The following is a 57,671-nucleotide window of genomic DNA, read 5'->3' on the forward strand; positions in this document are numbered from 1 at the left end:
ATCGAAGCGGGATGTTCCCGTCGGAGAGCAGCTCGAGGATCTCGGAGATGGTGAGCTTGTGTGCTCGGGTGGCTTCACGCGACCCGGGCTCCTTGAATGTCGTCATTTTCTTTGCACCGCCTTCGAATACATGTCCAACAGACGTGAATTGGGGTCGTACCTTTTCTTCAGTTCTTTGAACTTTGCGCCGCCGTAGAGCGCGGCAAACTCTTCCTCGGTGTAATACGCGTCCGAGTAGAGAGATTTGTGACCGTCGAAATCGCTGACCTTGTTCTCGATCGCGCGGTTGGCGGCACCGTCGGGCGCGCCTGCGGTGATGGGAACCGAGGACCAGAAACCGATGTTGACGTACGTCCGCTTCGGTTCGAGTGGGTACAGCGGCCACGGACGGGCTGCGTCGGCGCCGGGGAGGGCGGGCTCACGAAGCCGCAACGGGCACAACCACAGTGGTTCGATCGGTATTTCGTCGAGGAACCACCGCAGGAAGGACGCGGTGTTCTCGATGGGCACTTCGACGTCCTGGACTACGCGTTCGCGGGGTGGATTGCCCTTACGGGCCTCGAGCCGATCGGCGATGTCGTACTTCTGATCCAGCCCGATGAGCTTCCAGTAGAAGCTGGAGCGTCGGTATGCCGTCGGCCAGAATCGTCGAATCTTCGGGTTCTGGGTGCCGAATGCACGTGAGCACCAGAACCAGTCGGTGTCCCAGCGCCACAGGTAGTCGTGGATGGTCAGGCGATCGGCTTTGGGGGTCGATCCGGTGTGTTGGATGGACCGGTAGTAGATGTCGGACCCGGAGTGGTAGTTGCTGACGGGACCTGCTTCGGCCGTCTGGACACCGAGTGTCAGGTAGCTCTCGTTCTCCGAGAACACGACGCCGTCGAGATACTGCACGGCGATGCCGTCGTAGGAATGGTCCGACGCGATCCGGTCCATCGCGGCCTGCATCGAGTCGAGGTCGTCGAACCGCAGGTGCCGGAGGGCGACGAAGGGAAGTACCGGTTCGAGGGCGATCTTCAGGCGAGTGGAGTACCCGAGAGTGCCGTAGGAGTTGGGGAATCCCCAGAACAGTTCGGAGTCTGCGCCGTCGGGTGTCGCTGTGACGATCTCGCCGTTTCCGGTCAGTACGTCGATCTCGAGAACCGATTCGTGGGGGAGTCCGCTCCGGAACGAGGTGCTCTCGATGCCGAGCCCGGTGACGGCGCCACCGAGCGTGATCGTCTTCAGCTGCGGGACGACGAGGGGGACGAGTCCGTAGGGGAGTGTGGCGTCCACCAGGTCCTCGTACGTACACATGCCCGCGACGTCTGCGGTCCGGTCCTGGGGGTTGACCGAGATGACCTTTGTGAGCCCTGAAACGTCGAGACCGGGGGCCGTCGACTTCGCGCGGGCCCGGAACAGGTTCGACGTCTTCTTCGCCAGCCGGACCGTCGCATCCGTCGGGATCGCGCGGTAGCTGCCGAGTAGCTGCTCGACCCCCGCACGATGTGCCGCGAATCCGGTCTCCCGTGGTTCGGGCTTTCGTCTCGTGAACCCACGTCTCATGAACCCTCCCGATGAAGCCACAGGAAGACGCTATCTCCACCTGTCGTCGAGAGCCACCGAGAATGTCGCACCCGCGGGGAAACTTCACGCAAATGTTGCTCGATCTGCGGTGAATAACAGGACAAACAAGACAAATGGTTGCGTTATACATCTTTTTTGCGCTGCTAAAGAAATTGCGGGGTGAACCATCTCACATCACGCCATTCGTTCTTGGCCGATCGGACGCCGATAGAGGCAGGATGGATTCGGACATCGACATCGACAGTGAAATCGACAGCGAACGAAGGAGTCACCAGTGGCACAGGTAAGCGCCAGCAGTTCCATCACCATCGCCCAGGCGCCGGATCAGGTGTTGGCAGCGCTCACCGACTACGAGACCGTACGGCCGCGGATCCTGCCGGAGCAGTATCTCGACTACACCGTCGTTCAGGGCGGACAGGGAGACGGAACCGTCGCTCGCTGGACGTTGCAGGCCACTTCGAAGAGGTCGCGGAACGTCGAAGCCACGGTGAGCGTCGAGGGATCGACCATCGTCGAGCGAGATGCGAATTCCTCGCTCGTCACCACGTGGACGGTCGCGCCGTCCGGCTCGGGCAGTGAGGTCACGACGACGACCGAATGGAAAGGCGCAGGCGGCATCGGCGGCTTCTTCGAGAAGACGTTCGCGCCGCTCGGCTTGAAGAAGATTCAGGCGCAGACGCTCGCCAACCTGGAACGAGAAGTCCGCTAGTCGGAGGCTCGTGGCTGGCTGCTCGTGAACTGTGAGCTTGTGACGAGGGCCAATGCGCCCACGATCACGGCCCGCATCGACAAGGCCCAGCGATCGGCCGGGCCCCAATTTTCTGTCACGTGCGCCAGCTCGGCCAGTGCGACTGCATGCTCCGCTACTGTTTCGACGACCCACTCGGTCTGAACGGGGGCGAGCCCGTAGAGCTGTGCATACTGCGTCTTGACGACTTTCGACGCGGTGAGTGCGGCCGATTCGAAGCCCGGAAGCGACGTCTTGTTTGCCAGGTAGCCGGCGATTCCGGGGTTCCGATGCACGAGATCCTTCAGCGCGTCGGCGAGGATGGCCAGAGATCGATCGATGGGATCTCCGTCGCGTGGCGTCGGTACTGTCCATCGCGCCAGGATCTCCTCGGCGACCAGAACTCGCAGTGCCTCTACGTTCTCGATGTTGTTGTAGACGGCCACGATGCTCACGCCCAGCTTGTCCGCAACCGACTTGACCGTCACCTTGGGCAGAGTGAGCTCGATACCGGCCTCGGTCAGGTTCGTCGATGTAACTCTGCGCGGACGCCCCGGCAGGGCTCGATTCGCGTCGTGCATCCACGGAGCATACGAGGGGAAACCGGGAATGCCGAGAGCGCTGGTGCAGACGCGTGTGCCGAGTTCTCTACCCGGGCCCTCGCAAAACGTCGGTAAAGTTTAGCCTTACTCAAGTAATGTCTGCATGGGCACGAGGAGGCGGCATGACGGTACCGGAACTGGACCCTCAGTCCTCCGACGCCACGATGCGCACGCTTGCCATCAGTCGGCCGAGGCCCGGTGTGTTCAGCATGACGTCCGTGCTCGCTCGCGACCCGCGCGAAGGTGACTGGAACGGGTCGAACTGGGACGAGCAGACGATCTCGACGTGGCTCAGATTCCCGGGGGTGTCTCCGGACGACTACACCGTTCGCCGGTTCGATTCAGGCAGGGGCATCGTCGACATCGATTTCAGGCCGGGTCCGCAGAACACGATCATGCAGCGTTGGCTCGAATCCGTGAAGGTGGGCTCCAGGCACCGGATCTCCAAACCGGGAAATCATCTTCCGAATTTTCGGAGTGGTTGTCGCACAATGCTGTTCGCCGACGAGGTGTCGCTCCCTGCGGTGCGTTCCATCCTCCAGCAGTGGCCGACGTCGGTGGACGGCGCAACGATCAGCGGTACGGTCTGGATCGACACGCCGAATCCCGCCGATGTCGCCGACCTGCCCGTGATCGATGAGGTCTCCATCGTCAGTTTTCACATCGGGATGGGATTCGACCCTCTGGTGACAGCGGCGCGTCGATGCGATCTCAGTTCCAGGACGACCGTGTGGGCAGCAGGCGAACGTCGGCGAATGGACGCCATTCGCGCAGCCTGCGACGCGGCAGGTCTGTCGGACGACGACGCCAGGGTGTTCGGGTACTGGTCGAACGATCGGTCCCGCCGACGGAGCTAGTGCTGCTGGTCGGGACGTGCTGCTGGTCGGGCCGTGCTGCTGGTCGGGACGTGTGTAGGGAACGGTTACGCTGGCGGGGTACCCGAACCGAGAGGACACCACTGTGCAACCCGGTGAGCAGCCAGATATTGCGTCGATCATGCAGCAGGCGCAGCAGATGCAGCAGCAATTGATGGCTGCGCAAGCACAGATCGCCGAGACCGAGGTGACCGGGCAGGCAGGCGGGGGTTTGGTGACTGCGACGGTGAAGGGAACCGGCGAGGTGGTCGGGCTGTCTATCGACCCCAAGGTCGTCGATCCGGAGGATGTCGACACTCTCCAGGATCTGATCATCGGTGCTATCGCTGACGCGTCGAAGGCAGCTCAGTCCGTCGCCGCAGAGAAGCTCGGTCCGCTCGCGGGTGGGCTCGGTGGCGGTTCGCTCGGCCTTCCCGGCTTCTGAGGACGGGAAGACGTGTACGAAGGTCCTGTTCAGGATCTGATCGACGAGCTCGGCAAGATGCCGGGTGTCGGCCCCAAAAGTGCGCAGCGCATAGCTTTTCACCTCCTGGGTGTGGAACCCCCAGAGGTCGAAAGGCTGATCAAGGCACTGCAGCGGGTCAGGGACGGTGTCCAGTTCTGCACCATGTGTGGCACGGTGTCGGACAAGGAACTGTGCCGGATCTGTGCAGATCCACGTCGTGATCGCAGCATCATCTGCGTCGTCGAGGAACCCAAAGATGTTCAGGCAGTGGAACGCACGCGCGAGTTCAAGGGGCGATACCACGTTCTCGGTGGTGCGCTCGACCCGTTGAACGGTGTCGGGCCCGACCAGCTCCGCATCCGAGAGTTACTGGTGCGCGTAGGAAATCAGGAGGACGGTGTCGACGTCTCCGAGGTGATCATCGCGACCGACCCCAACACCGAGGGTGAAGCCACCGCCACCTACCTCGTCCGCATGATGCGAGACTTCCCCGGCCTGTCCATCACCAGGCTCGCGTCGGGACTGCCGATGGGCGGAGACCTCGAGTTCGCCGACGAGCTCACCCTCGGCCGTGCACTGACCGGCAGGCGGCTGCTGTAACGCGCGGCTGTGTTTGTACCGGCTGCTGTAAAGCGCAGCTGCGTTGTAGCGGCTGTGTTGCAGCAGCTGTGTCTGAACGGCGCTGTCAGAACGGCGGTGGTCGTCGTTTGTCGCGCTCGGTGACGATCGCCCGATGTTCGAGGAACCTGGCACGGAGATAAGTTGCGTCTTCTCGGGCTTGGGGATCGGTCAGGAGAGCGATGTCGCCGAGCGAGGGCACGACTGTCCTCAGGTCCGTGTTGAACAGGTGCTCCCAGTGCGTGTCGGTATCGGAGATATGTATCTCCCACCAGGTCGGCTCGTACAACTCGTCGGGTGCTTCACGTAGCAGGGCGCCTGCGGGTGGATCCGCAGCCTCGGCCGCTGACTCCGAGCCGTCCGTTGACTCCGAAGCGTAGCTGACGCAAAACTCTTCGCTGCCGTCGCCGAAGACCGTTGTGGGGTGGCGAAGTGGATGATTGTGGGTGAAGGTCGCCGGGATCAACACTGTCCCGAATGTGGGCGGCGTGATGCGGTGCAAGCCAGAGGCGGAGCGCCAGTAGATGGCGTCGCCGGCGAGTTTGGCGCACGCCCACAGTTCGAGAGTCTTGGCGCGATGGTGGTGAGGGCACAGTGGGTGGAGGTTCGAGAGGATAGTCCAGCCACCGCTGCGAGGATCGTTGTGGTCGAACGGAACGATGTGGTCGATGTCGCACCGGGATGCGGGCACGCTGCACTGCGGGAAGGTGCATGTGGTGTAGGTCGCGCGGACGAGTGCGACGAGTTCGGCGGAGGGTCTGTAGACCAGCGCGCTCGGCGGTGGGGAGTCCAGCCCGCCGTGCCCGTCGGGAAACTGTCCCAGTGCGAGACTGACATCGGCCTGAGCAGCCGCAAGAAACTCCGCAATGGCTGCGGACAGAGCTGTGCCCTGCCCGAGGATGCTGGAGCACCGTGCGCCCTTCGCTCGCACTGTGTCCTCGTTCGGTGCGGGCAGCGGAGCCCCCTTCCGAATCCGGCCCCGCATCAGAAGCTTTCGCGTACGCGGGCCCGGCGGGCGCTGCCGTGGGCCTGTGCTGCGCGGAGTGTCGGAAGTCTTGCAAATCTCGGAGGTCTCGGAGGTCTCGGAGGTCTTGGAAGTCTCGGAGGTCTCGCGGGTGTCGGCGGCACTGTCGCCAGGAGAGTCCTCGTCGGCAGAACTCTTGCCAGAACTGTCGTCGACGGATTCCTGGTCGTCCGGACTGTCAGCAGCACTAGCTGCAGCGTCAGTTCTCTCGTCGCCGGACGCCTTGTCGTCAGAACTGTCGTCGTCAGAACTGTCGTCGGCAGAGTCCTGGTCGTCAGAACTGTCGTATGCAGAATGCTCGCCGTCAGAGCTGTCGCCGTCAGAGCTGTCGTCGTCATCTCGGTCGGAGCCATCGCCCTCATCGGCAGACGGGCCCGACTCTTCTCGACCGGACTCATCTCGACCGGACTCGTCTCGACCGGACTCGTCTCGACCGGACTCGTCCTGACCGGACTCGTCCTGACCGGACTCGTCCTGACCAGACTCATCTCGGCCTGACGCGTCTTCGCCCGACTCATCCTCGGGATCCGCGTCGGTTCCACTTGCGGTCTCGTCGGCGCCGAGGTTCGAGAGGTGTGCACGAGCTGCATCCCGCATCTCGGTGAGGAAGCCTTGCCACTGTGCGTTCTCGGCCAGTAGTCGCGCTGTCTCGGCGTCGAGAACGGTCCCGTCGGGGAGCGTTGCGGGAGTATCGGAGAGTCCGAGCAACGTGTCGATATCGACAAGAATCTTGATGAGAGCAGGCCGCCGCGGTGCACGCCGTTCGGCCGCTCCCGAGACTGGGCAATTCTCCGTGCGGCATTGGCACACGATGATGTCTTCGTGGTGGGCGAGGGCGATGAGTGCATCACCGCGGAGATGCTTCTTGGTGCGTGGGTCTTTGGGGCACACCGTGGACACGAGCTCGTTCAGGACGGCATCGAATTCGGCGGCTTCGACGACCGTCATGGAGGCGAACAGAGATGCGGTGCCGTCGCAGCCGCGTCTGATGGTCACCCCGCGCTCCTCGGACTCTGCCTTTCGTCTGGCCGCAGACGCCTCGTCCGGGTCGTGGGCGGTCCAGTACTTCCAGATGGTGTCGGCGAGAGTCCTCACGCCGTATCGCAGCGATGCCGCCAGAATGTCGGCTTCGAGAGCGGCGACAGTGGTATCGCTGGCTTTCGCCATGGTCAACGCAATGGTGCGTGCACGCGGGTAGTCCAAGTCCCCTGCAGTGAAGGCTGCATCGACAGCGGGGAGCCGAGACGTGAGTTGTTCCCCTGTGGTGATCATGTCACGGGTGACGGTTCGTGAAAGTGAGAGTGCAACCGCCGCTTCGCATTCGGCACCGATACGGGCCTTGTACACGTCAGGGTCAGCGGCGCCGCGCTGGTCTCTGCCTACGTAGTTGCCGTGCGTCCGACCGTACTGATAAATCTCTGCTTCGGTGGACAAGCGCAGATCCACCAGATCGCTCAGCTGGTGGACGGTGGCAGCGGCGGAGATGTTCTCGTGACGCCTACGGTCCGCCAGGGTCGCAAGAGACTCGGATGCAGCAGAGTCTGCATCGCGTCTGATCTTTTCGAAGCCCCCCCGGCATCCCCATGCACACCACTGTACTCGAACACATATTCGAACACAACCCCAAAAGTGCTGCGCGCTACCGCATACCGCAGATGGCCATGGCGGCCACGATCCCGCCACCTACCGTCCCCGCGCCTACCGTCCCCATCGCCCATCTAGCTTCCCCGCCACCGACCGCCCCGCCACCGACCGCCCCGTCACCGACCGCCCCGTCACCGACCGCCCCGTCACCGACCGCCCCGCCACCTACCAGCGCGCCCGCTACTTCAGGCCTGTTCGGCTCAGTGGACGCTCTTGTGGAGGTCGGTGTGAGCGAGGCAGATGTGCGCCAGCTCGTCCAGGGGGACGGACAGGGCGCCTGCCAGAGCGGCGATCGTGGTGAATGCGGGCGTCGGCATCCGGCCGGTCTCGATCTTGCGCAGCGTCTCCGGTGAAATTCCGGCCTCCTGGGCGACATCGATGAGGGCGCGTTCGCCACGGGCCTGCCGCAGATATGCGCCCAGTCGATGGCCGGCTGCGAGCTGAGCGGGAGTCAAGGGGAGGCGCACCATTCCCGCAGTCTACCGGAGCCCGGTATGAAAATACCGCCCCGATCGTCTATGTTGGTATTTTAATACCGCGCACCGGGCCGGTCGAAAGGAAATCTCTGTGTTGGAACTGAAGACACCCCGCGAGGTGGATGCAATGCGGGTGACCGGCGTGTTCATCGCCGAACTGCTCGACGACCTCGCGGCCCGAGTTGCGCCCGGGGTGAATCTGCTCGACCTGGAACATCGGGCCCGCCACCTTCTTGCCGAACGAGGCGCCGAGTCGTGTTACTGGGACTACGCCCCCTCGTTCGGGCGAGGGCCGTTCCGAAATGTCATCTGCCTTGCGGTCAATGACGCTGTGCTGCACGGTCTGCCGCATGATTACACCTTGCGTGACGGCGACCTGCTGACCATGGACATCGCGGTCTCCATCGACGGCTGGGTCGCGGATTCGGCTCGAAGCGTGATCGTCGGCCTTGCGGACCCCGCCGATCTGAGGCTGATCGAGGCCACCGAAAATGCCTTGGCCGCAGGGATTTCCGTCGCACTGCCCGGAAATCGTCTGGGCGACATCTCGGCAGCGATCGGCGCTGTGGCAGCGGACTACGGGTACCCGGTCAACACCGAGTTCGGTGGACATGGACTCGGCCGCACCATGCACGAGGATCCGCACGTCTCCAATTCCGGCCGCGCCGGACGCGGTCTCAGGCTGAAACCCGGCCTCACCCTTGCGCTGGAGCCCTGGTTCGCTCAGGGCACCGACAAGATAATCTACGACGACGACGGCTGGACCATCCGCTCCGCAGACGGATCTCGTACCGCGCACAGTGAACACACCATCGCCATCACCGACGGCGAGCCGTTCGTGCTGACCCGGCTGTAAGCGCAATCCGTCAGTGCCGCAGTCGTTCCCGCCTGAGTTGAGTGACCTCGGGTAGCTCCAGCGGCGGAAGTGGCGACCCTATCGCCTTGGCCAGTAGATAATCGGCGAGCTCGGGATTCCTGGCCAGTACAGGGCCGTGCATGTACGTCCCGATCACCGATCCCTGCACGACGCCTTCGCGGCCGTCACCTACGCCGTTTCCGACCCCGTGTGTGACTTTCGCGAATGCGTTGGCATCTGGGCCGAGAGTTGTGCCGCCGCGGTGATTCTCGAATCCCGTGAGCGGCGCGGTCAGACCCTCCAGTGTCGGTTCGCTGATGACCTCACCGATCGATCGGGTCTCCTGCGGGGCGGTGGTGACATCGAACAGCGAGATTCCCGATACCCGTTCCCCGGACGACGTCTCGTACCAGTGTCCGAGCACTTGAATGGCCGCACAGATCGCCAGAACCGGCGCACCGCGCTCCGCAGCACGCTGCAGGCCGGGGTATCTGTCGAGGTGCCGTGTCGCGAGGCGTTGCGCCGAGTCCTCGGCACCGCCGAGTGTGTAGATGTCGAGCGACTCGGGCACTGGGTCGCTCAGTGTGATCTGGACGACCTCGGCGTCGATGTCGCGCATCCGAAGCCGTTGTTTCAGGATCAACGCGTTGCCGTTGTCGCCGTATGTTCCCATGACGTCGGGCAGAACGAGGCCGATGCGGACGGTGGATTCAGGCATTGTTCACCTCGCGCGACAGTGCGCGTCCCAGATCGCGGAACGCGGTGTAGTTCGCCAGCACCTCGACGCGCCCTGGCGGGCAGGATGCGATGGCTTTCAACGGATCTGCGACCGTCGTGTGCGGTGAACCCGCATACAGCAGCCGCACTCCGAGGTCCGTCGCGCGCTCACCGGAGGCGACGACGGTCACGTTCTCGAAGTGCTCGAAGCGGACGTCCCACAGCCATGACAGATCCTCCCCGTCGGGGACCTGCCCATTGACGGCGATGACGAGCCCGTCGACCGTCGGGTCGATCATCGACAGCGCCTCTTGCCATCCGGCCGGGTTCTTCGCGAGAAGCATACGGACAGAATGTGATCCGTACTGAACGGTGGAGTATCGACCGGCTACCTCGTCTACTCCGGCGGCCGCGGAAACTGCGTCCGATGCGCCTGCTCCCAACGTCACCGCTGCGGCGACTGCTTGAGCTGCGTTGCCGCGGTTGGCCTTACCGGGTAGCGCCAGCGACATCGGGATCTTCAGGCCGTCCGGCCCGTAGAGGTTCTCGTCGTCGAGCCACCAATCCGGCGTCGGCCGCTCGAAGGTCCTGCCGGACTCCGGTTGGCCAGTGCTGTACCAGTGGTCCCCGTCCCAGAGGATCGGCTCGCCGGTACGCGGACAGCTGACGGAGTCGCCCGCCCAACCACCTCCCGCGGCCACCCACACGACGTTCTCGGCGTCGAACGCAGCCGATGTGACGAGGACGTCGTCGCAGTTGGCTATGACGACTGTTTCGGGATGCTTGGCCAGCCCGGCGCGGAGCTTGCGTTCGATCATGTTGATCTCGCCGACGCGGTCCAGCTGGTCGCGACTGAGGTTGAGCAGCACCACGGCGGCCGGGGAGACCGCGTCGCACACGTGCGGGACGTGGAGTTCGTCGACCTCGAGTGCCGCGAGCGGAGCGTCGAAGTGTGCATGCAGCGCCGCGACGATGCCTGCATCCATGTTGGCGCCGTCGGCTTGCGTTGCGACTTCGCCCAGCGTCGACAGTGCCGCGGCGGTCATGCGCGTCGTCGTCGACTTTCCGTTGGTACCCGTGATGACGACCGTACGACGACCGGAGCCGAGGCCGGTGAGAATATCCGGGTCGATCTTCAGGGCGACCAGGCCGCCGATCATCGATCCTTTGCCTCGGCCTGCCTTGCGTGATGCCCACGTCGCAGCCTCGGCCGCCCGTAGCGCCAGCCTGCCCCGCGCACCTATCGCCGCTCTGCGACTACCCGCTCGAACCATGCGCCGAGTCTGGCACAAACCCGTCGCACAACTCTCCTCGGAACGTGCAGTTGCACGCTATCTTCTACTGAAACACGTTCCAATAACGATCTGGGAGATGCAATGGCACCGGCTGTGGAGGACATCAGAAAGACCATCGACGCCTACGTGCAGGCGGTCGCCCATGGAACCGTCGACGAGATCGCGGCGCTGTACGCCGCGGGGGCGACGGTGGAGGATCCGGTCGGATCCGAGGTCAGAACCACCGAGGCGTCGATAAGGGAGTTCTACGCCGTCCTGGAGCCGCTGCAGCAGACGGCGGAGCTTCTGACGGTGAGGATCGCCTCTGGTTCCGCGGCATTCCAGTTCAACCTGACCACCGTGTTCGGGGAGAACACGTTCGAGGTCGCGCCCATCGACGTCATGGAATTCGACGACGAGGGGAAGATCACGTCGATGCGGGCGTATTGGAACGAATCGGACATGGTTCAGCGGTCTGCCTGACGCGAACGCGTGCGCCTGCTCGCGCCATGCCGCCGAGACACCCGGCGATGACGACGGCGCCACCGAGAATCGACAGCACGCTCGGCGTCTCGCGCAGGAACAGCCACGACCCTGCGATTCCGACGATGGGCACCAGCAGCGAGAACGGCGCGACGACGCCCGCCGGGTGCCTGCTGATCAGAATCGTCCACAGTCCGGATCCGGCGATCGTGCCCAGAAGAACGACGTAAGCGAGGCCTACGAGCGCGGGCCACCCGTCGACGCTGAACGAATCTGCCAGTGCGCTCCACCCGGCCGTCGGCCCCTCGACGGCAGCGGACATCGCCAGCATCGGCAGGGGCGGGACGACGCACATCCACAGCATCAGCCGCATCGGCTCCGTGGACCGCGCGAGCTTGTTGCCCAGGTTGCCGAATGCCCAACCGAGCCCCGCGAGCAGGGTGAGTACTACCGGCAGCAGTGTTGCCGACTGGAAGCGGTCGTAACCGATGATCGCCATGCCTGCCACCGCGACCGTGATTCCGAGAACTTGACGCCTGCTGACCTTCTCCCGCAGCAGAAGAGCGCCCAGCAGCACCGTGAACGGCGCCGACGATTGAAGTACGAGTGACGCGAGGCCGGTCGGCATGCCCGCGTTCATGGCAGCGAAGAGGAACGCGAACTGGAGGAAGCCGAAACCGAAGCCGTACAACAGAAGCCACTTCAGCGGAACGTCCGGGCGACGGACGAACAACACGACGGGCACGGCTATGACGAGGAACCGGAACCCGGCGAAGAAGAATTGTGGAAAATGGTCGAGACCGACTCTGATGGCGAGGAAATTGAGCCCCCACAGTACGGCGACGGTCAGTCCGAGCAGGCGGTCGCGGTTGGTCACGGAATCAATGGTGACCGCCGCGAAGCATCAGGACAATCGAATATATTCGCACCAACAATTAAGATTTTCTACATGAATGTCGAGCGCCTCAGGATTCTCCGCGAACTGGCGGATCGCGGCACCGTGGGCGGGGCAGCCGCGGCACTGTCGTTGACGCCGTCCGCGGTATCGCAGCAACTCAAGCTCCTCGCACGAGAAGCAGGCGTGACGTTGCTCGAACCCGACGGCCGACGGCTCAGGCTCACCGATGCAGGCGCAGCGCTCGTACTCCGCGCCGACGAGGTCCTCGGCGCCCTCGACAGGGCAACCGCGGAAATGGCGTCGTACAGCGGATCGCCGCGCGGTCGCATACGCGTCGCGCTGTTTCCGTCCGGTGCCGCACTGCTGTTGCCCGGCGTGCTGGATCGCTTGCGCGGCAGCGATACCCAGATCGACGCGAGCGACGAGGACCTTCCGGCTTCCGCTGTACCGACTCTGCTCGCCGACTACGACGTGGTACTGACACATCGAGACGACCGAGCGCCCGCGACTGCGGCACCCCGAATCGAGGTGTTCGCCCTCATGCGTGAACCCATCGACCTGGTGCTTCCGCCTGATCATCCACTTGCTCAACAGGATTCGGTGGATCTGAGGCAGCTCGCAGATGAAAGGTGGATCAGCGTGCGCGGTGGATTCCCGGTGGACGACGTGCTGCTCTCGGTCGCTGCCGTAACCGGAGTTCAACCACGAGTGGTTCAGCGCATCAACGATTTCCGGGTGACCGAAGAGCTCGTCGCACGCGGACACGGCGTAGCGCTCATGCCGCGCTACGCCGTGGTACATCCGGATCTCGTCAGGCTCCCACTCTCCGGCGTGCGTGCCGGTCGCATCTACGAACTCGCGACGCGACCGGGTGCGCACGAGCTTCCTGCCGTCGCCGCCGTCACCGACGCATTCCGAGCCGAGGCGGAAGCCCTGGAGCTGCCCTGAGTTACTGCAGGGCAGAAATTACTGCAGGGTCGAAATTACTGCAGGGCCGAAATTACTGCAGGGCTTTTGCTTTGAGCTGGGAGAATTCGTCGTCGGTGATCGTCCCGTTGTCGAGAAGAGTCTTCGCGTGTGCGATCTCCTCGGCAGATGTACGACCTGCTACCTGCTTGATGTATTGCTCCTGCTCGTCCCTGGCGTGCTGGGCGGCGCGCACCTGGCGCTTGGTCATGTCTCCACCCTTGGCGATGATGTACACCAACGCGGTCAGGAACGGAGCAACGATCAGGAAGAACACCCAGATGGCTTTTACCCACCCGGAGGTCTTGTGATCACGAAAGAGATCGCCGATGATCGAGAACAGCACCATCAAGTAGGCGACAAAAGCGAAGCTGACAATGATCAGCCACAGAAAATCCCAAAACGAGTCCACGGTTCAGTGCTCCATTTCGCTGGTGAGAGACCCTTCGGTTAATCCCACATCGCGCATCGAGCAAGATCATCATCCGAAACAGGTGAAATGATCCGACACGAGCCGACTTCCCGCGATCGCCGGTCCCGACTCCGCGACGAGCCCGGATCCACGGACCCGGAATTCACGGACCCCGAATTCACCCGCGCCGGATGAAGCGAGCCGACCCGGACGCGGAGAAACATCTGGACAATGAGCCTCGAAGCTGCGAACGAGTCGGTGTTCGACGTCGGACCTGTCGGCGTTCTGGTGGTGACCTTCCCCGGTGATCGCGCCGACCCTGGCGTGATCGGCGCGCTTGCCCAGGTCGTCGAGCAGGGCTTGATCTCGTTGCTCGATCTGGTGTTCATCGGCAAGAGCGAGGACGGCTCGCTCCACCAGGTCGACGTCGACGAAAGCCTCGACAAAGTGGGGCTCGAGATCCTGTCGATCGAAGCGAAAGCGCTGATCAGCGACGACGATCTCGACGTCGTCCGCGACACTCTCGAACCGGGCAGCTCCGCCGCGATCCTCGTCTACGAGCAGACGTGGGCGCGCACCCTCTCGGCCGCATCGAGGAACGCAGGCGGCGAAGTCGCACTGCATGTCCAGATTCCGCGCGAGACAGTGGAAATCGCTCTTGCGGCAGCTATGTCGTAACGGAACCAACAGAGTCACCAGAGAAAGGCCAGCACATGGTTTTCGGACGCGGACGAGTCGGTAGGCCGGGACTGCTGGGCACAGTGGCCCGTACCGCAGTCGTCGCAGGCACCGCCAATGCGACGTCGAACATGATGAACCGTAGGCGGCAGGCCCGCGACGAACAGCAACAGGACGCGCAGGCCTACCGAGATCAGCAACAGGCACCGCAGGCAGCTCCAGCAGCTCCAGCACAGGCAGCTCCGACAGAAGACGACCTCGTGGCCAAGATCAAGCAGCTCGCGGACCTACGTGATCAAGGAATCCTCGACGCCGACGAGTTCGCGGCCGCGAAAGCCAAGCTCTTGGCAACCTGATCCCCGGGGGCGGTGGACCACTCGGGCCCCTCCTCGCCGTCCGGCGAGAAGGGGCCCGAGTGGTTGCTGGAACCTGTGGCGCGTGTGCGTCTACTTCAGGGCGCGGTTGACGGCCGAGACGACCGCCCTCAGCGACGCAGTGGTGATCGACGTCGCGATTCCAGCGCCCCATACCGTGACCGCGGTGCCGGTCGGACCCGTCACCGAGGCCTCCACGTACGCCGCGGCCTGAGCGTCGTCGCCCGCGGACATGGCGTGCTCGGAGTAGTCCAGGACGCTGACGTCGTACCCGACCGTGGACAGCGCGTCGACGAACGCGGCAAGCGGACCGTTGCCGGAGCCGTTGATGTCCTGCTCGACGCCCTCGAGCTTGACCGTCGCGACGATGGAATCGGTTCCGCCGTCGGTCTCGGCTGCAACGACGCGTTGCTTGATGCGCTCGAGCGGGCGAACCGGGCTCAGGTACTCCTCGGCGAAGACGTCCCACATCGCCTTGGGCGATACCTCGCCGCCCTCGCCGTCGGTGATGCGCTGCACGGCCTGCGAGAACTCGATCTGCAGCCGACGTGGCAGTGCCAGACCGTGATCGGACTTCATGATGTACGCCACGCCGCCCTTACCGGACTGCGAGTTGACGCGAATGACGGCCTCGTAGGTGCGGCCGACGTCCTTCGGGTCGATCGGCAGGTACGGAACCTGCCACGTGATGTCGCCGATGTCCGAGTCCTGCTCGTCTGCAGCGGTTTTCATGGCGTCAAGGCCCTTGTTGATCGCGTCCTGGTGGCTGCCGGAGAACGCGGTGTAGACCAGATCGCCGCCGTACGGGTGGCGCTCGTGGACGGGCAGCTGGTTGCAGTACTCGACGGTACGGCGGATCTCGTCGATGTTGGAGAAGTCGATCTGCGGGTCCACGCCGCGCGTGAACAAGTTCAGGCCCAATGTCACCAGGCAGACATTGCCGGTGCGCTCGCCGTTACCGAACAGGCAGCCCTCGATGCGGTCGGCGCCTGCCTGGTAGCCGAGTTCGGCTGCGGCAACGCCTGTTCCGCGATCATTGTGGGGGTGCAGCGACAGGATGATGCTGTCGCGGCGGCTCAGGTTGCGGCTCATCCACTCGATCGAGTCGGCGTAGACGTTCGGTGTCGCCATCTCGACCGTCGCGGGCAGGTTCAAGATGATCGGCTTCGCCGGCGACGGGTCGATGATCTCGACGACGGCGTCGCAGACCTCCTTGGCGTACGACAGTTCGGTTCCCGTGTAGGACTCCGGGGAGTACTCGTAACGCCAGTCGGTGTCCGGGTAGTTCGCCGCGACCTCGAGACACTTGCGGGCCCCGTCGGTGGCGATCTTCTTGATGGTGTCGCGGTCCGCCTTGAACACCACGCGGCGCTGCAGGATGGACGTCGAGTTGTAGAAGTGCACGATGACGTTGCGTGCACCCTCACACGCCAGGTAGGTGCGCTCGATCAGCTCGGGGCGGCACTGCGTGAGCACCTGGATGGTGACGTCGTCGGGGATCGCGCCGTCCTCGATGATCTCGCGGACGAAATCGAAATCGGTCTGGCTGGCGGACGGGAACCCGACCTCGATCTGCTTGTATCCCATACGGACCAGCAGGTCGAACATGCGACGCTTGCGTGCCGGGCTCATCGGATCGATGAGCGCCTGGTTTCCGTCACGGAGGTCCACCGCGCACCACTGTGGAGTGCGATCGATGATCTTGTCGGGCCACGTCCGGTCCGAGAGAGTGACCGGTTCGACTTCTTCGGCGAACGGACGGTACCGGTAGGTCGGCATCGAGGAGTTCTTCTGCGTGTTCCACACAGGCTGATCGCTCGGTGCTGGGCGGGACGGGGGAGTGATGGTCCGCGATCCCGAGGTGAATGCGTCGGCAGGTGACATGAGCTCTATCTCCGAGGTTGCTGGCTGAACAAGGAATCGACCGGCGCGATGAAACCCCGCGACGGGAAGCCAGTCTGGATCAGACCCCGTCGCGGCGGCTGAGGAGGAGCGCGCGCTGCATGATTGCGAGTGTACTACCGGGTGCGGCACTCCCACGCCCGGGTTGGATAACGGTTCAGTCCGGCAGTCTGCGCAACTCGACGACGGTCAACCCGAGCGCATCGAACCGGGCCAGCATGCCGCGCAGTGCGGTGTCGTCGTCGATGGGTCCGAACAGCCTGGTGTACGTCAGCGGAACCTTGGCGACAGCGAGATCGGGGAATGCTGCCTTCGCCCGTTCGGACAGGTCGCCCTCGACGACGAATTCGTATCGGACCCCTCGGTAATAGGTGTCGGCCGGCTGCGCCATGGGTGCCGCTCCTTTGGGTCCAGGTCTGACTGTGACTACCAGCGTGGCGGTCGTCGGCGCCGGTTGCATCACCCGGAGTTGGTGAATAAAGCGGACGGTCAGAGCAGGCCGAGGTCGTGGGCCGCGGCGATCGCGTCACGCCTGGAACGAACTTCGAGTTTGCGGTAGATACCCCGCAGGTGAGTCTTGATCGTGTTGACCGAGACGAAATGGTCGGACGCGATCTGCTCGGCCGTCCGCCACGACGGCAACTCCCGGAGCAGTTCGAGCTCGCGCGGCGTCAGCGTCGTGGTCGGCCTGGGAGCGTCGTCGCGTCCACGGGGAGGTACGGCGCCTCGCACGGTGTCCGCGAACGACTCGAGACGTCCGAACCTGCCATGATTTCGGCTGAGAATCTCGCGGACGTCGCTGCCGTATTCGGCGAACGGTCGCAGTATGCGCTCCGGTTCGGCCAGCGTCAGCGCGCGCGTCGCCAGCTCGTACGCCTTGGTCGGATTGCGCTTGGCGTGCGCGATCGACGACGCAGCCAACAGTGCTCGGACGAGGGTCACCGGGCTCGCGCACGTCCGAGTTCCCTCGATCACCGGCGCGAGTTCGGCGTCGGCGGCGTCCAGGCGTCCACACCGGCGATGCACGTCGGCGGTCAGCAGAGATACTTCGCCCGTGCGGCCGATCCTGCGAGCCGTCACACCGACGAGTTCCGCGGCCCACAGCGATTCCCCCGCCGAGTGGTACCTCTGCTGCACTACGGGTGCGAGTAGCGCCTCGAAACCGGGGATGACGGGGCGGTCGTACTCGAGCCACTCGCGGCCGACACGGTGTACCCCGCGCGAGTCCGTCCTCGTCCCTAGCGCCCACGCTGCTCTGCGCCCGTAGTCGGCGACAGCGGGCACGGGAGCCGAGCCGATCGTGGACCACATCGTGTCGGGATGCGACACGGCGTCCATACGCAGATGTGCGACGAGTGCTCCCAGTGAGCATGCCGCTGCTGCGATCTCGGTCTCGGTGATCGAATGGGTACCTGCATACGCGACGGCGTCACGCGAACGAACAAGCGCATCGTCGAGTTGCCCGTCGAGCAGGTGCGACGCAGCCGAGGCGGTCATGCACATCAGCGCAGTGCGATGAAGCCCTCCTGCCTGCGCATGCGCTACGGCATCGGCCAGCAACCTTCTGGCTTCACCGGTCCTGCCCAGGTACAACCGGGCGGTGCCCGCCGTCGACAGCGTGAACGCGTCGAGAGCCGGACTGTCGGCCTGCCCGATCTCCAGCGCCTCCAGGTGCGCCAGCGCAGCACCGATGTTGCCTGTCTGGAATGCGGCCTGCACCTCCAATGCGCGCCGGAGGAGTTCTGCGGCACCGGCGGCATCAGAATCCGGCGTCGTGGGCATATGGCGGCGGAGGGCGGCCAGCGTCGAGACAGCGGGGGCTGTACTTCCGTTGGTCAAATGTGCTGCCGCGCTCAGTAATCGGCCGTACGCGGACTCCCGAACATTCTGCGGACTTCGTTCGAGCGCGCGAACCACCGCCTCCGAGTGGCCCTGCATGACGAGATCGAGGCCCGAGGAAGCCAGCGTGGCCGACGTCGCCCTGCTGTCCCCGGCCTGTGTGCTGTGTTCGAGTGCCTGCAGTGGCTGCCGAGACTCGGTGAACCACTGAGAAGCAACGGATTCGAGATTGCGGACCTGAGCGACACCGAGGCGATACATCTCGGCTCGTAGATACCCCCGCATCAGTGGGTGGTACCGGTAGGTCAGATCCGGTCCTGGAGTCTGTTCGATCAGAAAGTTGCGTGCGAGAAGCAAATCGAGTGTCTGCTGCACGTTCGAGCTGCCGGTGAGCTGCTCGGCGAGATCGACGGTGAACCACGCAGGAACGGACGTCTCGACGAGGAATCGCCTTACCTCCGATGTCAACCCGGCGAGCACCTCGCTCACGAGGTAGTCGGCGACGTTGTGCTGGGAGCCGGTGAACCGGTCGACGACCGATCCCGGATCTCGGCTGTTCGCCAGCGTCATGGTCGCCAGCCGCAAACCGGCGGCCCATCCCTGAGTTCGGGCGATCACGGCATCGAAGTCAGTGCTGCTCAACGTGATTCCGGACGCCGCGAACATGGTGTCCGCCTCGCTCGAGGTGAAAGCGATGTCATCGGTCGTGATGTCTCGAACTCGACCGTCCAATCGGAGTTTCTGCAACGCCAACGGCGGTTCGAACCTGCTCGCGATCACCGTCCTGACGTTGCGCGGAGGCCAGTGCAGAAAGTTGCCGAGTGCCACCAATACGTCGCGGTCGTGCAGAAGGTGTGCATCGTCGAGCACCATCAATATCGGCTCGTCGACGCTCTCCAGCGCTTCGACCAGCAGCGCGCTGTAGTTCGCGTACTCGGGTTCACCCGGCAGCGGCAGCCCCACCACTGCGTCCGCCACTGCCCCCGATCCGGACTGCATCAACGCCGACGCGATGCACGCACGCAGGGATGCGAGCGAATTGTCGGACTCGTCGATGGTCAACCACGCGACCGCCGGCTTGGTTGTGTGACTACCGGGGTTGTGATTACGGGGGTTGTGAGTGGCGGAGATCCAGTCGACGAGAAGCGTCGTCTTGCCGGAGCCTGCAGGAGCCGTGAGCAGCGTGACGGTACTCGGTTGCGCCGCGCTCTCGCCCAGCGCCTCGACGAGCCGATCGCGCCTGATGGTGGCGCCGGGTCGAGCCGGGACACGGCACCGCAGGTGCGGCACCGCGCATGGCAACGTGGTCATGCGAACGAACCCCCCTCCCGACGAACGGTGCTCACGGGACTCGTTCGGCCGAGGCCCGTCTTCTGATGACAGGAGTCCGATCCTTGTGGGTGGACTCGCCAATACTATTACTGCCAGCGGCTTTTCGGGTCTTCGAACTGAAAGGTGTTCGGCTGAGGTTTGTTTCGCGCCGATGTGCGACAGGGTGAGATCGGATCGGGGCCTGATACCGGAACCGGTGTCGAGAAAGGCGTCGGGAAACCGGTCACGTGCGCTGTTTGTACGCCGTCGAGAGTTGTTCGATCCGTGCAGTCCATGGCGTGGTCTCGCCGAAATCACGGCCGTCTGCGACGCTCCAGCACTGCGCGAGCAACTCGTAACCGAGCCGGTCCACGCCAGCGTGACGCGTCCACTGCGAGACCGTCCACCGACGATCGTTGTGCGCTGCGTCCGCGCCGGCGAGAGCGGAGTTGACCAGCTCGAACTGGACATCGCGTCGTAGTTCCAGGCCGCGTGCGCTCGCGGGGTGCGCGGTGGACACGTGCTGCAGTAGCTCGCTGGAGAGGTCGAGAACGCGGCGATCGGACCAGCCCAGTGCTCGACGAAACGCGTGCGGTTGCACACACCACAGGACACCGAACGCAACGAGCACTCCGAGAACGGTCTCGATCACACGGTCCGTCACCACGTCTGCCGTGGATGCGTCGGGGTGCGACAGCGACCCCATCAGCAGCGCGAGCGGGGTGATGAACACGACCGCGAGACCGTAGTTGCGGGCCACCGATATCTCGATGAGGAACTGAAGGGCCATCAGAACGACGATGATCGTCACACCCGTCACCGACAGTTCCTGCACCAGCGCGAACAACGCGACGCCGAGCACCGTGCCACCCAACCGCTGCACTCCGCGATAGCTGCCGTGAACCCGGTCGGGGCCCTGCTGGAGCACCAGTACCGCACCGAGGACGGCCCAATCCGGTCTCGGCAGTCCGAGCGCCACAGCCATGCCGCCCGACGCGAGAGCGCCCACGAAAACCCTCGTCGCGGTGGCGACCGCGTGCGACTGCGGGTGAAGCGAGCGGCGCAACCGGTAGGCCACGCTCGGTCTGGCCAACGGCAGTACGTCACTGGGAGCGTCGACGTCCGCGTCGGGATCAGGATCGAGATCGACAGCGTGCGAGCTTCGGGCGTGCGTCGCCGCCGCAAAACTCAGATGGGCACTGAACAGGGCCTGTACCAGGGCAGGACGCGGATTGCGAGTAGGCAGACCTGCGTCGTACACAGCTGCCCACGCCGCATGCAATCGCGATCCGGCAGCTCGCCGAGCCCCCGCGTCGGACAGGTACATCTCGACAGTGCTCTTCGCGGCGGACACAGCGTCCTCCTCGGGGGCTCGCGGCGCCCACAACACCGGTGCCATCGACACGAGGGCGGCGGACACGGCACCCGCGGCGGCCCATGCAGCTGCCGTCGTCGGCGATATGTGTGCGCTCGGAAGGTACGACGACACCGCGCAGACGAGGACGAAGAAGAAGGCGCCTGGCGCACCCAAGCGCAGTGCGGCGACGATGTACACCGCGATCGCGGCGACGACCGCGAGCACCAGGACCGGAACCACGTACGAACTCCCGCTGCCCGCCGTCGCTCCAGCCAGGACCGACGCGACGAGCGCCACCCCGGCGATCGATACGATCCGCCACCGCGATCGGTACGGCCTTCCCTCTCCGTAGATCACCGCGAAACTCCCCGACACGGTCAGCAGGGCGGCAGTCTCGAAGCCCAGAACCCACGCGATCGACGCCGGAATTGCGAAAGCGAGCGCAGCACGAACTCCACCCGGCCACCGTCGCCCGGCGGACGGCAGCCCGAACAACACCGCGCGGGCACTGGGCGGGGGAGGAGGAGTCGGACCGTTCACGTGGACTGATGCTAGAGCCACCGCGTCGACCCAGGTCATCAGGACTACCGGGTCGCTCGCGGTTGCCCCGCACTCCTACTTCCCGCAGGTAGGGGCCATCACTGCCGACACGCATCGGTAAGCTGTTGCTCGATCACTGCTTGAATCCAGCAATTACAGCGGAGGTACACACGCGTGGCTCTCATCGTCCAGAAGTACGGTGGATCGTCGGTGGGTACCGCCGAACGCATCCGACGCGTCGCTGAACGAATCGTCGAGACCAAGAAGGCGGGCAACGACGTCGTCGTCGTGGTGTCCGCCATGGGTGATACCACCGACGAACTCCTCGACCTGGCCCAGCAGGTATGCCCAGCGCCGCCTGCCCGCGAGATGGACATGCTGCTCACCTCGGGTGAACGCATCTCCAACGCGCTCGTTGCCATGGCGATTCATTCGCTCGGCGCCGAGGCCAGATCGTTCACCGGCTCACAGGCGGGCGTCGTCACCACCAGCGTGCACGGCAACGCCAAGATCATCGACGTCACTCCGGGACGCGTCCGCGCTGCGCTCGACGAAGGATCGATCGTGCTCGTCGCAGGCTTCCAAGGTGTCAGCCAGGACAGCAAGGACGTCACGACGCTCGGCCGCGGCGGCTCCGACACCACCGCCGTCGCACTCGCCGCCGCGCTGAACGCGGACGTCTGCGAGATCTACACCGACGTCGACGGCATCTTCACCGCCGATCCGCGCATCGTCTCCAACGCCCGCCACCTCGACACCGTCTCGTTCGAGGAGATGCTCGAGATGGCGGCGTGCGGGGCGAAGGTGCTCATGCTGCGCTGCGTGGAATACGCGCGTCGTTACAACGTTCCCGTACACGTTCGGTCGTCGTACACCACGAAACCCGGAACCATCGTGTCCGGATCTATGGAGGACATTCCAGTGGAAGAAGCCATTCTCACCGGCGTCGCACACGATCGAAGCGAAGCCAAGGTCACGGTCGTCGGTCTGTCCGACGCCCCCGGCTACGCCGCCAAGGTCTTTCGGGCTGTCGCCGATGCCGAGATCAACATCGACATGGTGCTGCAGAACGTCTCCAAGATCGACACCGGCAAGACGGACATCACGTTCACGTGCCCCAAGGCCGACGGTCCGACGGCAGTGGAGAAGCTCACCAAGTTGCAGTCGGAGATCGGCTTCGCGCAGGTGCTCTACAACGACCACATCGGCAAGGTCTCCCTCGTCGGTGCGGGTATGAAGAGCCACCCCGGCGTCACCGCGACGTTCTGTGAAGCGCTCGCGGACGCAGGCATCAACATCGATCTGATCAGCACCTCCGAGATCCGTATCTCGGTGCTGGTCAGCGATTCTCAGCTCGACGACGCGGTCCGTGTTCTACACGAGGCATTCGACCTCGGCGGCGAGGACGAAGCCGTCGTACATGGAGGTACGGGACGATGACCACAGTTGCAGTAGTAGGTGCCACCGGACAGGTCGGCGCCGTCATGCGAACCCTGTTGGAAGAGCGCAACTTTCCCGCCGACACCGTGCGTTTCTTCGCGTCTGCGCGCTCGGCGGGCAAGAAGCTCCCGTTCCGCGGCGAGGAGATCATCGTCGAGGACGCGAGCACCGCAGACCTCGCCGGCATCGACATCGCGCTGTTTTCCGCGGGTGCGACGCTCTCGCGCGAGCAGGGACCGCGATTCGCCGCTGCGGGCGCCGTCGTCATCGACAACTCGTCGGCGTTCCGGGGGGACCCCGAGGTTCCGCTCGTCGTCAGTGAGGTCAACCCCGAGGAAGCGAAGAACCCGCCCAAGGGCATCATCGCCAACCCGAACTGCACCACGATGGCAGCGATGCCGGTGCTGAAGGTGCTGCACGACGAGGCAGGCCTGCAGCGTCTGATCGTCTCCAGCTACCAGGCGGTCTCCGGTAGCGGACTCGCCGGCGTCGAAGAACTGGCGACCCAGGCTCGCGCCGTCATCGGCGACGTCGAGAAGCTGGTGCACGACGGTAGCTCGGTCGACTTCCCGGCCCCGAACAAGTACGTCGCGCCCATCGCGTTCAACGTCCTCCCGCTGGCAGGCGCACTGGTCGATGACGGATCCGGCGAGACCGACGAGGACCAGAAGCTACGCAACGAGTCCCGCAAGATCCTCGGACTCCCGGATCTGCTGGTCAGTGGCACGTGTGTGCGCGTCCCGGTCTTCACCGGCCACTCGCTGTCGATCAATGCCGAGTTCGCGTCACCGCTGTCGGCCGCGCGGGCCCGAGAGATCCTCGCGTCGGCTCCCGGCGTGGAGTTGGTGGACGTGCCGACGCCGTTGCAGGCCGCGGGCAAGGATGCGTCGTTGGTCGGGCGTATCCGTCAGGACCCGGGTGTTCCCGAGGGCCGCGGACTGGCACTCTTCGTCTCGGGCGACAACCTCCGCAAGGGTGCTGCGCTCAACACGATCCAGATCGCGGAATTGCTCGTCTGACTCTTACAACTGCACCGCGCGTTCACATCCCAGGTTTCGGGAGCGAACGCGCGGTGCTGTTGTAGGAAGACTTGCGCTCAGCCGAGCCGTGCGCCGTCGGCCGACCCGTCGAAGACGTGAGCATGTGCCTCGTCGAACCGAATGTGAACGACCTCGCCCTTCTGCGGCGGGTCACGCCAATCTGCGCGCGCGACGATCGTCTGCGTGGAACCGTTGATATCGGCTCGGCCGAACACGAAGGCTTCCGAACCGAGCTCTTCGACGACGTCGATCTCGAGTTTCAGGCCGGATCCGGAGATCTCGACGTGCTCGGGCCGGATTCCGAACACGACCTCGCTGCCCGTCGATCCCGCGAGGGTGCCGCGTGCAACAGGGACGACCTGATCACCGATCCGGACGCCGCCGTCGGTGACGGGGACTCGGAACAGGTTCATCGACGGTGAGCCCATGAAACCTGCGACGAAGACGTTGGTGGGGGTTCGGTAGAGCTCACGCGGCGACGCGCACTGCTGGAGTATGCCGCCCTTGAGAACTGCGACGCGGTCTCCCATCGTCATGGCCTCGACCTGGTCGTGGGTGACGTAGACCGTGGTGGTGGCGAGTCGGCGCTGCAGCTGCGCGATCTGCGTTCGAGTCTGGACACGCAGTTTGGCGTCGAGGTTCGACAGCGGCTCGTCCATCAGGAACACCTGCGGCTGACGCACGATGGCCCGCCCCATCGCCACGCGCTGGCGCTGACCTCCCGAGAGTGCCTTCGGCTTGCGGTCGAGGTACTGCTCCAGGTCCAGAAGTTTCGCCGCTTCCAGGACGCGAGTGCGGATCTCCTCCTTGTTGGCCTTCGCCAGCTTGAGCGCAAATCCCATGTTCTCGGCGACGCTCATGTGCGGGTACAGCGCGTAATTCTGGAACACCATTGCGATGTCCCTGTCCTTCGGTTCGGCATCGGTGACGTCCTTGCCGCCGATGAGAATGCGTCCGCTGTCGACCTCTTCGAGGCCCGCGAGCATCCGAAGCGATGTCGACTTTCCGCAGCCCGACGGGCCGACGAGTACGAGAAATTCACCGTCGGCGATCTCGAGGTCGAGCGCGTCGACCGCGGGGACGTCGGAGCCTGGAAAAAGCCTGGTGGCGTGGTCGAACGTGATGGATGCCATGCGTGAAGTAGATCCCTCCACCGGCAGGAACGTGCCGGACGATCCGAGTGTTGGGTGTCGACGGGTGCCGACGGTTCAACATAGTATGTCGGCCATCACACGTAGGGGGGCGGCATGGACGGGTTGAATCGGAGGTCGGCACTCCGCCTGGCTGCGTTCGGTGTGGTTGCCGCGGCGCTGCCGGCGTCGTCGGTGGTCAAGCGCGCGCTGGCCGACGACATCTTCGGTGGACACAGTCCGCTGCTGTTCCATTCGCCACCGCTGCAGCCCTTCCGTGACGAGTTGCCGCGGTTGCCGATTCTGACGGGCACGTCCATCGAGTTGGGGGCGCACAGCAGCGCGCATTCGTTCCATGCCGATCTCGCACCGGGCCCGACGTTCGGCTACGGGGAACTCGACTATCTCGGCCCGACCATCGAGAGCGTGCAGGGTCAGCCGTGGACACTGTCGTACACCAACGGCACCCAGGGAAATCCGCTGGCCGCGGACATCGACGTCTCGCTGCACGGGATGACCGAACACGACCGAGAGATGACGCCGACGTCGCTGCACATGCACGGCAGTATCACCCCGCCCGCCAGTGACGGACATTCGGAGATGCTCGTGCGGCCCGGCGAGTCTCTGACGCACAGCTTTCCGGGGCTCAACGAGGCAGCGGGGTTGTGGTACCACGATCACGCCATGTCGATGACCCGCATCAACGTCTACGCCGGGCTCGCCGGAATGAATCTCGTTCGCGATCGATTCGATTCGGGAGATGCAGACAATTCGCTCGGGCTGCCGTCCGGTGAATTCGAGCTACCGCTCCTGCTGCAGGAAAAGATCATGAATCCCGACGGCAGCATGAGCATCAGATCCACCATCACGGTGCCGCAGGGTAAATGGGAAGGCGGAGGCACCGGCGACGTCGGAGTGGTCAACGGCAAGATCTGGCCGACCATGGAGGTTGCCCGCGGCCTGTACCGGCTCCGAATCGTGAACGCGGGCTCGTACAGTGTCTGGAATCTGTTCTTCGGCAACAGAATGCAGTTCTGGGTGATCGGCAACGACGGGGGACTGCTCGACGCTCCCGTGTACACCGACAGCATCCGACTCGCGCCCGCCGAACGCGTCGACGTGCTGGTCGATTTCGGTGCGCTGCAGCCCGGTGAACTGGTGGAACTGCGCAACGACGAACCGCCGCCCGCGCAGGCAGCCTCACTCGGAGCCGTGCCCATGCCGCTCTTCTGTCAGTTCAGGGTTGCACCCGGACGCGGTTTCGTCGGTGACGTGATGACGATGTACCGAGGTGGGAAGGGCCAACCGCCGTTACTGCCGCCTGTTCCTGCAGCCCAGGTGCAACGCACCGTGACCGTCAATCAGCCGTCGGCCGGGTTGTCTCTGGCTCCGCCGCTCATGACGCTGAACAACCTTCGCTACGCCGACCCGGACATCGAGATGCCCGCGCAGGGAACCGTCGAGCAGTGGAACATCGTGAACACCACACTCGAACCGCATCCTATCCATCTGCACCTCGTGCACTTCCGGACGCTCGGCCGAGCGCCCGTGGATCTCCCTGCGTACCAACGAGACAACCCGAGGCCGGACGTCGGCATCAAGTGGGCACCGGACGTCGAACGGTACGTCACCGGGCCGTTGTCACCACCCGCAGCGTGGGAGGCGGGCGCCAAGGACACCGTCAACACCTATCCCGGGACCGTCACCAGGATTCTTGTGCGATTCCCGTCTGCCGAGGACCTCGGCTTCGATCCGGACGCTGTGTTCTCTGCCCCCTCGGGCCACCATGGTGGCGGTGCGGAGCTACAGGGCTACATGTGGCACTGCCACATGCTCGACCACGAGGATCACGAGATGATGCTGCGGTATCGGCTGGTGCGCTGACGGTTCTGCTTGTTCTGCTTGTTCTGCGGAGGATGCTCACGCCGATTCTGGATCCTCAGCCCATGCTTGGGATGAGGATTGGAGAGTCGAGTGAGGATCTGGGTAGAGGGCAGAGGGCAGTGGGCATGAGGAGTTAAAAGCAGTCTGGACTGTTTGTTGATTTCACGCTATCGTCCCTTCTGTGACCCAGAGCACTGAAGTACCCGAACGACGCACGCAGGCGCAGCGCACCGCAGGCACGCAGGCAAAGCTTCTCGATGCCGCGATCGAGTGCCTCGTCGAACTGGGATTCGCCAAGACGAGCACTCAGGAGATCGCGCGCCGAGCCGGAGTGTCTCGCGGCGCACAACTGCACCACTTTCCCACCAAGGAAGCCTTGGTGACGGCTGCCGTCGGGCATCTCGTGGAGAAGAGACTCGCCGAGATCCTCGCGAGCGAACCCGACCCCGAGCGCGGAGTCGAAGTGCTCAGCGAGGCGTTCTCCGGTCCGCTCTTCTACGCAGCACTCGAACTGTGGGTTGCGGCGCGAACCGATCCGATCCTGCACGAGGCGATGGTCCCGCTGGAGCGAAAGGTTTCGGAGGCGATCATGGGCGGTGCAACGGCCGTCATGGGAAGCCGTATGACCACCGAATCGATCGAACTCAGCGTCGAACTTGCGCGCGGGCTCGCCGTCTCGGCGCTGCTGCGCACCCCCGAGTCCGATGCAGCCCTACGCGCCCGGCTACTGCCGGCGTGGGAAACGAAGGTGATGCAGTGACGCACTCACAGAAGGTGCTCCCCGAGTCGGTGCGCGTGCTCGTCGTCGGGGCGGGCTTCGCCGGAATCGGCGCGGTATCGAGAATTCTCGACGACGACCCCAACGCCGACGTCGTCGTCATCGAACGAGCGGACGACGTCGGAGGCACGTGGCGCGACAACACCTACCCTGGGTGCGCCTGCGACGTGCCGACCTCGCTCTACTCGTTCTCGTTCGCGCCGAGCCCGGACTGGACACACACGTTCGCCCGCCAACCCGAGATACACCGTTATCTCCGCGGCGTCGTCGACGCACTGGGGCTGCAGGGCAGAATCTTCACCGGATGCGAATTGATCTCTGCGAAATGGGATTCGGCGAACAGTAGATGGGCCGTCGAAACGTCCCTCGGCTCGCTGACGGCACACGTGCTCGTCGCAGCAACCGGTGCGCTGTCGACGCCGAAACTGCCGAACGTCCCAGGGATCGAGAAGTTCGCAGGCACCATGTTCCACTCGGCGACGTGGAACCACGACCACGACCTCACCGACCAGCGCGTGGCCGTCATCGGCACCGGCGCATCCGCGGTACAGTTCGTGCCCGAAATAGTCGACCGCACAGCCCGTCTCACCGTGTTCCAGCGGACACCTGCCTGGGTGGTACCACGGCTCGACCGGACGCTCGGGAAACTGGAGAAAGCGATGTATCGCCGTTTCCCCTCGACGCAGAAGGCTGTGCGCGGATTCATCTACGGGTACCGAGAGGCCTATGTCAGCGCATTGGCACATCACCCCGGTGTGCTGCCGCTCGTGTCGAACGTCGCGAAGCTCCACTTGCGCCGACAGGTCAAGAACCCCGTGACACGCGCTGCATTGACGCCGGATTTCATGTTGGGGTGCAAGCGCATGCTGCTGTCCAACGATTGGTTGAAGACACTGGACCGCGATGACGTCGACCTCGTCGACAGTGGTTTGACCGAGATCACCGAGAACGCGGTGGTCGACGCGCACGGTAACTCGTACCCGGTCGACACGATCATCTTCGCGACCGGATTCACCCCGACGGAACCTCCTGTGTCTCATGCGATTCAGGGTTCCGACGGCCGCACGCTGGCGGAGCGGTGGGGTGGAAGCCCGAACGCGTACCGGGGAACGACGGTGCACGGGTTCCCGAATCTGTTCCTGATGTACGGCCCCAACACCAATCTCGGACACTCGTCGATCGTGTACATGCTCGAATCTCAGGCGAACTACCTGGTCTCGGCGCTGCGGCAGATGCGCGAACAGAGAATCGAAGCGGTCGACGTATCGGAACATGCTCAACAGCAGTACAACTCGTGGATACACGACTCGCTGTCCGGCACCGTGTGGAACGCAGGCGGATGCTCGAGTTGGTACCTCGACTCCGAGGGCCGCAATCCGGTCATGTGGCCGACCTACACCTTCACCTTTCGAAACTCGACGCGAACGTTCGAGACCTCGGACTACGCCCTCACGCCTGCGGGAAAGAGTGCACAACTATGAGCGACTACGACGTCCTCGTCATAGGATCCGGCTTCGGCGGTAGTGTCGCCGCGCTGAGGGCGACCGAAAAAGGGTATCGGGTGGGGGTACTCGAATCGGGCCGACGGTTCGCCGACGACGAACTGCCGAAAACCAGTTGGCGTCTGCGAAAGTACCTGTGGGCCCCTGCAATCGGATGCTATGGCGTGCAGCGTATCCACCTGCTGCCCGATGTTCTCGTCATGGCGGGCGCCGGAGTCGGAGGCGGGTCGCTGAACTACGCCAACACGCTGTACCAACCACCGAAGCGATTCTTCGACGACCCGCAGTGGGGCAACATCACCGACTGGCACCGCGAACTCGGCCCGTACTACGACCAGGCCAAACGTATGCTCGGCGTGGAAAAGAACCCGACGATCACGCAGTCGGACAAGGTCATGAAGGAAGTCGCCGACGACATGGGTGTCGGCGAGACCTTCACCAGTACGCCGGTCGGTGTGTTCTTCGGAACCGCAGGGGAGAAGTCTCCCGATCCGTTCTTCGGCGGCGTAGGGCCGTCGCGTACCGGCTGCACCGAGTGCGGTTCGTGTATGACGGGATGCCGCGTCGGCGCGAAGAACACCCTGGTCAAGAACTATCTCTATCTGGCCGAACATGCTGGCGCGCAGGTATTTCCGCTGACGACGGTCACCGCGGTCCGGCCCGCCACGGGAGGCGGCTACGAGGTGGTGACGCGCAGGACCGGCGGCAAGCTCCGGCGCACGGAAACGGTGATGACTGCGGACCAGGTCGTGTTCGCCGCGGGAACGTACGGTACACAGAAGTTGCTGCTCGCGATGAAGGAGACCGGCCGGCTACCTGCACTCTCGGAGCGAATCGGTAGCCTCGTGCGAACGAACTCCGAAGCGGTGCTCGCCGCGACCGCGCGGGGGCGCGACGTCGACTACACACAGGGAGTGGCGATCACATCGTCGTTCCACCCCGACGACCACACGCACATCGAACCCGTTCGATACGGCAAGGGCAGCAACGCGATCGGACTGCTCCAAACCGTGTTGAGCGATGGCGGAGGCCGAACTCCGCGGCTACTGAAGACTGTCGGCGTCGCACTCCGGCATCCAGGTGCAGCGCTGCGAAGCCTGTCGGTACGTCGGTGGTCCGAACGTACCGTCATCGCTCTGGTCATGCAGACCGACGACAACTCGCTCGAACTCGGATCCACGAAGGGGCTCTTCGGTCGGCACCTGACCAGCAGGCCCGGACCGGGAGATCCGCCGCCTCAGTGGATTCCGCAGGGGCACGAGGCGATCAGGCTGCTGGCCGACAAGATCGGCGGCGACCCTGGAGGTTCGATCGCCGAGATCGTGAACATTCCGATGACCGCACATTTTCTGGGTGGCTGCGCCATCGGCGACTCTGCACGGACGGGCGTCGTGGACGCGTACCACCGCGTCTACGGGTACGAGGGGCTCCACGTCGTCGACGGCTCGGCCGTCAGCGCCAATCTCGGGGTCAATCCGTCGCTCACGATCACCGCTCAAGCCGAGCGCGCAATGGCGTTGTGGCCGAACAAGGGAGAGCTCGACGCCAGGCCTGCGCTTGGCTCGGAGTACCGCGAAATTGTGCCGACGCATCCCGCACGGCCCGTGGTACCGGTTGCGGCTCCGGGCGCGCTGCGACTGCCGCTGACTGCTCTGGGAGGTTCGACATGTGGAGCGTGAAGGAATCGACGTCCGACCGCACCGACTGGCCGGAGAGCCCGCCGCCGCCGTGGCCTGCCGAGGTTCGCGCGACCATCTGGTGGCACCGAGCGACGCCGGTCGGCCGCGAGCTTCTTCCCGAGAAGGATCTGCCGGTGACCGTGGCGATGGTCGTCGACTATCTGAGCTCGCCCGTAGGGCCGTACCGGGAAATTCTCGCGAGCCCGGTGCTACGACGGCCGGTGCGGAACTCAGGTGCGCTGCCGAGAATCGCGGTCCCGTTCATCGCCGTCGACTCGGAGACGTCGGTGCACGGTGGCCGCACTCACTGGTCGCTACCGAAGGTATTGGCGAAATTCGGCGGCGACGTACTGACGTCGGCGTCTGCGGCGGGAGAGGAGTGGGAGGTGCGCACCGACGCCTCGGGTATCGGCCCGCGGTTCCCGATTCGGGGAGGTCTCGGGTTTGCTCAACCGGTCGACGACGAGGTTCTTCTGGCCGGTGCGCGGTTGTCCGGCAAGGCCAGGTTGTGCCGGGTGACCGTCGGCGCAGAGGGCCCCACGTTGAGTCGATGGCTGTCCTCGGGCACCCATTTCGGGTTGCAGATCGTCGCAGGCACTATGACCACTGGCCCATCGAAGCTGGTCAGCGGGGCTGAGGTCTAGTTAGACTGCCTTTTCTTGACTAATTCCAGAAAGCGGGCATACTCGAACGCATGCCATCGGAAGAGACGATCTCGGACCCGGCCGCGCTGTTGCGCTCGGTGGGTCTTCGCGTCACGACTCCTCGGGTGGCGGTACTGAATGCGGTCACAGCCCGACCGCATTCGGACGCCGACGACGTTGCAGCACTGGTCCGAGCCGATGTCGGTTCGGTGTCGACGCAGGCGGTGTACGACGTTCTGCGCGCATGCGTGAGCGCCGGACTTCTCCGCCGCATCGAGCCCGCAGGGTCTCCTGCGCTGTACGAAACTCGGATCGGCGACAACCATCACCACCTGGTGTGCCGTAGTTGCCAGACGGTGCTCGACGTCGATTGTGTCGTCGGCGCAGCGCCGTGCCTCGATCCGTCGGATTCTCATGGATTCGTCGTCGAGGAAGCCGAAATAGTGTTCTGGGGATTGTGCCAGGACTGCCTGCCCCAGCCCGGTCAGGGTTCGACTGCTGTCGATTCGGCTATCAGCACCAACAACTCTTCCCATACCCAGTAACTTCAGGAGGCTTTGCACATGACCGAGCCGACCACCAGCAATTCCGGAATCCCGGTTGCCAGCGACGACCAGTCGTTGACCGCCGGAACGCAGGGTCCGATCCTGCTCCACGATCATTACCTCATCGAGAAAATGGCGCAGTTCAACCGTGAGCGCGTGCCCGAGCGTGTCGTACATGCCAAGGGCGCAGGTGCATTCGGCGTCCTCGAAATCACCGAGGACATCTCGCAGTACACCAAAGCTGCCGCGCTGCAGAAGGGCGTCAAGACCGAGGCTCTCGCGCGTTTCTCGACGGTCGCAGGCGAGCAGGGTAGCCCGGACACCTGGCGTGACCCTCGCGGTTTCGCGCTGAAGTTCTACACGACCGAGGGCAACTGGGATCTCGTCGGCAACAACACCCCGGTGTTCTTCGTCAAGGATCCGATCAAGTTCCAGGACTTCATCCGAAGCCAGAAGCGCCTGCCCGCCTCCGGCCTTCGTGACCACGACATGCAGTGGGACTTCTGGACGCTGTCACCGGAAACGGCGCATCAGGTCACGTGGCTCATGGGCGACCGCGGTATCCCGAAGAGCTTCCGGCACATGGACGGATTCGGCTCGCACACATACCAGTTCATCAACGAGGCCGGTGAGCGGTCCTGGGTCAAGTTCCACTTCAAAACCAACCAGGGCATCGACTTTCTGACACAGCAGAAGGCCGACGAGCTGGCCGGCACGTCCCCCGACCATCATCGGCAGGACCTGTTCGGCGCGATCAGCGAGGGCGACTTCCCGAGTTGGGACTTCTACATCCAGATCATGCCGTACGACGACGCGGAGAACTACAAATACAATCCGTTCGACCTCACCAAGGTCTGGTCCCAGAAGGACTACCCCAAGATCAAGGTCGGAAAGCTCACGCTGAACCGCAACCCGGAAAACTTCTTCGCTCAGATCGAGCAGAGCTCGTTCGAGCCGTCGAACCTCGTTCCCGGAATCGGCGTCAGCCCCGACAAGATGCTGCTCGGCCGCGTCTTCTCGTACGCCGACGCGCACCGATACCGCATCGGCACCAATTACGCGCAGCTGCCGGTCAATGCACCCAAGGCGCCCGTCAACACGTACTCGAAGGAAGGGGCGATGCGGTACTCGTTCAACTCCGCGGACACTCCCGTGTACGCACCCAACTCGTACGGCGGCCCGCACGCGGACTCGGCGAAGTTCGGGAGCGACGGGTCATGGGATTTCGAGCCCCGCTTCGTGCGCACCGGGTACATCGAGCATGCCGAGGACGGCGACTTCGTCCAGGCAGGCATCCTCGTTCGTGAGGTGCTCGACGACGCGGCGCGTGAACGCTTGGCAGGCAACATCGTCGGCCACGCACTCAACGGTGTGTCCGAGCCGATACTGAAGCGCGTCTTCGAATACTGGACCAACGTCGACCCCGATCTCGGCAAGAAGGTCGAGGAGGGCGTCAGAGCAGGGCAGGCCGACGCGGCACCCACCACGAGCCAGTCGCCCACCACCCCGGGCGACGAGGCGGAAAAGGTCTGACAAGACCGATCCCACCGGTAAATCCTCGACGAAGGAGGACTTCATGACCAATCCCATCACCAGCACCCTCGATGCCGGTCAGCAGAAGATCGCCGGAGATGCCCTGCAGGGCACCGTCGTCGATCTGATCGATCTCTCGCTGATCGCGAAGCAGGCGCACTGGAACGTCATCGGTAAGAACTTCCGATCCGTTCACCTCGCCCTCGACGAACTGGTCACTGCAGCAAGAGATTTCACCGACGCCGCGGCCGAACGCGCAACTGCGATCGGCGTCAGTCCCGACGGCCGATCGGCAACCGTGTCGACGACCGCGGGCACCAAGGGATTCGGCGAAGGCTGGACCAAGGACGAACAGGTCATCGCTGCCATCGTCGACAATCTCGCCGCCGTCGTCGATCGACTTCGAGGACGTATCGCCGACACCGAGGCAGCCGATCCGGTCACCCAGGATCTGCTGATCGGTATCACCGCGCGGCTCGAGCAGCTGCACTGGATGTGGCAGGCCCAGGTCGACTGAGCCGTCGTTCGACGAAGGGGACCTCTCGATGCGAGGGGTCCTCTTCGTGTTTCACCCGGACTTCTCGAGGGTAAGCACCGTCGATGAACACAAGCCCCGGCGCAGTTCTGTTCGACATCGACGGCACGCTCGTCGATTCCAACTACGTGCACGTCGACACATGGTCTCGCGCGTTCGCCGACGCGGGTGTGACGGTGCCGTCGTGGCGGATACACCGGTGCATAGGGATGGACGGGGACAAGCTCCTCGAAGCTCTGGTCGGCTCGGCCGACAGCGCAGTCGCACTGGAGGCCAAGGACCTTCACAGCGACTACTACGACAAGGCCAGCGGGCGCCTACAGATACTGCCGGGTGCGCGCGAACTGCTGCAGCGGATCGAAGAACTCGGCCTGACGGTGGTGCTTGCGACGTCGGCACCCGAGTCCGAACTGGCTATGCTGCGTGACCTCCTCGACGTCGAGGAGGTTCTGTCCGCCGTAACCTCCGCCGAGGACGCCGAGGACGCCAAACCGGATCCCGAGATCATCGACATCGCTCTTGCGCGGGCCTCCGTCACGCCCGAGCGCGCGGTGATGGTGGGCGACAGTGTGTGGGACATGAAGGCGTCACGACGCGCCGGTGTGGTGTGCCTCGGTGTTCGATGCGGCGGCGTCCCCGACGCGGAACTGCGTGCCGCCGGTGCCGAGGACGTGTACGAGGATCCGGCCGACCTCGTCGACAAGCTGCAGGACAGCACGAAGTACGTCAGCGCGATCGCGAGATTGATCGACGCATGACCCGTGATCGCGGTTACAGCGCGGTGGAAGACTACGCGGCCATCGGCGACGGGCGGACCGTCGCACTGATCGCCGACGACGGAACAATCGATTGGCTGCCGTTGCCGAATCTCGATTCGCCGCCTCCCTTCGCTGCGCTTCTCGATGCGGAACACGGCGGAAGTTTCCAGCTCCGCCCAGTCGAGGACTTCACTTCGAAGCGCGAATTCGTCTCCGGAACCAACGTTCTCGCCACGATTCATCGAACGGCGTCGGGGACGGTTCGTGTCACCGATTCGTTGAATACCGGTGTCGCCGGCCGGCTGCCGTGGGTCGAACTGGCTCGGCGGATCGACGGGATCGACGGTGCCGTCGAGATGACGTGGTGCGTCGCTCCCGGCACCATGCTGGGGAGCGCTTCGCCGTGGGCGTACGACACCCAGCACGGCACGGTACTTCGCGCGGACGGATTGACGATGGGTGTCCGAACGCTGGAGGCGGACGACGTCACCGTCGAGAATCAAAGCATCTGTGGAACATTCACCACAGCCGCCGGGTCGCGGCACCTCGTCGGGTTGGTGGGCACCGAGCACGAGCCTCTGCACCTTCCCGATCCGCGCAACGTCGACGACGGCGTCGACCGCACGGTGCGAAACTGGCGAGCGTGGTCCGAGGAGTTCGACTACGACGGGCCGTGGTCGGAGCACGTTGCACGCAGTGCTCTTGCGCTGAAGTTGCTGTTGCACAGCCCATCCGGCGCCATCGCTGCAGCAGCAACCACATCGTTGCCGGAGAACCTGGACGGCGGAAAGAACTGGGACTACCGCTATGCGTGGGTGCGCGACACCGCGTACACGATTCGAGCGATGATCCGCTTCGGTCTCCGCGAGGAAGTCCACGCGGCGGTGGCCTGGCTGTTGAAGGTCATTCGATGCAACGATCCCCTCGTCAACGTCTTCTACACCCTCGGCGGTGAGTTGCCCGGCGGAACCGAGCAGCCCGATGTGCCGGGCTGGCGCGGAATCGGACCCGTCGTCAACGGCAACGCCGCCGCAGATCAGCTCCAGCTGGGCATCTTCGGCGATCTCTTCTCGATCGTTCGCCTGTACGTCGACGCAGGCAATGTCCTCGACGCCGACACCGGCCGGCTGCTCGCAACCATCGCCGACCAGACATGCGACTCGTGGCAACGCCGCGACGCGGGCATCTGGGAGCTCGAAGAGGAGCAGCACTACACCAGTTCCACACTCGGCTGCTGGCAAGCGCTCGACTGTGCGGTACATCTTGCCGACAGCGGTCAGATCCCCGGTGTCGCAGACAGGTGGCGGGCCGAGAAGGACCGAATCCGTGCATACGTCGAAGACGAATGCTGGTCGGACGAGCGACAGACGTACACGTCCTACCCCGGCTCGACCGGCCTCGACGCCTCGGTTCTGCTGGCCGCCGAGATGAATTTCGATCGCGGCGAACGAATGTCGTCGACGATCGATGCACTCGGTGAGGAACTCGGCTCCGGGCCACTGCTGTACCGCTACTCGGGCGCCCAGAAGGAGGAAGCCACCTTTGTGGCGTGTGCGTTCTGGCGGGTGTCCGCACTCTCGTGCGTCGGACGCGACTCCGAAGCCACCGCCCTGATGGACCAGCTGGTCGAGATGTCCAACGACGTCGGGCTGTACAGCGAGATGATCGATGCTTCGGACGGATCGTTTCTGGGTAACTTCCCACAGGGCCTGAGCCACCTGGCATTGGTGAACGCAGCACTGACCATCGGGCGCTCGCACGATGCGACCGCTGAACGTTGAATCGAAAGAAGGCCCTATGGAACTGGGAATCGAAGGAAAATCTGCCCTCGTGACCGGAGCGGACTCCGGGATCGGTTGGCAGACCGCGAAAATGCTTCTGGCCGAGGGTGTCCGAGTGGTGATCAGCGACAAGGACCAGGGCTCGCTCGACGCGGCCGCGTCCGAGCTGAAGGCGTCCGAGGGCTCGCTGTTCGCCTTCGCCGCCGACGTCACGGACACCGCTGCCGTGGAGAAGCTGGCCGAGCGGACTCGGAATGCCGTGGGCGAGATAGACATTCTCGTTCAATCCTCCGGCGTCACCGGCGCGCAAGGACTGTTTCACGAGATCGACGAAGAGGGGTGGCGCAGTACCCTCGACATCGATCTGATGGGACCGGTCCGATTGCTCCGCGCCTTCCTGCCTGCGCTCAGGCGCGGCGGCTGGGGCCGTATCGTGCTCCTGACCTCCGAAGACGCCGTGCAACCGTACGACGACGAGCTGCCGTACTGCTCGGCCAAAGCCGGTGTGCTGGCACTCGCCAAAGGGCTCTCGCGTAGCTATGCCTCCGAAGGGCTTCTCGTCAATACTGTTTCGCCCGCGTTCATTCATACGCCCATGACCGACGCGATGATGGACAAGCGCGCCGAGGAAAAGGGCACCGATCGAGACGGCGCAATCCGCAGTTTCCTCGAGGAAGAGCGTCCGTACATGGAACTCGGACGACGCGGGGAACCCGACGAGGTGGCCTCGGTGATCACCTTCCTGTGCTCGGACCGAGCCAGCTTCGTCAACGGATCCAACTACCGGGTCGATTCCGGCTCTGTCGCAACGATGTAAGGAGACACACGCATATGACCAATTTCGGCTACACACTGATGACCGAACAGAGCGGCCCGAAGGAGCTCGTGAGCTACGCCGTCGAGGCCGAGAAGGTCGGATTCGACTTCGAGGTCGCCAGCGACCACTACTCGCCGTGGCTGTCCTCGATGGGACATGCCCCGTACGCATGGACCACACTGGGAGCCGTCGCACAGGCAACCGAACGTGTCGAACTCATGACCTACGTGACGTGCCCGATCATCCGGTACCACCCTGCGGTCGTCGCGCAGAAGGCCGCGACGCTTCAGATCCTGGCCGACGGCCGCTTCACCCTTGGGCTCGGCAGCGGTGAGAACCTCAACGAGCACGTCGTCGGTGAAGGCTGGCCGTCGATCGACAAGCGTCAGGACATGTTCGTCGAAGCGTTGGAGATCATCGAGCAGCTCCATGCGGGCGGACTCGTCACCTACGAGGGAAAACACTTCCGTGTCGACTCCGCGCGGATCTGGGATCTGCCCGAGGGCGGAGTTCCCATCGGTATCGCCGTCGGGGGAGAGAAGGCGGTCGCTCGTTTTGCCGACTACGGCAATCACCTCATCGCGACCGAGCCGGACGCCGACCTCGTCAAGGCATGGTCGGACGGCCACCAGGGGCCATCCCGCGCGATCGGCCAGATTCCGATCTCCTGGGATCCGGACAAGGACGTGGCGATCGACCGAGCGCACGACAGGTTTCGCTGGTTCGCCGGAGGATGGGCCGTCAACGCCGATCTCCCGACAACGGCAGGGTTCGCAGGCGCCACCCAGTTCGTCCGTAAGGAAGACGTCGCCCAGACCATTCCCTGCGGACCCGATCTGGATGCGATCGTCGACGCGGTCACGCCGTACTGGGAAGCGGGCTTCACCGACATCGCCCTCGTCCAGGTCGGCGACGAGACACAGGAACGCTTCCTGGCCGAGGCCGCAGGGCCGCTGCTGGAGAAGTTGAGAAAGGCTTCTGCTTGAGAAACTGCGGTGCTTGAAAAACTGCGGTTGTAGAAACCGCGATCGCACGAGAGTGGCCCCCTCCGCCGGAGGGGGCCACTCTCGTCTGCCTGTGGCCGAACCCCTGAGGATCGGCTGAAACACTCGGCTCGGCAACACACGGCCCGGCAGGTGACTGTCACTGACGCGCGAGGCACAGGATGTCAGACTCCCAGCCACTTCATGTCTAGCAGATAGCCTGTCGAATCTCAATGATGATTGTTAATAATTAATACTTTGTAACCTTAAGTATCTTTACATGCGAAAAGAACCGCGGCTCGTGCTGATCGTCGTATCGAATCGGGGGGACGCATGAGCTGCCGGATCTGTTGTCCCGGTGAAGATCTCGCCTGGATCCTCGATATGTATGACGGGTCGACCGGCTGATGCGTTGCACAACTAATATGTTTCATTCGCGACATTATGGACATTTTGCTGTCCCGCGGGGCCGACTCGGGGTGCGTCGGACCGCGTTTTTCGGTCGGTCGCGGCTCATGGATTAGTACAAAGATACAGAAAAATTCTTAATGATTGACACAGTAGTTCCGCGAACGCTAGTTTCTGATCACCCCCACCTTCGAGTGAGGTGCATCACTTGTCTAAACAGCTGTGGCGTAGATCGCTGCATGTGAAGCGCGTTCGCAACTTAGGAGTTCAAAAATGAGTCGTCCCAGGTCCCGCCGCATGCGATTGGCTGGGGCAACAGCTGCCCTGCTTTTCGCTGGATTGTCCACGGTCACCGCGTGTAGTAGCGATTCCAGCGACGACTCGAACGACGCCACGTCGGCGCCGACGTCGACGCTGCCGGACAACCCGGCCACGGGGGACACCGTCAAGCTCGGCTTCATCACGGTCGAAGGCGGCGCTGGTGTGTCCTTGCCGGAATCGCGCGAAGCCGCCGAAGCCACCATCGAGTACGTGAACAACAACGCAGGCGGCCTGGCCGGGCACAAGGTCGAACTGGTGGTCTGCAAGCAGCAGGAGGAGCCCACCTCGGCGCGCAACTGTGCAAACCAGATGGTGGAGGAAAAGGTTTCGGCAGTGCTCGTGCCCGGAAGCGGACAGGGAGCGACGATTCTCCCGATCATCGAGGGGGCGGGGATCCCGTACGTCGGAGTGAACGGCGTCTCGCCTGCCGAACTGACGTCGCCCGGCTCGTTCATCCTCTCGGCAGGGTTGCCAGGGTTCTTCCTCGGCACGTCCGAGTACGCAGCAAAGCAAGGCTGGAAGAACGTCACGTTCATCGTCGGTGATACCGGCGGCCAGCCTGCAGTGATCCAGGCCCTCGGTGCCCCGACCTTCGAGGCGGCAGGACTGAACCTCAATGTCGTGCCCCTCGCTATCGGCATTCCCGACGCGACACCACAGCTCACGGCAGCGCTCGCTGGTAACCCGGATGTGATTTCGGTTCTCGGCGACGAGTCGATGTGCATCTCGGTACTGAAGGCATTGCAGACGACCAGCCCGGACACGAAGTCCTTCCTGCTCTCGACATGCCTCGGTGAGGGTGTCATCGACGCAGTCGGCGCTGATGCTGTCAACGGCAACGTCGGAGTCACCACAGTCGACGCATTCTCCGACAACCCCGACTCCGAGCTCTACCGGAGCATCTTGGCTACCTATGCGCCCGACCTGAGCCCCGCAGGCTTCGCAGCCTCCGCGTACCAGGCAACGCTCGGAGTTGTTCGTGCTGCCAACGGAATTCAGGGAGAGGTCAACGCCGCATCGATCGCAGATGCCCTTCGGTCGTCGAAGAATGTCGAGTTGCCTGCGGGCGGCGGCATCTCCTTCTCGTGCGACGGTTCGTCCTTCCCCATGATGCCGTCGATCTGCACGAAGCAGAGTCTCTTCGGTGTGATCGAGGACGGCGTGCCGTCGAACCTCCAGCTCACCGGCGCACCTGCGTAACGCGTAGCTCGTACAAGAGTTTTTTCAGAAAGGCTTGGCATGAGTGAGCATCTCACCTATCTAGTTCTCGGCTTGGGTAACGGCGCGGTGTATGCCGCCATCGGACTCGCGTTGGTGATGACTTTCAAGAGTTCCGGGGTGGTGAACTTCGCGACCGGCGCGGTAGCGCTCTACTGCGCCTACACGTACGCCTTGCTGCGGACCGGTGAGTTGATGATTCCGATTCCGGGCCTCCCCAAGACGGTCGACCTCGGTGGGCCGCTTGGGGTGGCTCCGGCCATGATCATCTCGCTCGTCATCGGGGCCGTGCTCGGAGTTCTGTTCTACGCGCTGATCTTCCGGCCGATGCGAAAGGCGTCGGTGGTGGCGAAGGCTGTCGCTTCGATCGGCCTGATGTTGGTCGTTCAGTCGGTGATCGCGCTGCGCGCCGGCACGGAGTCGCTGTCCGTGAAGCCGATTTTTCCCATCAAGACGTTTCGGATGGGCGGGGCGACAGTACCCGCAGATCGGATCTGGCTGGCCGTCGCTGTGGTGGCCGTTGCCGTCGTGGCGTCGCTGGTCTACCGGTACACGCGTTTCGGCGTCGCCACCGAGGCTGCGGCGGAGTCCGAGAAGGGTGCATATCTGACAGGTCTGTCTCCCGATCGAATCGCTGTCACCAACTGGGCGCTGTCGTCCGCGATCGCCGGACTCGGCGGCATTCTGATCGCGCCGCTGGTGACTCTCAACCCGGTCGCCTACACCCTGTTCATCGTGCCGGCCCTGGCTGCGACTCTCGTCGGCAACTTCAGTTCGATCTGGCTGACGGTCCTGGCAGGGATCGCGATCGGCGCGCTGCAAGCCGAATCGACGAACCTGCAGGCGACGTACTCGTGGATACCGAGGGCCGGTGTCTCCGAGTTCGTTCCACTGATCCTGATCTTGATCTTCCTCGTGGTGAAAGGTCGGCCGCTACCCGATCGTGGTGCTGTGCTCAAGCAGGCGCTCGGTCGTTCACCTCGCCCGGAACGCTTCTTCTTTCCCGCGCTGATCGGTATCGGCGTAGCAGTAGTGGCATTGTTGCTCACGACCGGAAGCTATCGGGGAGCGATCGTCACCAGCATCATCTTCGGGATCCTGGGACTGTCGCAGGTTGTGATCACCGGGTTTGCAGGCCAGATCTCCCTGGTGCAGTTGACATTTGCAGGAGTCGGCGCATTCTCGGTCAGCGTCCTCAACACCCACCTCGGTATACCGTTCCCGTTTGCACCGATTATCGCGGCACTGTTCGCCACCGCCATCGGCGTCCTCATCGGTCTACCGTCGCTTCGAGTTCGGGGGCTACCGCTGACAGTGGTGACGCTGGCTCTGGCGGTGTTCCTCGACGCCTTCTGGTTCCGTAACCCGTCCCTCAACGGCGGATCGGCAGGTTCGCCGATCGACGAACCGAGACTGTTCGGTGTGAGTCTGGGAATCGGTTCGGGAGAGGCGTATCCGAGAATTGCCTTCGGATTGCTGTGTCTTGCAGTGCTGGTCGTCTGCGCGTTGGCCGTGGCGTGGTTGCGTCGCAGCAAACTGGGACTTGCCATGCTGGCGGTGCGGGCCAACGAGCGATCCGCGGCAGCCACCGGTATCAACGTCGCCGTGGTCAAACTCGCGGCGTTCGGGATCGCGGCCTTCTTGGCCAGCATCTGCGGTTCCCTGATCGGGTATCAACAGACGCTTGCCATCGCGGACCCGTTCTCGGTGATCGGCGGAATCACGATCTTCGCTCTCATGTACATCGCAGGAATCACGTCGGTCGGCGGCGCTGTACTGGCCGGACTCATGGCACCGGGCGGCGTTCTGTATCTCGTCTTCGACCGGTACCTGCACATCGGTGACTACTACATTCTCATCAGCGGCGTCTTGCTGATCATCACGATCATGGCCAACCCGGACGGAATCGCAGGCAAACTCCCGCACATCGGTTTGCCGGCAATCCGTCGTCGCTCGGCACCAGTACCGGTACCTGTGTCGGAGGAAGTGCCGGAGGCCACTGCACACCTGGATTTCGATGCGGGACAGCCCGCATTGAAGGTGACGGGAATCGGTGTCCGGTACGGCGCGGTTCAGGCAGCAGAGGACGTGTCCTTCGAGGTCTATCCAGGGGAGATAGTTGGATTGATCGGACCGAACGGTGCAGGCAAGACCACCGTCATCGACGCGATCAGTGGATTCGCACCCTCCGTCGGAACCGTCGAACTGAACGGCAAGGCTCTGCAGAACCTGCGGCCGCACGCCAGAAGTCGACTCGGTCTCGGTCGCAGCTTCCAGGACGTCGAGCTCTACGACGATCTCTCCGCGGCCGAGAACGTCGAGGTCGGTGCGACCGGAAGAAACAGCGACCCGGCACGCGTCGAACGGCTGCTCACGATGCTGGGACTCGACGAGCACGGTGACGTCGAAGTGTCGTCCCTGTCGCAGGGGCAACGGCAGCTGGTGTCCGTGGCACGGGCCATGGCGTCGCACCCGGTTGTGGCTCTGCTGGACGAACCTGCTGCCGGACTCGACACGAACGAGAGCCAGTGGTTGGGGCAGAAGCTTCGCCTCGCATGCGGGGACGGGACTGCTCTGTTGCTCGTCGAGCACGACATGGATCTGGTTCTGACGCTGTGTGATCGGGTGATCGTGCTCGACCTTGGCAAAGTGATCGCCAGTGGCACACCCGATGTCGTTCGCCAGCATCCCGAGGTGATTCGAGCGTATCTCGGCGTCGCGGCCGAGACGCCGATCGATCTCGAACACGAAGCCCAACCGCAACTGACAACACAGGAGACAGCCCCGTGACCCCCAGGCTGGAGTGCGCAGAACTGACCACCGGCTACTTCACCGAGCGCCCATGCGTCCGCGGTGTGAGCTTGACACTGGAGGAGGGGGAACTCGTATGCCTGTTGGGGCCGAACGGTGCAGGCAAGACCACCCTGCTGCTGTCGATGGCGGGATTGATTCCGCGATTCTCCGGTGGGCTGCGAGTGGACGGCGTGGACATCAAGAACGGGCAGCCCCGTGCAGCCGTGCGCGGAGGACTTGTCCTCGTCTCAGATGACCGGGCGCTGTTTCGCAAATTGTCGGTCGAGCAGAATCTTCGGCTCGCGGTTCGTGAACGGGCCGAACGTGGCCCCGGCGTCGAACGGGTACTGGACTACTTCCCAGCACTGCGCAAGCGATTGCGGATCGACGCAGGCAGGCTCTCCGGTGGAGAACAGCAGATGTTGGCCATCGGACGGGCGATCATTCAGCGACCCAAGGTGCTCCTCATCGACGAACTGAGCATGGGGCTCGCGCCCGTCATCGTCGAGGAGATCCTGCCGGTACTGCGAACGATCGCCGAACTGGATCGGACCTCCATCGTGCTGGTCGAGCAGCATGTGCACGTTGCTCTGCGGGTAGCGGACAGGGCCGCAGTGATCGTGCACGGTGAGATCGTTCTCGAGGATTCGGCGGCAACGCTGTTGGCCAATCCCGAGCGGGTCGAGCGCGCGTACCTCGGCGAAGGTCTGGTCAGCAGTCAGTCCAACTGAGGGCAGTCCAACTGAGCATTCGAATGTCCGCAACGTGAGGGCCTCGTGCAGACGACCTCGAGGTCGATCATTCAATCGATGGGAAGTACACCGATGACGCAGACTCGATCGACCGAAGAGACCACGGTGGATCTCGACGCCGTTCGGACCAGATACCGCCTCGAGCGTGACAAGCGGTTACGGCCCGACGGCCTCGGGCAATACGTGTTCACCAATTCGGGCGAATTCGAATCGTTCAGCCGTGATCCCTGGTCCGACGCACCTGCGACGCGTGAGACCGTCCATGACGACGTCGACGTGACGATTGTCGGCACCGGCTTCGGTGGATTGGTTGCAGGGGCATATCTACGAAAGGCAGGCCTCGAGAAGATTCGATTCGCTGATCCTGCCGGTGATGTGGGCGGAACCTGGTACTGGAACCGGTATCCCGGCATCGCATGCGACGTGGAATCGTTGATCTACCTCCCGTTGCTCGAGGAAGTCGACGTTCTTCCGACACGGAAGTACGCCTCGGGTGAGGAGATTCGCCAGCACGCGATCGCGCTGGCGAAGAAGTTCGAGCTGTATCGCGATGCGTTGTTTCACACCGCGGTCGACTCGGCCGAATGGAACGACGAGACCGAGCGCTGGACGGTCAAGACCGATCGCGGCGACGAATTCGTCTCCCGCTATGTGATCCTCTCCGCCGGTCTACTCCTCGGCCCCAAACTCCCGATAGTTCCCGGTATCGAGAACTACAAGGGGCACATGTTCCACACCAGTCGGTGGGATCAGGAATACACCGGAAGCGATGGGAGCGGCGGGGCGCCCAAGCTGGCCGACAAGAGAGTGGCGGTCGTCGGCACTGGGGCCACCGGAGTGCAGCTGGTGCCGGCGATCGCGCCGGATGTCAAGGAGCTGTTCGTGGTTCAGCGCACGCCGTCGGCCATCGACACGCGCGACGACGAGCCGCTCGACGCCGAATTCTGGAAGGCGCAACCAGCTGGCTGGCAAGGGCAGCGGCGTGACAATTTCATCCAGATCGTGCATGGAACCGGCGCCGCCGAGAATCTGGTGGGCGACAAGTGGACAGACATCGCGCCTGCCCGCGGAATGCGACAGCTTGCGGCCAACGGGTTCTCGGGCGATCCGGCATTGACCATCGAGTTGGCCGACTACGAGAAGATGGAAGAACTCCGCGCGAGGGTCGCCGAGATAGTCGAGGATTCCGATACTGCTGCGAAGTTGCAACCGTGGTACCGCCATATGTGCAAGCGCCCTGCGTTCAGTGACAAGTACCTGCAGTCCTTCAACCGGGAGAACGTCACTCTCGTCGACTCCGATGGTCAAGGGATCGAGCGTTTCACCGAGGACGGCATCGTGGTGCTGGGCGTCGAGTACAAGGTCGACGTAGTAATTTTCGCGACGGGCTACGAGCAGAACTCGAACCCGGCTACTCGAGCGAACGTGAATATCGTCGGGCGAGAGGGCACCACTCTGAGTGAGTACTGGAGCGACGGCCTTCGAACAGTTCACGGCTGGGTCAGCCGCGGGTTCCCCAATCTCTTTCACATCGGCTTCACCCAGAACGCGCACTCCGTGAACTTCTCGCACATTCTGGAAGAACAAGGCAAGCATATTTCGTCTGCGGTTGCGCAAGCGGAGAAGCTCGGTGGTGTGCTCGTCGAACCCACCGAGGATGCCGAGGATGCGTGGGTTCAGGAGATCGTCGAGCGCCGCGTCGATGCCTCCGAGTTCAGTGCCGAGTGCACCCCTGGCTACTACAACGCGGAAGGAAAGCCGCGAAAGGTGAGCCAACACTTCGGCGGTGGCCCTATCGAGTTTCATGAAATCCTCGCGCGCTGGCGTGAGAGTGATCGCTACTCGGAGGTATTGAGGCCCTCGAATCGCAGTTGAGCCCGTATCCGGGGGAGTCCGTCGTATTCGGCGGGCTCCCTTCGGCATGCGGGTTTCCTGCGGCATGGGGGTTTCCTGCGGCATGGGGCCTGCGCGTCTGCGATCCACGCGCTACTCCGATCTCGAACGACAACACCGTTGTGGTAGGCGGTTCGAAAGGATGGAAAGCCATGGCAGGCAACGATAGTGGAATCGAGGGCAAAGTCGCGTTGATCACCGGCGGAGGCCGCGGAATCGGCCGAGGTGTCGTCGAGATGCTGGCGGCCGACGGAGCGCGCATCGTGCTCAACGACATCGACGAAGGACCAGCTCAGGAGGCGGCGGACGCTGCGAGGGCACTGGGGGCCGAGGTCGTCACCGTCGTCGGAAGTGTCAGTGACCGAGATTTCGGGCATCGATTCGTACAAGCCGGTCTCGATGCATTCGGGGCAATCGATATCGTGGTGAACAACGCAGGCTACGCCACCTACGCGCCGGCGGAAGAAACGACGGACGAGGACTTCGATGTTGTACTCGATGTGCTCGTGGCAGCCCCGTTTCGTATTCTGCGCGCGGCGGGCAAATACTTCCGGGACGCTGCTGCGAACGGAAATCCCGTCACTCGCAAGGTCGTCAACGTCGCCTCGATCGGCGGACTCATGGGGGCGCCGAGTCAGATTGCCTATGGCGCAGGCAAAGCCGGAATCATCGGTCTGACGAACACGCTGGCGATGGAGTGGGGAAAGTACAACGTGAACGTCAATGCGGTTGCTCCGGGCATCACGCGCACGCGGTTGACGGAAGGGCCGGAGATCGGCATCGAGAGCATCACCATCGACGGGCGCGAGCACGCGCTCACCGGTGGCGGAGCACCGGGACAGACAATTCCGCTGTCCGCCAAGGCTGCCTTTCTCCCCCTGAACCGAATCGCCGAGCCCCAGGACATTGCGGGCGCTGTGTACTACCTCAGCACCCGCTGGGCGGACTACATCACCGGTGAGACCATCGTGGTGGACGGAGGGCTGCGCGTCGGCCGGTGAACGACGGCCCGGTAGCTGCCGGGCCCATCACGCGTGCAGGACGTCCATCCAGACATCGGTCAGAGTATCGACCACCGTGTCGTCGAGGGACTGGCCGTCCGATTGTTGCCGTTGAAGGTACGACTCCAGCAGGACCACGAGTACGGCAGCGCGTCGTTCGGCTTCGTGGACAGAAAAACGGGCGTGCCACAATTCGGAATTGGTGAGCAGCCTGTCGGTGTACAGCCGGTGGTATTTCCGGCTGTCATCGAGCAAATCGCGGCCCGCCACCTCGGCGATCAATCGATTGCGTTCTGCGTCCTGATTCCAGACCGTGACCACGTAGACGACCCAGCCGCGGATGGAGGAGCGGCTCCAATCGCCGAGCTCACCGAATCGGCGATACATTTCGTCGCCGTCACCCCACATGCTTCGGATGAGTTCGGCGAGGATTCCGTCTTTGGACCCGAAATGGCTGTACAACGTGGCTCGGCTCGTACCCGCGGCATCGGCGATGTCCTGGATCGACGTAGCGCTGAAGCCTTTTCTGCTGATGAGGTGGCTCGCCGTGGTCAGCAGGTGATCGCGGGTCTGCGTCCTCCTGCGTTCCCGCAACGGAAGTCGATCTGCCGAGTTCATGCCATGGAGTCTATGTACCCGGAGTTCAAGTGCTGGGGAGTTCAAGTGCTGGGGAGTTCAGGTGCTGGGGAGTTCAGGTGCTGGGGAGCTCGGGTACAGCCGGCGGTGTCGCGGGGCCGAGCCCACGTCGGGCCCCGACTGTTTCAGTATTTTCTATGGTGATCTGAATCATATCGATGTTAGACTCCGAGTCTAGTCATCGGCGCATCGAGTGCTGTCGGTTCGGTTCCAACACACTGCGCAACTGCGGTCGCGAGACAAAAGGAGCGATGTGACAACTACACCTGCGGATGCCGATGCCGACACAACCCATCTCGGTGACTATCCGTTTCCTCGAACGTGCCCGTTCGCTCAGGCCGACAGGGTCGGGAAGGCACGTGACGCCGTCGGCACTCCGATCGTGCGCCTCGAATGGCTCGACGAAGACGTGGTCTATGTGACCCGCTACGACGACGTCCGCGCTCTGTTGGCGAGTCCCCATGTCAGTTCCAAGCATTCGGTTCCCAAGTTCCCATCTCTGGTACGCGAACGTGCCTACCGCGGCGGGCCGAGCCCTATCGTGCAATCGGATCCACCGGTACACGGGCCGCTGCGGCGGATCATCGCACCCGAGCTCGCTCCCAAGTCGATTGCCGGATTTCGCCCGGAGGTCGAGAAGATCGTGGCGGACGCCATCGCACACTTGGAGTCCTTCGGTTCCGAGCCTGTGGATTTGATGACGGAGTTCGCACAGAAGATTCCGTCCGCGGTGATGTGCACACTGTGGGGATTGCCGCAGGAGATGGCACCTGTGTTTGCCAAGCTCCTGATTTCCGACATCGAGTACGGGGTCGGCCAGGAGAAGACGCGAGGCCAGCTCGGTGCCCACGAATTCGCGCAGCGGTTGGGCCAGCACATCGCCGAGAATCCGGATGCATCGAAGACCGTGCAGCGGATCAATGCGGCGATCGCGGACGGATCGATGTCGATCCTGGACGGAATCGTATTGGGTTCCACGGTTTTCGGCGCCGGGTTCGATACCACCTACAATATGATCGGCGCAGCCATCGTCGAGTTCTTGCGCTCGCCCGAAAAGGGAGCCTATTTTCTCGAGGCAACGGACGAACAGGCATATGTGGCGATCAACGAGATGATGCGCTACATATCTGCTGCCCACCTGGGTGTCGGTCGCATGGCGACTGCAGATATCGAGCTCCCCAGCGGCATCAAGATCGCCGAGGGGCAGGGCATCATCGTGTCACTCGAAGGAGCGAATCATGATCCTGCACAGTTCGATCAGCCCGAAGACATGGATCTAGAGCGCCAGGACAACAATCATCTTGGCTTCGGATTCGGGCTTCATCAATGCCCGGGTCAGCATCTGGCGCGACTCGAACTGATCCTGTCGCTGAAGGCTATTCTGCGGCACTTCCCGCACTTGCGCCTTGCTGTCGAAGAAGACGAGCTGAGATATACCGACGAGGCCGAGATTCGTGGTCCAGCACAACTTCCGGTCGTGCTGAGGTCTGCGTGACCGGAGGCGACAGAATGCCACAGATGCGAATAGTTCTCGACGAGGACCGCTGTGTGTCGAGCGGGCAATGCGTGATGACCGCGGAAGACTACTTCGACCAACGCGAGGACGACGGTGTCGCGGTCGTACTGCGAGAAGAGGTCGACAACTCTGCAGTCGATCGCATTCGGCGTGCGACCGATCTCTGCCCGGGCCAGGCACTCAGGCTCGCGAACTGAACATCTCGCGTCCGGACACCGCAGAGCAGGCGGGCGCCCGTGTTGTCGATTCCAGCGCTGTCCTCGAAAGGAAACTCCCATGACCTTGACCGCTGAGTCCAAGGCTCTACTCGCACTCTCCGCGAAGCGGAACCCGACCGAGATGAATCAGCGACCGCTGAGCACCATTCGTGCGGGACTGAAGATGATCCCACCGTCCACAACTCCGATTTTCCACACTGCCGACGTAACGGTGTCCACGGGTTCGGTTCCGGTGCCGGTTCGTATCTACCGACCGAGTTCCGCGACCGACCTACCGGTCGCGATCTACATGCACGGCGGCGGCTTCGCCATCGGCAGCTTGGGGATGGTCGACGACTTCTGCCGTCACCTTGCCGACATCGCCGATCTGATCGTGGTGTCGATCGACTATCGCCTTGCTCCTGAGCATCCGTATCCTGCACAGATCGACGATGCCGTCACCGTGTGGGATTGGATGGCTTCCGCGCCGCCGGAGCTCGGTGAGACCAGCGGGAAGATGGTGAGTATCGGTGAAAGTGCCGGGGGCACCGTAGCTCTGGCACTTGCGCTCAAGACGCGGGACCAAGGTACTCGCCGGCCCGACGCGGTCGTCAGCTATTACGGAACCAACGAACTGGTCCTCTCGAACCCGGAACTGGAGACCCCGCCGATGCTGAGTGCGGCGGATTGCGAGTGGTTCTGGAACATGTACTTGCCCGAGGGCGCCGACCGAGATTCCCCGTATGCGGTCCCCGGGAACGCGAAGTCGTTCGAGGGCATCGGCCCCACACTGGTCATCACGCCCGAGTACGACCCGACGCGGGATTCGATGGAACTTTTCGTCGACAGGTTGGCAGGCGACGGCGTCGATGCGACGCTGCACCGATTCGATGGCGTCATGCACGGGTTCATGACGATGATCGACGCCCTGCCGGAAGCCACCGAGGCCATACGGCTGACGGGTGACTTCATTGCGAAGAAGCTCGCCGGATGACCTTATTACCGAGATCGCACGCCAGGGAGAGCACTCGATGATGGAAAGAACCCGAACGAACGTCGATGCCGAGGTGCTCCGCGAACATCGTGCAGGCGCCGACCCGGCAGTGCTGTTGGCCAGCCTGGTCGGCATAACGGGTGAGTGGTCGAGGATCGACGAGTTCGAACCTCACTTCTCGCACGAGGCGACCCGCGGTGGTTTCGTGTCCTCGCTTCCCGAGGCCGACAGGGGTCGTCTCGACCAGTGGGCGCAGGAGGTTCTCACCTCGTTGTCCGACTACGACCGCGACGCGCTCGACCTTCCCGACGAGGTCTTCGCTCGCCTGGCGACAGTGGTGGGCGGGGTGCCGGTCGGTGCCGATTCGGTGCCGTTCCTCAAAGAGCAATCCGGATTCGCGAGGTTCGTCCGTACCGTGCCGCGCACCAAGGCGCCGCCGACGGACTTCACACTTGCCATCGTCGGAGCCGGAATGGCGGGAATTTCGCTGGCGATCTCGGCGAAGAACGCAGGGGTCGACTTCACCGTGCTCGAGAAGAGCTCGGGCCTCGGTGGTGTCTGGTCACGCAACCAGTATCCCGGCGTCGGTGTGGACACCCCGGCACGCTATTACTCGTTCTCCTTCGAACTTAATCCGTCGTGGACACACAGGTATCCGGACGGAAAGCAGTATCTCGACTATCTCGATCGCGTCGCGGCCGAATACGGCGTGCTCGACCGCTTCGAATTCGGGACCGAAGTGACCGAGGCCGTGTGGTCCGAGGACTCGCAGTTGTGGACGCTGACGTACGTGCAGAACGGTGAACGAAAAGAACTGAGGGCGAACGCCGTCGTGACCGCAGCCGGGTACCTCACCAACCCGAAGCTGCCCGACGTGCCGGGCGTCGAATCCTTCACGGGTCAATGGTTGCACTCCGCCGATTGGAACGACTCGGTCGACGTAACCGGTAAGCGACTCGCGATCATCGGAACGGGATGCACGGCAGTACAACTCGTCGATTCTCTGGTCGAGCAGGCAGACTCGCTCACGCTGGTCCAGCGGCAGCCGCACTGGATCGCTCCGCCGTTCGGTGTGGACCCGCTGCCGCAGGCCGAACTGTGGTTCCTGGGCACTGTGCCCACTTATGCCACGTGGGCTCGACTGAACACATTCGCCCTGATGGGTGACGGCGGCTACGACGCAGTGCGCTACGACGAGGAATGGGCAAGCACCCACGAACTGTCGATCAGCAGGCTCAACGACATGGCATTGCAGCCGTCGCTGGGACACCTGAAGGCATCGTTCTCCGACCGGCCGGATCTGGAGGCGAAGCTCACGCCGAACTACGCGATGATGGGCAAGCGTCCCGTGCGTGACCCCGGTGGTTACTACTCGGCACTCAAGCGACCCACCACCGAACTCGTCGACTCCGGGCTCAGCGAGGTCGTGCCGAACGGAATCGTGGACGGCGACGGCGTACTGCACGAGGTCGACATCATCGTCTACGCAACCGGTTTCACCCTCGAGTACCTCGGCGGCTGGAACATCGTCGGTCGGGACGGTCTCGAGCTGGCCGATGTCTGGCGTGACGCGCCGGTGGCCTACAACGGTTGCATGGTTCCAGGATTCCCCAACCTGTTCATCACGTCCGGACCACACTCGTCGGCCGCACACGGTGGAGGCCACAACTTCACCGTCGAAGCTGTCACCCACTACGTGATCGAGTCGCTGCAAGCACTGTTCGAGCAGGAGGCCCGCGTGATAGAGGTCAGTGAGCAAGCACAGAAGCGTTGGGACGACGAGGTCCACGCGGCACTGGAGAACAGCATCTGGGCACGGGAGCATCGGGCATCGACGTACTACCGCAACGAGCGGGGTGCCGTCACGCTGCCGAGCCCGTTCAAGATGCTGGACTTCTGGACCAGACTCCGAGCCCCCGATCTCGACGACGTGATAGTCAGGTGATCGCACCGCCCCGATCCGGCGGTGACACCAGCACGACGAAGACCAGCACGACGAAGACCAGCACGACGAAGACCAGCACGAGGAAAACCGGCGAAAAGGAAGGTCGATATGCGCGCAGTACGGCTCATGGGCGAGGGGCGATTGGTGATCGACGACATCGCCGAACCGGAACCCGGCTACGGAGAGGTCCTGATCCAGGTATCGGGTGCCGGCATCTGTGGATCGGACGTACACCTGCGTCACATTCCGGATTGGCCGTTGCCGGGGAGCGTCCTGGGTCACGAGACCTCAGGCCGTGTGGTGTCCACGGGTTCGGGCGTCGAGGGTTTCGACGCAGGCGACGCGGTGCTGGTGTATCTGGTGTGGTCGTGCGGCCGGTGTAGGCCGTGCGTTTCCGGCCGCGAGAACGCCTGCACCGCTGCAGGCCGTACGCGAGTGCCAGCATGCCCAGGGCTCGGCGTCAACGCCGGAGGGATGGCCGAGTTCATGAAGGTACCCGCGCGGTACCTCGAACACATCGGATCGCTCGATCCGGTTGCAGCCGCGCCGCTGGCCGATGCTGGTCTGACCCCGATGCACGCAGTCAACGGTGCGCGGCATCGGCTCACTCCTGGCTCGACAGCGGTGGTGATCGGGATCGGCGGACTCGGACACATGGGTCTGCAGATTCTGTCTGCTACGACGGGCGTACGCATCATCGCTCTCGAATCCGACAGTTCGAAACTCGAACTCGCACAGTCCCTCGGGGCCGACGTGGCCATCGCCAGTGACGAGTCGAGCGTGGAGAAGGTGTTGGAGCTGACCGACGGGTACGGCGCCGACGCGGTCTTCGACTTCGTCGGAATCGCCCCCACTGTCGATGTGGCGACGTCGGTGGTGGCACCGGACGGTGCGCTCCGGTTCGTCGGACTGGGTGGAGGCGAATTCCGCTACGCCGTGGATTCGCTCACGACCACGCTGCCGTGGGGAGTCGACGTCCGTCGGTCGTACGGAGGCACGAGGACCGACCTGCAGCAGGTCATCGCGCTCGCTGCGGCCGGGCGCGTCGAAGTGGAGCTCACCAGGTACGACCTCGATGACGCACTCCAGGCCTTCGACGATCTGGAGGCAGGAAAGGTACACGGGCGGGCTGTGCTCGTTCCCTGACCGAGCCTGAATTCGAGCACCTTTTTCTTCCGTACCCATGTGAGCAAGAGGAGTATTCATGACCTCCACGATCGAGATTCACGGAACCACCGACACGCGTTTCGACGGCCTTCGCGAGGACCTCGCGACTCAGTTGGGTACCGGGGAGGAGCTGGGGGCGGCCATTGCGGTCGACATCGACGGGGATCTGGTGGTCGATATCTGGGGAGGGTATCGTGACGCTGCGCGCACGCTGGCGTGGGAGCGCGACACCATCGTCAACGTGTGGTCGACGACCAAAGAGATCACGGCGCTGGCGATTCTGATCCTGGTCGAGCGCGGCCTCGTCGACCTTTATGCCCCGGTCGCGACGTATTGGCCGGAATTCGGTCAGAACGGCAAGGAGGCCGTCGAAGTTCGCCACATCATGTCGCACACCTCCGGTGTCTCCGGTTGGGACCCGCCGTTCGTGCCGACCGACATGTACGACTGGGACAAGTCCGTGGAACTGCTTGCGCGGCAGGGACTGTGGTGGGAACCGGGTACTGCCTCGGGCTACCATGGGCAGAATCAAGGCCATCTCCTGGGTGAAATCGTGCGGCGAGTGACCGGAAAGAAGTTGAAGCAGTTCGTCGCCGACGAGATTGCCGGCCCGCTCGGTGTCGATCTGCAGATCGGTGCCGTCGAAGCAGACGACGACAGAATCGCCGAGATCATCCCGCCGCCAAAGGTATCGGTCGATCTGTCGTCGATTCCAGTCGACTCCCCGATGATGAGAACCATGACCGGCCCGGTACCGGATGCGAATGCGGCGAACACGATCGAGTGGCGTCGTGCCGATCTGGGTGCACTGAACGGGCACAGCAATGCGCGCGCTCTGGTGCGAACCATGTCGGTGATCTCTCGCGGCGGGACAGTGGACGGCGTGAGTCTGCTGTCCGAGAAAACGATCGATCACATCTTCGAGGAACAGGCCCGCGGGCGCGACTTGGTTCTCGGAGTTCCGCTGCGCTGGGGTATCGGCTACGGCCTTCCCGAACCTGCTACGTTGCCGTACATTCCGGACGAGCGGATCTGCTTCTGGGGAGGATGGGGCGGGTCGCTGACGATCATGCTGCCCGAGCAGAAGATGACCATCTCGTACATCATGAACAAGATGGCGCGTGGTTCCATCGGCTCCGACCGATCGGCTGTATACGTCCGACGGATACTGGAGGCGGTGGCCGGGTCACGATGATGTGGCGGGGCCGCGATGATCACGCCCTGGCCGGGGTAACCTGCCGAAACGCCGGCATTCGATCATAGCTACCTCAGGAAGTCTCTTCGCATCGGCAATGCGGGGAGAATTCCTGTCGGTTGCCCTGAAAACCGAGGCTACTCCCATATTCCAACCGTGGTGGCACCCCTCGGCGGATAGACTTCATGCCTCGGTTACACCGTTAAGGGGCTCGGGGTTAGGGGCTCGATCATGGCTGATCAAGCGACGCTTCTGGACTATCTCAAGAGGGTTACCGCCGACCTGTACGAGGCGCGAGAAAAGCTACGCCAGGCGGAGAACGTCGACCGTGAACCGATCGCCGTCATCGGAATGGGCTGCACTTTTCCGGGTGGCGTCCGATCACCGGAGGACCTGTGGACCCTGGTCGAATCAGGATCGGACACGGTGACGGGGTTTCCCGACGACCGAGGATGGCCGATCGGTGAGATCTACGACTCGACCGCGGAACAAGCAGGCAAAACGTACACCACGCAGGGCAGTTTTCTCGACGATCCAGCCGGGTTCGACCCGGAGATCTTCGGGATCTCGCCGCGTGAGGCACTCGCGATGGATCCGCAGCAGCGACTGCTTCTCGAGACGAGTTGGGAGACGTTCGAGCACGCAGGCATAGACCCCAGATCGGTGCATGGGTCGAAAATCGGCGTCTTCGCCGGTCTGTCCGGCATCGATTACGCCGCCCGAGCAGGCGGAGTTCCTCCTGAGGAGCTGGAGGGATACTTCATCACCGGAAACGCGATGAGCGTCGCCTCCGGCCGAGTCGCCTACAGCTTCGGGCTCAGCGGCCCTGCGATCACCGTCGACACCGCGTGCTCGTCGTCGCTGGTGTCTCTCCATCTGGCCGCGCAGGCCCTGCGGATGGGGGAATGCGAACTGGCGCTCGCGGGCGGAGCGACGGTCATGTCGACCCCGGCTGTGTTCGTCGAGTTCAGTCGCCAGCGGGGACTCGCACGTGATGGACGGTGCAAGGCGTTCTCCGCGGCAGCCGACGGCACCGCATGGGGCGAAGGCGCAGCGATGCTGGCGCTGGAGCGGTTGTCCGACGCACAGCGTGCGGGCAGGCGGATTCTCGCGGTCGTGCGCGGCAGCGCGGTCAATCAGGACGGCGCGAGCAACGGACTGACGGCACCGAACAAACATGCACAGCAGCGGGTGATCGCGCAGGCTCTCGCAGCCGCAGGCCTCGAACCGGACGAGGTGGACGCGGTCGAGGCCCACGGCACCGGCACCACGCTCGGCGACCCGATCGAGGCGTCGGCGCTGCTGGAGGCCTACGGTCGTGGCCGCAGCGAGGACAGCCCGCTGTGGCTGGGTTCGGTGAAGTCCAACCTGGGGCACACTCAGGCCGCCGCGGGGGCGGCAGGCGTGATCAAGATGATCATGGCGATGAAGCACGGCGTGCTGCCGAAAACCCTGCACGTCGACAAGCCGACTCCGCACGTCGATTGGTCGACAGGCGGCGTGCGGCTGCTGGAGCAGCAGATCGCGTGGCCGCAGAACGGGCGGCCGCGTCGAGCCGGGGTGTCGTCGTTCGGAATCAGCGGCACCAACGCTCACGTGGTAGTGGAGGAGCCACCTGTCAACGAGGCCGACGGTACAGAGGGGGACAGGGACAGGGGCCGGGAGGAGTTGGCCTGGTTCGTCTCCGCGCACTCCGACGCCGCACTCCGCGGCAACGCTGCGCGCTTGATCGAGCATCTGGGTGCGCATCCCGAGTATGCACCGCCGGACGTCGCCGCTTCCCTGATCCGTTCGCGGGCGGCGCTGGAGTACCGGGCAGCGGTGATCGGCAACGAGACTTCGGGTCTGCTCGCCGGGCTCGATGCAGTGGGCTCGGGTATGCCGGGCGCCGAGGTGATCAAGGGGAGAGCACTCGAAGCAGGGGACAGACCCGTGTTCGTCTTTCCCGGCCAAGGCGCTCAATGGGTCGGTATGGCAACGCAATTGATGGAACAGTCCGACGTGTTCGCCAAGAGGCTGCGCGAATGCGCAGATGCGTTGGCGCCGTACACGAACTACGACCTGATCGACGTACTGCACGAGACGGACCCGGCATCGCTGGCCCGTGCCGACGTCGTGCAGCCTGCGCTGTTCGCGGTGATGGTCGCACTTGCCGAACTGTGGCGCTCGAACGGGGTGGAACCTGCTGCGGTGGTGGGTCATTCGCAGGGCGAGATCGCCGCGGCGTGCGTGGCCGGGGCTCTGAGCCTGCCCGACGCGGCCATGGTCGTCGCCGAACGCAGCAAGGTCATCGCAGCGCTCGCCGACCGAACCGGCGGTATGGCATCGGTGACCATGGCCGCGGCCGACGTGCGATCCGATATTGAACGTCTGGGAGGGGCTGCCTCGGTGGCGGCGGTCAACGGACCGACCGCGACGGTGATCTCCGGGCCCGTCGACGTGCTCGACGAGCTGGTACTGAACTGGCAGAACGCGGGGATCACGGCGCGCCGGATCGCTGTGGAGTACGCATCGCACTGTGCGGACGTGTCGATCCTGCACCAACCGGTGGTCGCCGCGCTGGCGTCGGTCACGCCCCGCCGATCCCGAATCCCGTTCTACTCCTCGGTATCCGGAGGACTACTCGACGGCTCGGAACTCGACGCGGACTACTGGTATCGGAATCTACGACGGACCGTTCGGTTCGAGGCTGCCACCGAAGCGCTCGTGGCCGACGGATATCGGCTGTTCGTCGAAGCTGGTCCGCACCCGATACTCACCGGCGCGCTGCAGGAGACGATCGACGAGCTGGGCGTCGCCGGGCATGCGCTCGGAACTCTGCGACGGGACCGAGGAACGTTGCATCAGTTCACCTCCGCGCTCGCCGACGCATATGTTCATGGAATCGACGTCGATTGGAAGCACGTCGGGTGGGGCCGATACGATGACCGTCACCGCTGGGTCGAACTGCCCACCTACGCGTTTCAGCATCGTCGATTCTGGCTGGACCCCGCCGCGGCCCC

Annotated in this window: 50 protein-coding genes (2 of these 50 only partly in view); 35 read left to right on the forward strand and 15 right to left on the reverse strand. The window is 63.7% G+C overall.

Translation table 11 applies throughout. The annotated features are described in order from the left end of the window. Both RY1_RS07210 and RY1_RS07215 read right to left on the reverse strand, forming a co-directional pair. Window positions 1-106 carry the beginning of a class I SAM-dependent methyltransferase gene (locus RY1_RS07210; RefSeq protein ID WP_072802862.1) on the reverse strand. It extends 1,211 nt beyond the left edge of the window, so 106 of the gene's 1,317 nt are visible here — the first part of the coding sequence; its start codon is at window positions 104-106; the stop codon falls past the left edge of the window. Beyond that, window positions 103-1,545: an FAD-binding oxidoreductase gene (locus RY1_RS07215; protein WP_072802863.1), complete on the reverse strand. Its 1,443-nt coding sequence runs from the start codon at window positions 1,543-1,545 to the stop codon at window positions 103-105. The genes RY1_RS07210 and RY1_RS07215 overlap by 4 nt, the downstream gene beginning before the upstream one ends. 295 nt (window positions 1,546-1,840) lie before the next feature. Between RY1_RS07215 and RY1_RS07220 the strand changes: the two genes are divergently transcribed. Next, the gene (locus RY1_RS07220; protein WP_072802864.1) at window positions 1,841-2,275 is read left to right on the forward strand and encodes an SRPBCC family protein; all 435 of its coding nucleotides are present in this window, start codon (window positions 1,841-1,843) and stop codon (window positions 2,273-2,275) included. Here the strand turns inward: RY1_RS07220 and RY1_RS07225 are convergent. Then, window positions 2,272-2,874 (reverse strand): TetR/AcrR family transcriptional regulator, encoded by a 603-nt coding sequence (locus tag RY1_RS07225; RefSeq protein ID WP_072802865.1) that lies wholly within the window; start codon window positions 2,872-2,874, stop codon window positions 2,272-2,274. The two genes, RY1_RS07220 and RY1_RS07225, sit on opposite strands and share 4 nt — an antisense overlap. A gap of 143 nt (window positions 2,875-3,017) precedes the next feature. Between RY1_RS07225 and RY1_RS07230 the strand changes: the two genes are divergently transcribed. The 3 genes from RY1_RS07230 (at window position 3,018) to recR (ending at window position 4,815) form a co-directional block, all read left to right on the forward strand. Then, complete coding sequence (locus RY1_RS07230) at window positions 3,018-3,752, forward strand: siderophore-interacting protein (RefSeq protein ID WP_072803060.1); 735 nt, start codon at window positions 3,018-3,020, stop codon at window positions 3,750-3,752. A gap of 103 nt (window positions 3,753-3,855) precedes the next feature. Then, window positions 3,856-4,194, forward strand: coding sequence for a YbaB/EbfC family nucleoid-associated protein (locus RY1_RS07235; RefSeq protein WP_072802866.1), 339 nt, complete (start codon window positions 3,856-3,858; stop codon window positions 4,192-4,194). A gap of 12 nt (window positions 4,195-4,206) precedes the next feature. Then, window positions 4,207-4,815, forward strand: a complete 609-nt coding sequence (gene recR, locus RY1_RS07240; RefSeq protein ID WP_072802867.1) for a recombination mediator RecR — start codon at window positions 4,207-4,209, stop codon at window positions 4,813-4,815. An 85-nt stretch (window positions 4,816-4,900) separates the two neighbouring features. Here the strand turns inward: recR and RY1_RS07245 are convergent, their stop codons facing one another. Together RY1_RS07245 and RY1_RS07250 are read right to left on the reverse strand one after the other, a co-directional pair. Further along, window positions 4,901-7,291, reverse strand: coding sequence for an HNH endonuclease signature motif containing protein (locus RY1_RS07245; protein WP_139279750.1), 2,391 nt, complete (start codon window positions 7,289-7,291; stop codon window positions 4,901-4,903). Window positions 7,292-7,701: 410 nt separating this feature from the next. Then, entirely contained in the window at window positions 7,702-7,971 is a 270-nt protein-coding gene (locus tag RY1_RS07250) for a helix-turn-helix domain-containing protein (RefSeq protein WP_072802869.1), read from the reverse strand. Window positions 7,972-8,068: 97 nt separating this feature from the next. On the opposite strand from RY1_RS07250, the gene map reads away from it, so the two are divergent. Beyond that, on the forward strand, window positions 8,069-8,833 hold the full coding sequence (gene map, locus RY1_RS07255; RefSeq protein WP_072802870.1) for a type I methionyl aminopeptidase: 765 nt from the start codon (window positions 8,069-8,071) through the stop codon (window positions 8,831-8,833). A 10-nt stretch (window positions 8,834-8,843) separates the two neighbouring features. On the opposite strand, the gene RY1_RS07260 is transcribed toward map, so the two are convergent. Both RY1_RS07260 and RY1_RS07265 read right to left on the reverse strand, forming a co-directional pair. After that, window positions 8,844-9,551 (reverse strand): type 1 glutamine amidotransferase, encoded by a 708-nt coding sequence (locus RY1_RS07260; protein WP_072802871.1) that lies wholly within the window; start codon window positions 9,549-9,551, stop codon window positions 8,844-8,846. Next, the gene (locus RY1_RS07265; protein WP_072802872.1) at window positions 9,544-10,824 is read right to left on the reverse strand and encodes a Mur ligase family protein; all 1,281 of its coding nucleotides are present in this window, start codon (window positions 10,822-10,824) and stop codon (window positions 9,544-9,546) included. The genes RY1_RS07260 and RY1_RS07265 overlap by 8 nt, the downstream gene beginning before the upstream one ends. Before the next feature lie 102 nt (window positions 10,825-10,926). Between RY1_RS07265 and RY1_RS07270 the strand changes: the two genes are divergently transcribed. Then, the gene (locus RY1_RS07270; RefSeq protein WP_072802873.1) at window positions 10,927-11,307 is read left to right on the forward strand and encodes a nuclear transport factor 2 family protein; all 381 of its coding nucleotides are present in this window, start codon (window positions 10,927-10,929) and stop codon (window positions 11,305-11,307) included. On the opposite strand, the gene RY1_RS07275 is transcribed toward RY1_RS07270, so the two are convergent. Then, window positions 11,252-12,184, reverse strand: a complete 933-nt coding sequence (locus tag RY1_RS07275; RefSeq protein ID WP_072802874.1) for an EamA family transporter — start codon at window positions 12,182-12,184, stop codon at window positions 11,252-11,254. The two genes, RY1_RS07270 and RY1_RS07275, sit on opposite strands and share 56 nt — an antisense overlap. A 72-nt stretch (window positions 12,185-12,256) precedes the next feature. Here RY1_RS07275 and RY1_RS07280 point away from each other — a divergent pair, with 72 nt between their 5' ends. After that, window positions 12,257-13,153 carry a LysR family transcriptional regulator gene (locus RY1_RS07280; RefSeq protein ID WP_072802875.1) on the forward strand — a complete coding sequence of 299 codons (897 nt, stop codon included), beginning with the start codon at window positions 12,257-12,259 and terminating at the stop codon, window positions 13,151-13,153. A 52-nt stretch (window positions 13,154-13,205) separates the two neighbouring features. Here the strand turns inward: RY1_RS07280 and RY1_RS07285 are convergent, their stop codons facing one another. After that, window positions 13,206-13,583, reverse strand: a complete 378-nt coding sequence (locus RY1_RS07285) for an SHOCT domain-containing protein (RefSeq protein ID WP_072802876.1) — start codon at window positions 13,581-13,583, stop codon at window positions 13,206-13,208. A gap of 231 nt (window positions 13,584-13,814) precedes the next feature. On the opposite strand from RY1_RS07285, the gene RY1_RS07290 reads away from it, so the two are divergent. Together RY1_RS07290 and RY1_RS07295 are read left to right on the forward strand one after the other, a co-directional pair. After that, a complete protein-coding gene (locus RY1_RS07290) occupies window positions 13,815-14,261 on the forward strand; it encodes a DUF6325 family protein (RefSeq protein ID WP_072802877.1) in 447 nt (148 codons plus the stop codon). Between the two features lie 35 nt (window positions 14,262-14,296). Continuing rightward, complete coding sequence (locus RY1_RS07295; protein ID WP_072802878.1) at window positions 14,297-14,617, forward strand: SHOCT domain-containing protein; 321 nt, start codon at window positions 14,297-14,299, stop codon at window positions 14,615-14,617. Window positions 14,618-14,707: 90 nt separating this feature from the next. Here the strand turns inward: RY1_RS07295 and leuA are convergent, their stop codons facing one another. The 4 genes from leuA to RY1_RS07315 form a co-directional block, all read right to left on the reverse strand. After that, window positions 14,708-16,519 (reverse strand): 2-isopropylmalate synthase, encoded by a 1,812-nt coding sequence (leuA, locus tag RY1_RS07300; protein WP_072802879.1) that lies wholly within the window; start codon window positions 16,517-16,519, stop codon window positions 14,708-14,710. Between the two features lie 175 nt (window positions 16,520-16,694). After that, window positions 16,695-16,928, reverse strand: a complete 234-nt coding sequence (locus RY1_RS07305; RefSeq protein ID WP_072803061.1) for a DUF8691 family protein — start codon at window positions 16,926-16,928, stop codon at window positions 16,695-16,697. Window positions 16,929-17,026: 98 nt separating this feature from the next. After that, a complete protein-coding gene (locus tag RY1_RS07310) occupies window positions 17,027-19,687 on the reverse strand; it encodes a helix-turn-helix transcriptional regulator (RefSeq protein ID WP_072802880.1) in 2,661 nt (886 codons plus the stop codon). A 244-nt stretch (window positions 19,688-19,931) separates the two neighbouring features. Then, window positions 19,932-21,584 carry an FUSC family protein gene (locus tag RY1_RS07315; RefSeq protein WP_169914587.1) on the reverse strand — a complete coding sequence of 551 codons (1,653 nt, stop codon included), beginning with the start codon at window positions 21,582-21,584 and terminating at the stop codon, window positions 19,932-19,934. A 174-nt stretch (window positions 21,585-21,758) separates the two neighbouring features. Between RY1_RS07315 and RY1_RS07320 the strand changes: the two genes are divergently transcribed. Both RY1_RS07320 and RY1_RS07325 read left to right on the forward strand, forming a co-directional pair. After that, window positions 21,759-23,024, forward strand: coding sequence for an aspartate kinase (locus tag RY1_RS07320; RefSeq protein WP_072802882.1), 1,266 nt, complete (start codon window positions 21,759-21,761; stop codon window positions 23,022-23,024). Further along, the gene (locus RY1_RS07325) at window positions 23,021-24,043 is read left to right on the forward strand and encodes an aspartate-semialdehyde dehydrogenase (protein ID WP_072802883.1); all 1,023 of its coding nucleotides are present in this window, start codon (window positions 23,021-23,023) and stop codon (window positions 24,041-24,043) included. Before RY1_RS07320 ends, RY1_RS07325 begins: the two co-directional genes overlap by 4 nt. A gap of 77 nt (window positions 24,044-24,120) precedes the next feature. Here the strand turns inward: RY1_RS07325 and RY1_RS07330 are convergent, their stop codons facing one another. Then, complete coding sequence (locus tag RY1_RS07330; RefSeq protein WP_072802884.1) at window positions 24,121-25,197, reverse strand: ABC transporter ATP-binding protein; 1,077 nt, start codon at window positions 25,195-25,197, stop codon at window positions 24,121-24,123. A 114-nt stretch (window positions 25,198-25,311) separates the two neighbouring features. Here RY1_RS07330 and RY1_RS07335 point away from each other — a divergent pair, with 114 nt between their 5' ends. The 17 genes from RY1_RS07335 to RY1_RS07415 all read left to right on the forward strand — a co-directional run bounded on the left by RY1_RS07335 (window position 25,312) and on the right by RY1_RS07415 (window position 47,019). Further along, a complete protein-coding gene (locus RY1_RS07335; RefSeq protein WP_072802885.1) occupies window positions 25,312-27,078 on the forward strand; it encodes a multicopper oxidase family protein in 1,767 nt (588 codons plus the stop codon). 181 nt (window positions 27,079-27,259) lie between these two features. Then, entirely contained in the window at window positions 27,260-27,838 is a 579-nt protein-coding gene (locus RY1_RS07340; RefSeq protein ID WP_072802886.1) for a TetR/AcrR family transcriptional regulator, read from the forward strand. Continuing rightward, a complete protein-coding gene (locus RY1_RS07345; RefSeq protein ID WP_245819530.1) occupies window positions 27,835-29,337 on the forward strand; it encodes a flavin-containing monooxygenase in 1,503 nt (500 codons plus the stop codon). Before RY1_RS07340 ends, RY1_RS07345 begins: the two co-directional genes overlap by 4 nt. Continuing rightward, window positions 29,334-31,037, forward strand: coding sequence for a GMC oxidoreductase (locus tag RY1_RS07350; RefSeq protein WP_072802887.1), 1,704 nt, complete (start codon window positions 29,334-29,336; stop codon window positions 31,035-31,037). The genes RY1_RS07345 and RY1_RS07350 overlap by 4 nt, the downstream gene beginning before the upstream one ends. Further along, window positions 31,025-31,681, forward strand: coding sequence for an acetoacetate decarboxylase family protein (locus RY1_RS07355; protein WP_072802888.1), 657 nt, complete (start codon window positions 31,025-31,027; stop codon window positions 31,679-31,681). Before RY1_RS07350 ends, RY1_RS07355 begins: the two co-directional genes overlap by 13 nt. Before the next feature lie 50 nt (window positions 31,682-31,731). After that, on the forward strand, window positions 31,732-32,226 hold the full coding sequence (locus RY1_RS07360) for a Fur family transcriptional regulator (RefSeq protein ID WP_072802889.1): 495 nt from the start codon (window positions 31,732-31,734) through the stop codon (window positions 32,224-32,226). 18 nt (window positions 32,227-32,244) lie between these two features. Next, window positions 32,245-33,759, forward strand: a complete 1,515-nt coding sequence (locus tag RY1_RS07365; RefSeq protein ID WP_072802890.1) for a catalase — start codon at window positions 32,245-32,247, stop codon at window positions 33,757-33,759. A gap of 43 nt (window positions 33,760-33,802) precedes the next feature. After that, entirely contained in the window at window positions 33,803-34,276 is a 474-nt protein-coding gene (locus RY1_RS07370; protein ID WP_072802891.1) for a Dps family protein, read from the forward strand. Window positions 34,277-34,359: 83 nt separating this feature from the next. Then, entirely contained in the window at window positions 34,360-35,052 is a 693-nt protein-coding gene (locus RY1_RS07375; RefSeq protein WP_072802892.1) for an HAD family hydrolase, read from the forward strand. Beyond that, the gene (locus RY1_RS07380) at window positions 35,049-36,833 is read left to right on the forward strand and encodes a glycoside hydrolase family 15 protein (protein ID WP_072802893.1); all 1,785 of its coding nucleotides are present in this window, start codon (window positions 35,049-35,051) and stop codon (window positions 36,831-36,833) included. Before RY1_RS07375 ends, RY1_RS07380 begins: the two co-directional genes overlap by 4 nt. A gap of 16 nt (window positions 36,834-36,849) precedes the next feature. After that, window positions 36,850-37,650 carry an SDR family NAD(P)-dependent oxidoreductase gene (locus tag RY1_RS07385; RefSeq protein ID WP_072802894.1) on the forward strand — a complete coding sequence of 267 codons (801 nt, stop codon included), beginning with the start codon at window positions 36,850-36,852 and terminating at the stop codon, window positions 37,648-37,650. A 14-nt stretch (window positions 37,651-37,664) separates the two neighbouring features. Next, window positions 37,665-38,636 carry an LLM class F420-dependent oxidoreductase gene (locus tag RY1_RS07390; protein ID WP_072802895.1) on the forward strand — a complete coding sequence of 324 codons (972 nt, stop codon included), beginning with the start codon at window positions 37,665-37,667 and terminating at the stop codon, window positions 38,634-38,636. Window positions 38,637-39,314: 678 nt separating this feature from the next. Beyond that, the gene (locus RY1_RS07395; RefSeq protein WP_245819531.1) at window positions 39,315-40,562 is read left to right on the forward strand and encodes an ABC transporter substrate-binding protein; all 1,248 of its coding nucleotides are present in this window, start codon (window positions 39,315-39,317) and stop codon (window positions 40,560-40,562) included. A gap of 39 nt (window positions 40,563-40,601) precedes the next feature. Next, the gene (locus tag RY1_RS07400) at window positions 40,602-43,370 is read left to right on the forward strand and encodes a branched-chain amino acid ABC transporter permease/ATP-binding protein (RefSeq protein ID WP_072802897.1); all 2,769 of its coding nucleotides are present in this window, start codon (window positions 40,602-40,604) and stop codon (window positions 43,368-43,370) included. Next, window positions 43,367-44,104, forward strand: a complete 738-nt coding sequence (locus tag RY1_RS07405; RefSeq protein WP_084727236.1) for an ABC transporter ATP-binding protein — start codon at window positions 43,367-43,369, stop codon at window positions 44,102-44,104. Before RY1_RS07400 ends, RY1_RS07405 begins: the two co-directional genes overlap by 4 nt. Before the next feature lie 78 nt (window positions 44,105-44,182). After that, entirely contained in the window at window positions 44,183-46,000 is a 1,818-nt protein-coding gene (locus RY1_RS07410) for a flavin-containing monooxygenase (protein ID WP_072803063.1), read from the forward strand. 170 nt (window positions 46,001-46,170) lie between these two features. Then, complete coding sequence (locus RY1_RS07415; protein ID WP_072802898.1) at window positions 46,171-47,019, forward strand: SDR family NAD(P)-dependent oxidoreductase; 849 nt, start codon at window positions 46,171-46,173, stop codon at window positions 47,017-47,019. Window positions 47,020-47,046: 27 nt separating this feature from the next. Here the strand turns inward: RY1_RS07415 and RY1_RS07420 are convergent, their stop codons facing one another. Further along, on the reverse strand, window positions 47,047-47,637 hold the full coding sequence (locus RY1_RS07420) for a TetR/AcrR family transcriptional regulator (protein ID WP_072802899.1): 591 nt from the start codon (window positions 47,635-47,637) through the stop codon (window positions 47,047-47,049). 271 nt (window positions 47,638-47,908) lie between these two features. Between RY1_RS07420 and RY1_RS07425 the strand changes: the two genes are divergently transcribed. The 7 genes from RY1_RS07425 to RY1_RS07455 form a co-directional block, all read left to right on the forward strand. Next, window positions 47,909-49,150, forward strand: coding sequence for a cytochrome P450 (locus RY1_RS07425; RefSeq protein ID WP_139279752.1), 1,242 nt, complete (start codon window positions 47,909-47,911; stop codon window positions 49,148-49,150). Window positions 49,151-49,173: 23 nt separating this feature from the next. Continuing rightward, window positions 49,174-49,368, forward strand: coding sequence for a ferredoxin (locus RY1_RS07430; protein ID WP_072803065.1), 195 nt, complete (start codon window positions 49,174-49,176; stop codon window positions 49,366-49,368). A 79-nt stretch (window positions 49,369-49,447) separates the two neighbouring features. Then, the gene (locus RY1_RS07435) at window positions 49,448-50,362 is read left to right on the forward strand and encodes an alpha/beta hydrolase (protein WP_084727237.1); all 915 of its coding nucleotides are present in this window, start codon (window positions 49,448-49,450) and stop codon (window positions 50,360-50,362) included. Window positions 50,363-50,399: 37 nt separating this feature from the next. Beyond that, window positions 50,400-52,307, forward strand: coding sequence for a flavin-containing monooxygenase (locus tag RY1_RS07440; RefSeq protein ID WP_084727238.1), 1,908 nt, complete (start codon window positions 50,400-50,402; stop codon window positions 52,305-52,307). A gap of 108 nt (window positions 52,308-52,415) precedes the next feature. Next, on the forward strand, window positions 52,416-53,453 hold the full coding sequence (locus tag RY1_RS07445; RefSeq protein ID WP_072802902.1) for an NAD(P)-dependent alcohol dehydrogenase: 1,038 nt from the start codon (window positions 52,416-52,418) through the stop codon (window positions 53,451-53,453). Between the two features lie 58 nt (window positions 53,454-53,511). Continuing rightward, a complete protein-coding gene (locus RY1_RS07450) occupies window positions 53,512-54,669 on the forward strand; it encodes a serine hydrolase domain-containing protein (protein WP_072802903.1) in 1,158 nt (385 codons plus the stop codon). 231 nt (window positions 54,670-54,900) lie between these two features. Further along, window positions 54,901-57,671: the 5' portion of a type I polyketide synthase gene (locus RY1_RS07455; protein ID WP_072802904.1), read on the forward strand. It continues 7,789 nt past the right edge of the window; 2,771 of the gene's 10,560 nt are visible here — the first part of the coding sequence; its start codon is at window positions 54,901-54,903; its stop codon lies off the right edge, out of view.

Source organism: Rhodococcus yunnanensis NBRC 103083 (assembly GCF_001895005.1).
Classification (GTDB): Bacteria; Actinomycetota; Actinomycetes; order Mycobacteriales; family Mycobacteriaceae; genus Rhodococcoides; species Rhodococcoides yunnanense.

Coding starts and splice junctions, on each gene's coding strand:
- RY1_RS07215 (WP_072802863.1), bottom strand. CDS start 1,545: ATGAGACGTGGGTTCACGAGACGAAAGCCCGAACCACGGGAGACCGGA.
- RY1_RS07225 (WP_072802865.1), bottom strand. CDS start 2,874: ATGCACGACGCGAATCGAGCCCTGCCGGGGCGTCCGCGCAGAGTTACA.
- RY1_RS07230 (WP_072803060.1), top strand. CDS start 3,018: ATGACGGTACCGGAACTGGACCCTCAGTCCTCCGACGCCACGATGCGC.
- RY1_RS07250 (WP_072802869.1), bottom strand. CDS start 7,971: ATGGTGCGCCTCCCCTTGACTCCCGCTCAGCTCGCAGCCGGCCATCGA.
- RY1_RS07260 (WP_072802871.1), bottom strand. CDS start 9,551: ATGCCTGAATCCACCGTCCGCATCGGCCTCGTTCTGCCCGACGTCATG.
- RY1_RS07265 (WP_072802872.1), bottom strand. CDS start 10,824: ATGGTTCGAGCGGGTAGTCGCAGAGCGGCGATAGGTGCGCGGGGCAGG.
- RY1_RS07270 (WP_072802873.1), top strand. CDS start 10,927: ATGGCACCGGCTGTGGAGGACATCAGAAAGACCATCGACGCCTACGTG.
- RY1_RS07280 (WP_072802875.1), top strand. CDS start 12,257: ATGAATGTCGAGCGCCTCAGGATTCTCCGCGAACTGGCGGATCGCGGC.
- RY1_RS07290 (WP_072802877.1), top strand. CDS start 13,815: ATGAGCCTCGAAGCTGCGAACGAGTCGGTGTTCGACGTCGGACCTGTC.
- RY1_RS07295 (WP_072802878.1), top strand. CDS start 14,297: ATGGTTTTCGGACGCGGACGAGTCGGTAGGCCGGGACTGCTGGGCACA.
- leuA (WP_072802879.1), bottom strand. CDS start 16,519: ATGTCACCTGCCGACGCATTCACCTCGGGATCGCGGACCATCACTCCC.
- RY1_RS07305 (WP_072803061.1), bottom strand. CDS start 16,928: ATGGCGCAGCCGGCCGACACCTATTACCGAGGGGTCCGATACGAATTC.
- RY1_RS07310 (WP_072802880.1), bottom strand. CDS start 19,687: ATGACCACGTTGCCATGCGCGGTGCCGCACCTGCGGTGCCGTGTCCCG.
- RY1_RS07325 (WP_072802883.1), top strand. CDS start 23,021: ATGACCACAGTTGCAGTAGTAGGTGCCACCGGACAGGTCGGCGCCGTC.
- RY1_RS07330 (WP_072802884.1), bottom strand. CDS start 25,197: ATGGCATCCATCACGTTCGACCACGCCACCAGGCTTTTTCCAGGCTCC.
- RY1_RS07335 (WP_072802885.1), top strand. CDS start 25,312: ATGGACGGGTTGAATCGGAGGTCGGCACTCCGCCTGGCTGCGTTCGGT.
- RY1_RS07350 (WP_072802887.1), top strand. CDS start 29,334: ATGAGCGACTACGACGTCCTCGTCATAGGATCCGGCTTCGGCGGTAGT.
- RY1_RS07355 (WP_072802888.1), top strand. CDS start 31,025: ATGTGGAGCGTGAAGGAATCGACGTCCGACCGCACCGACTGGCCGGAG.
- RY1_RS07360 (WP_072802889.1), top strand. CDS start 31,732: ATGCCATCGGAAGAGACGATCTCGGACCCGGCCGCGCTGTTGCGCTCG.
- RY1_RS07365 (WP_072802890.1), top strand. CDS start 32,245: ATGACCGAGCCGACCACCAGCAATTCCGGAATCCCGGTTGCCAGCGAC.
- RY1_RS07370 (WP_072802891.1), top strand. CDS start 33,803: ATGACCAATCCCATCACCAGCACCCTCGATGCCGGTCAGCAGAAGATC.
- RY1_RS07375 (WP_072802892.1), top strand. CDS start 34,360: ATGAACACAAGCCCCGGCGCAGTTCTGTTCGACATCGACGGCACGCTC.
- RY1_RS07380 (WP_072802893.1), top strand. CDS start 35,049: ATGACCCGTGATCGCGGTTACAGCGCGGTGGAAGACTACGCGGCCATC.
- RY1_RS07385 (WP_072802894.1), top strand. CDS start 36,850: ATGGAACTGGGAATCGAAGGAAAATCTGCCCTCGTGACCGGAGCGGAC.
- RY1_RS07390 (WP_072802895.1), top strand. CDS start 37,665: ATGACCAATTTCGGCTACACACTGATGACCGAACAGAGCGGCCCGAAG.
- RY1_RS07395 (WP_245819531.1), top strand. CDS start 39,315: ATGAGTCGTCCCAGGTCCCGCCGCATGCGATTGGCTGGGGCAACAGCT.
- RY1_RS07400 (WP_072802897.1), top strand. CDS start 40,602: ATGAGTGAGCATCTCACCTATCTAGTTCTCGGCTTGGGTAACGGCGCG.
- RY1_RS07410 (WP_072803063.1), top strand. CDS start 44,183: ATGGGAAGTACACCGATGACGCAGACTCGATCGACCGAAGAGACCACG.
- RY1_RS07415 (WP_072802898.1), top strand. CDS start 46,171: ATGGCAGGCAACGATAGTGGAATCGAGGGCAAAGTCGCGTTGATCACC.
- RY1_RS07420 (WP_072802899.1), bottom strand. CDS start 47,637: ATGAACTCGGCAGATCGACTTCCGTTGCGGGAACGCAGGAGGACGCAG.
- RY1_RS07430 (WP_072803065.1), top strand. CDS start 49,174: ATGCGAATAGTTCTCGACGAGGACCGCTGTGTGTCGAGCGGGCAATGC.
- RY1_RS07435 (WP_084727237.1), top strand. CDS start 49,448: ATGACCTTGACCGCTGAGTCCAAGGCTCTACTCGCACTCTCCGCGAAG.
- RY1_RS07440 (WP_084727238.1), top strand. CDS start 50,400: ATGATGGAAAGAACCCGAACGAACGTCGATGCCGAGGTGCTCCGCGAA.
- RY1_RS07445 (WP_072802902.1), top strand. CDS start 52,416: ATGCGCGCAGTACGGCTCATGGGCGAGGGGCGATTGGTGATCGACGAC.
- RY1_RS07450 (WP_072802903.1), top strand. CDS start 53,512: ATGACCTCCACGATCGAGATTCACGGAACCACCGACACGCGTTTCGAC.